We start from the raw sequence: 54,238 nt of genomic DNA, 5'->3' as shown, positions 1-54,238 counted from the left end.
CTCTCGCCACGGGCACCGCCCGCGCCGACGCGACGATCGCCGTCAACCCGTCGACGACATACGGCGCTTGGGAGGGCTGGGGCACCTCCCTGGCCTGGTGGGCGAACGTCTTCGGCGCCCGTGACGACTTCGCCGACATCTTCTTCACCACCAAGTCGGTGTCGTACGGCGGCAGGACGCTCCCCGGCCTGGGCCTGAACATCGCCCGCTACAACCTCGGCGCGTGCAGCTCGAACAGCGTGGGCGGGCAGAGCATGGTGGCCTCCCCCAACATCCCCGCCTTCAAGCAGATCGAGGGCTACTGGCAGGACTGGAACAACGAGGACCCCACCTCCTCGGCCTGGAAGTGGACGGCCGACGCGACCCAGCGGGCGATGCTGGTCAAGGCGACGACCCGCGGCGCGACCACCGAGCTCTTCGCCAACTCCCCGATGTGGTGGATGTGCCTCAACCACAACCCCTCCGGCGCCTCCGACGGCGGCAACAACCTCCAGTCCTGGAACTACCGCCAGCACGCCTCCCACCTGGCGGCCGTCGCCCTCTACGCCAAGAACAACTGGGGCGTGAACTTCGCGACCGTCGAGGCCTTCAACGAGCCCAGCTCCAGCTGGTGGACGGCGACCGGCACCCAGGAGGGCTGCCACATCGACGCGAGCGTCCAGGCGGCCGTACTGCCGTACGTGAGAAGCGAGTTGGACAAGCGCGGCCTGACGAGTACGAAGATCTCGGCCTCGGACGAGACGAGTTACGACCTGGCGCGCACGACGTGGAACTCCTTCAGCTCGACCGCCAAGGGCTACGTCAACCGCGTCAACGTCCACGGCTACCAGGGCTCCGGCGGACGCCGGGACCTGCTCTACACGGACGTGGTGACCACGGCCGGCAAGGCCCTGTGGAACTCCGAGACCGGCGACAGCGACGGCACCGGCATCACCCTCGCGAGCAACCTCCTCTACGACTTCCGCTGGCTGCACCCCACCGCCTGGGTCTACTGGCAGGTCATGGACCCGAGCTCCGGCTGGGCGATGATCGCCTACGACGCCGGCACGCTCCAGCCCGGTGCCGTACAGACGAAGTACTACGTCATGGCCCAGTTCAGCCGGCACATCCGCCCCGGGATGACCATCCTCGACACCGGCGTGAGCTACGCGGCGGCGGCGCTGGACAAGAGCGCCAAGCGCCTGGTGATCGTGGCGGCCAACACCTCCTCCTCCGCCCAGACCCTGACCTTCGACCTCTCCCGCTTCACCACGGTGTCGGGCGGCTCCGGCGGCCTGGTCCCCCGCTGGAACACGGTCACCACCGGCGGCGGCGACCTCTACACGGCACGCTCGGACACCTACCTCTCCGGCAAGACGGTGAGCGTGCCGTTCGCGGCGAAGTCGGTACAGACCTTGCAGGTGGACGGGGTGACGGTGTGAGGCGGCGGGCGGCGGCACGGCTGCCCCGCGGCTGACCGGCCCGACGGGGGCACCGGCGGCGGCCAGTGACCGTGGCCCTTCAAGGAGCTTGCCTCTCCTTTGTCACTGGTCGGCAGTACGGTGTCCCCCATGCGCCCCGACACGCCTGCCGAGAACGTCGACCACACCGCCGAGGCGGCACGCCTGGAGCGGACCGCCGGCCTGTACCCCGAGGACACCGAGGCCCTGCTCCTCCAGGCCGCGGCCCACCTGGAACTCTCCGGCGACCGCCCCGCCGCGACCGCGCTCTACGACCGTCTGCTGTCCTCGTCGGACGGCCTGGAGAACCCCCACCTGGTACGAGCCCTGAAGGCCTCGAACCTCTGGGAGTACGGTCACGAGGCCGAGGCCCGCGCCATCATCGACGGCGTCCGCACCTCCGCCCCGCGCGACCCGGCCCCCTGGGTGATCGTCGCCGAGTCCCTGGAGTCCCACGACGAGCTCGAAGCGGCGCACGACACCTTCACGGACGCAGCGACCCTCCTCCTGACGGATGTCGCGGAACCCCCGTACTCCGCCCACCCCCTGCTCTACGGCCGCCACCGCGTCCGCCGCATGCTGGGCCTCCCCCACGACGACTGGGACGCCGTCGCCGACACCCTCCACCACTCCGCCGTCTCCCTCGACGAACTCCACGACCCCAAGCGCGTGTGGTCCCTCGGCTCCTCCAACCCCGCCGAACTGGAAGCCGAGATCTCCCGCCTGCACGCCGAGCTCGGCGCCTACCGGGAGGCACTGTCCCGCCCGTTCCCGGTGGCCGTCCTGCACTGGCCCGCGGGCGAGCTGACGGAACTGGTCGCCGCGTATCCGGGGCTCGCCGCCGAGTACCCCTCCCACGAGGACCACCTCGCGACGATAGAGGCGTCGCTGCGGGAGCTGTCTTCCTCGGGCACGCCGAACCTGGGGATCGTGACGGGGACGGTGCCTTCTTACGAGGCGTTCGCGGCGTCGGAGGGCTCTTCGCCGGAGGACGTGACGTTGCTTCCGCAGTACGCGACGACGCTGGCCGCGCGGGGGCGGGCTGTGGCCTGGCCGCCGCAGAGTGGGGCGGGGTGTTGGTGTGGGGTGGGGGCGGTTTATGGGGCTTGCCATGGAATGTGACGAATAGGTCAGAGGCTATTCCCTGTCTTCCATGACCGAAGATAATGATGACATTCACTAAACCATGTCCTGAGGGGGGCCTATGGTCTGGCAGGAGCAGCATTCTTCCAAGCAGATGTCGACTCCGGACACTCCGTCCATCAGGGAACTGATGGACGATATGCAGCGAGGCCGACTGGCGATACCGGACTTCCAGCGAAGCTTTGTTTGGGACCCGGCAGACACGCAGAAGCTCCTTGTGTCCATCATTGCTCGCTATCCAGCCGGCACACTACTTTTCTGGGAGCAAAAGACGCCGCAAATTAGGAGGCGCCCTTTCGAGGGATTCAACGTTCACCTCAAGGAGTCCGCCACACTGGTCCTTGACGGACAGCAACGGCTTACGTCGATATTCCAAGCTCTAACCGGAACGGGCCCTCAACGGTTTTTCGTCGATCTTAATCTTCTAAGCTCACTGGATTCTCACGCACCAGGCCTCCTTGACGCCAGTCGTCTCGATGACGTGATCGTTTATCGGGAGCTCAACGCTAGATCCCTTCGTAGACGCCCTCCAGCTGACACGGCGGAAGAGATTAGACAATCGCTATTCCCGCTATCCCTTATCGAGTCCGACCGGATTGAAGAGTGGCTCGATGTCATGGAGGAGGCAGTAGAAGGCGGGGACTGGAAAGCTCTTCGCGGTGAGGTACGAGAGCTGGTACGAAAATACCTGCGCCCAATCGGAAATTACCGATTCCCCGTGGTTGAGCTGCCGGAAGCCACACCACTGGATGCGGTATGCCGAATCTTTGAAACACTGAACCGGACAGGCGTGAAACTCAGCGTCTTCGAACTGTTGGCGGCTCGGTTTTGGCCTGCGGGGGTTGACCTGCGAAGGGACTGGGAACGGGTGCAGCAAAAGCACCCAATATTGACGTCGTACGAAGTTGACGCATATTATCTACTTCAAGCTGTTTCACTCCGAGCAACGGCCGAGAAGTTCAGGGGTACCCCGAGGGCCAGGTCCGCTTCAGCTCAGCGTAGTGACGTCCTGGAACTTACCCCTACAGAGTTTGAAAAGTATTGGGATCAGGTTGCTCAGGGAGCCGCTCGCGCCTTGGCCTTCCTGCGCGATGAGTGCGGAGTGCTTGCCCCAAAATGGCTGCCCTATTCCATGATCCTCGTTCCTCTGGCAGCAGTGTGGCACGAAGTCGAGTCCAAGCGTTCTGCGGAGAGCGGCGCAGCACTGCGCAAGATCCGCCGCTTCTTCTGGTGTTCCGTTTTTTCGAGGAACTACGACCAAGGCGGCAACAGTCAGGCTGGAAAGGACTTCACCGACCTCACCTCCTGGCTCAATCAGGGAGAGCGAGTTCCTGAAGCTGTTGAGGGGTTCAGCTTCGCCGGCGAGGTCCTGGACACGGCACGAACCAACCTGCAGGCCCTGTACAAGGGTGTCATGGCGCTGACACTGAGCAGCGGGGCGCGAGACTTCCATTCTGGTTCGAACTTGACACCAGGAAAGATCTTGGAAGAGAGTGTCGACGCGCATCATGTATTCCCGAAAAAATACCTCGAAGACAGGAGCGACCCCGGAAACTCTGAGTTGATCCTCAATCGGGCGCTGATCGACAAGAGGACTAACCAGAGTATCGGCAAGCGAGCACCCTCGGAATACATCGCCACCATGGAGGAGGCGCTGGGGGAAGAGGAAGTGGCCGGTATCCTCCAGTCGCACCTGTTGCCCGCAGACCGGATCTCTCCTCTGTGGAACGACAACTACGGCGCCTTCCTTCTTATTCGGAAGGAGCTGGTGGTCAAAGCAATAGAGTCGGTCACTAGCGAATAAGGTGTTCGATCCCCCCTTCCTGGGCCGGCGAGTCCGGGGCTAGCTCTCTGACTTGCCTGCTGACTGCACGCCACTGATTCAGCGCCGAGCCAGAGGAGCGATGCGTTGTACGACGGTGTATCAGGGGCCGGCAGAATCCCGCCGGATGACGAAGCTACGCGTGCGCATACGTTCCCGGCGTCCTGCAGACCCGTGCGTACACGGAGGCCGTTCATCGCGCCTCTGAAGTGCAGTGCGGGGAGCGGGGAGCGGGGAGCGGGGAGCGGGGAGCGGGGAGCGGGGAGCGGGGAGCGGGGAGCGGGGAGTGCAGCACATGGTCGACATCCGTATGAAGCAACAGGAACTCCTCAGCGGGACGACCCACCGTATCTGGTGCGTGATCGATGAAGCGGTGCCACGACACAGAGTGGGGCGACGTCATGCGGAGACAGTTGCAGCACGTCCTCAACATCTCGCAACTGCCGCACGTCGCGGTCCAGGCGCCGCCCTTTTCAACGGGCGCTCACGCTGCTGCGGTTGGCATATTCGCCATCCTCCGAGGCCCGACTCCCGAGTTGGACGTCGTGTACATGGACCTGCTGGTTCGGGTGTCTCTTCATCGAGAAGCAGCTCAAGTTGGAGCGTTATGTGTTGGCGTTCGAATACCTCAGCGCACAAGCGCTCGACCTCAAGTCCTCGGCCGTATACGACAGGGAGTCGTGATGACCACACCTTCGATGCACCGATGGTTCAAGTCCTCCTACAGCGAGGGCAACCGGACCGAGTGCGTCGAGTGCGCGGGGATCAGTGATAGCGCCCTCGTACGGGATTCCAAGCGTCCGGAAGGACCGGTCATCGCGGTCCAAGGACCCGCTTGGCAGGCCTTCACAGCCGCTTGGGCGCTGACGCGGAAGTAGACCACGGGCTGCGCCTTTCCCCACATACTGACCCCCATGCCCCTCTACGACTCCCTCGGCCCCACGTACGCCCGAACCCGGCGCCCCGATCCACGCATCGCCGCGCAGATTCACGCCGCGCTCGCGGGTATGGCGGATGTGGTCAACGTCGGTGCGGGGGCGGGCTCGTACGAATCGGGGCGGACGGTGCTGGCGGTGGAGCCCAGTCGGGTGATGGTGGATCAGCGGCCGGTGGGGGCGGCGCCGGCTGTGCAGGGGGTCGCGGAGCGGCTTCCGGTTCGGGACGGTGGGGCGGATGCCGTGATGGCGCTGCTGACGGTGCATCACTGGAGTGACCTGGCGGCCGGGATCCGGGAGCTGCGGCGGGTGGCTCGGCGGCGGGTCGTCGTGCTGACGTGGGATCAGCAGGTGTTTCGGGAGCGGTTCTGGCTGGTGCGGGAGTATCTGCCGGAGGCGGCGGCGTTCGACGATCGTCGTGCCGTGCCGATCGGGGTGCTGGCCGAGCTGCTCGGCGGGGCGCGGGTGGAGACGGTTCCCGTCCCGCACGACTGCACGGACGGGTTCGGCGCCGCTTTCTGGCGTCGGCCGGAGGCCTACCTCGACCCGCGGGTGCGGGCGGGGATCTCCCTGTGCGCCCAGACCGGCGAAGAGGTCATCGCGCCCGGACTGAGCAGGCTCGCGGATGATCTGGCGACCGGCCGCTGGCACCGTCGGCATGCCGGGCTGCTCACCCTCGACGCCGTCGACGTCGGTTACCGGCTGCTGGTGACCGAGCTCTGACCCTGGGGTTAGGCTCGCGGCAGGGGTCAGCGGGAGACGGGGGTTGTGATCATGAGTGGGACGGTCACCGCGGTCAGCAGCAACGCCGAGTACTCGTTCACCAAGCCGAACCGGGAGAGCATCACCCTGCTCGCCGGGCTCGGGGTGGAGGGGGATGTGCACGCCGGTGTGACCGTCAAGCATCGGTCGCGGGTCGCGCAGGATCCCACGCAGCCGAATCTGCGGCAGGTGCACCTCATTCATGAGGAGCTCTTCGGGGAAGTCGGCGGGGCCGGGTTCCAGGTGGCGCCCGGGGAGCTCGGGGAGAACATCACCACTCGGGGGATCGATCTGCTCGGGCTGCCGGTGGGAACGCTGCTGGGGATCGGTGCGCAGGCCGTGGTGGAGGTGACGGGGCTGCGGAATCCGTGTCGGCAGATCGACCACTTTCAGCGGGGGCTGCTGAAGCAGGTCGTGGGGCGGAGTGAGGACGGACGTCCCCTGCTCAAGGCGGGGGTCATGGGCGTCGTGCGGGAGGGTGGCGTGGTGCGGCCCGGTGACGCGATCAAGGTGACGTTGCCGGCGGAGCCGCATCGGCCGCTGAAGCGAGTCTGAGGTTCTTTCGGGCGTTCAGGAAATCCACGAGCGTCTCGTACAGCCTCTCCGGCTGGTCCAGGTGGACGTCGTGCGAGGCGTCGCCGATGACCTGGACGTCGGTCGACGGGCGGCGGGCGCGCATGCCTCGTGGCCCAGGTAGGCCAGCGCCTCCGGCCTGGACCTGAAGACGGGGGGCAGGCGGAGGTGGTTGATCAGCGTTGCCGCGTCGCTCACCGCCGCCGCTCTCGTCATGTCCGGTGACATGGTCGCGGTAGGCGATGCGGGTGCCGTCCGGGGTGGTGAGGTGGCCGGCCGGGGCTGTGGTCTGTGGTCGCACGGGGCCAGGGTCGCCCGCTGTACCCGCCCGCCGCCACATGAATTCATCGACGGCGGCGGGCGGGCTCAAAGGAAGTGGTGATTGGAGGATATGGGCCCGGGCGGCCGGTGAAAGCGCAGTTGGGTGGGGTCGGGTGTGGCCCAGATCCTCCAATCACCCCCCGCTGAAGCCGCGCTGAGCCCCTCGCGGGCCTCCGTGCGCCGCCGGGCTCAGCAGGCGGTCACCGAGTACCGGAGAGGGTGGCTCGGCCGAAGAGGAGGGCGTAGCCGGGTGGGAGTTGGGCGAGGATGCGGGTGATCAGGTCGTCGCCGACCAGCTTCGGGAGGACGCTCAGGACCGAGCCGACGTGCCAGCGGGCGGTCGCGGGGGTCGCTCCCTCGACGCGGGCCGCGACGGACTCGACGAACTCGGGGGCCGTACGGGGGCGGGTGGCCGGGATTTGGGAGGCCACCACTTTGGCCGCCTCCCGGGGGAGGGCCCGGGCCAGGTCCACTCGTTCGTCGCCGATCACATGGGCGCCCAGGGCGGAGAGGACGGTGCGGGTGATGTGTTCCGCCTCGTGGCGGGTGGGGTAGCGGCCGGCTTCCCGGACCTCGTCGACGAGGCGGGTCCAGGCGTCGGCGTCCGCGTCGGGGGCGGGGCCGGTCGTGGTGTCGTACGGCGTCCGTGGTCCGCTCAGTGTCGTCGGCGTCGGCAGTGTCACTCGCGGCACTGTCACGGTCGGCACCGTCGTCGCGGTCATCGTGTGCGGGTTCCCTTTCCGGTCCGCCCGCCGCCTGGGCTGCGGCGGGCCTGGGTGACCTCGTCCCGCGGGCGGCCGGAGCGGCGGGGCCCACGGGACGCTTCTCTCCTGGTGCGGTCAGCTGCTGATCTGCTTGCGGCCGGTGTCGCCGCCGCTGATCTGGATGCGGCGCGGCTTGGCCTGTTCGGCGACGGGGATGCGCAGGGTCAGGACACCGGCCTCGTACGAGGCGTCGATGCGGTCCGTGTCGAGGGTGTCGCCGAGGAAGAGCTGACGGGTGAAGGTGCCCGTGGGGCGCTCGGCGACCAGCAGCTCCGCGCCCTCGGGGGCGGGGGACTTGCGCTCGGCGCGGACGTTGAGGACGTTGCGTTCGACGTCCAGCTCGATCGTCTCGGGGTCGATGCCGGGGAGGTCGAAGTGGACCAGGAAGTCGTCCCCGGAACGGTAGGCGTCCATCGCCATCGCGGACGGGCGGGCGGTGGAGCCGAAGACCTGCTGCGCGAGTCGGTCGAGGTCGCGGAACGGGTCTGTACGCATGAGCATCACGGGTCACTCCTCTCTGTGGGAACTGGGTGCGATGCCCTACGCCTTCTTATATAGCGCTAAGGAGGAAAGTTGACAAGCTCCGACTCAGGTTGGTTGCGGCGACCGGCTCGGGCGTTAGCCTCGGGGGCAGACCGAAGGAGGCAGGTATGGCCAGGGTTCCCAGCTCGGTGGTGGCCGCCACGGGGCTCGTCGGCGGGTACGGCGTCGCGCGCTGGACCGGGAAGCGGCAGCTCGGCGGGGCCGTGCTGGCCGTCGCCGGGGCCGCCGCCGCCCAGCAGTGGCGGCAGCAGGCCGGCGGGAAGGCCGCGGGGGCGCTGACGGCCGCGTATGTCGCCGCCTTCGCCGGGTCGCATCCGCTGGCCAAGAAGGTGGGCGCCTGGCCCGCCGTGTTCGGGGTGGCGGGGGCCGTGGCGCTGGCGTCGTGGGCGGTCGCCGACCGGCGCGGCTGAGCCGCCGGTCTCCCCCGGCTACGACACCTCAGACGACCGGAACGCCCGCCGATATCCCTGCGGGCTGGTCCCCACCACCTTCCGGAACCGTTCCCGGAAGGCCGTCGGCGAGCCGAAACCGGCCTGGGCCGCGATGCGTTCCACCGGGTACGGGGTCGTCTCCAGCAGGTACTGCGCGCGCCGCACCCGCGCCCGGTGCAGCCACCGCAGGGGCGTGGTGCCGGTCTGCTCGCGGAAGCGGCGGTTGAGGGTACGGGTGCTCATGCCCGCGTGGGCGGCGATCTCGTCCAGGGTGAAGTCCCGTTCGCAGTTGTCCTCCAGCCAGTGGAGTACGGGCTCCAGGGTCGCGCCCGCCGGGGCGGGGGGCTGGGCGTGGACGATGAACTGGGCCTGGCCGCCCTCCCGTTCCAGCGGCATGACGGACATGCGGGCCGTGTGCGCGGCGACCGCCGAGCCGTGGTCCTTGCGGATCATGTGGAGGCACATGTCCATGGCGGCGGCCGCGCCCGCCGAGGTCAGGAACTGGCCGTTGTCGACGTAGAGGACGTTCGGGTCGACGGTCACCTTCGGGTACATGCGTGCCAGGTCCGGCGCCGCGATCCAGTGGGTCGTCGCGCGCAGGCCGTCCAGCAGGCCGGTGGCCGCGAAGACGAAGGCGCCGACGCAGACCGAGGCGATGCGCGTTCCCCGGGCCGCCGCCGCGCACAGCGCCTCGGCGACGCCCGGCGGCAGCGGGGCGGTGGGGTCGGCGACACCGGGCAGGATGATCGTGTCGGCCTCCGCGAGCGCCTCCAGCCCGTACGGTGCCCGTACCGCGAAGGGCCCCGCCGCCACCTCGTCCGCCACCGAGCAGACCCGCACCCGGTAGGCCTCGCGGCCGTCCGGCAGCCGGGCCCAGCCGAAGGTGTCGATCGGGGCGGAGAGATCGAACGGGATGACCTGGTCCAGCGCCAGTACGGCCACGGTGTGCATGGCCAGAGGGTAGGCGTACGACGGATTGCCGCCAACCGCGTCGGGGAGTGGGCGGGGAGTGAGCAGGAAGTCGGCCTGCCTCGGCCACCGTTGCCTGGCGGGAATCCGTCGGCCCCTGGCAATACCGCCACTTCTCCGAGATCCGGCGCCCGCCTAGCGTCGGGCCGTGACCAAGTTTCTGCTCGTCGTCCACGTCCTCGCCGCGATCGTCGCGGTCGGTCCCGTCACCGTCGCGGCCAGCATGTTCCCGCCCAGCGCGCGCCGGGCCCTGGCCGCGCCGGACGATCCCGGGGCGGCGGGGACGGTACGGCTGCTGCACCGCATCTGCCGGGTGTACGCCGTCTTCGGCGTCGTCGTTCCCGTGTTCGGGTTCGCCACGGCGGGCCAGATGGGCGTGCTCGGGGACGCGTGGCTGGTCGTGTCCATCGCGCTGACCGCCCTGGCCGCGCTCGTCCTGGCCGCGCTGGTCCTGCCCGCGCAGGCCGCGATCGCCGAGGGTCTGGAGGCGGGAAGCGGCGGCGGTACGGGCACCGCGGTGACCACCCGTCAGGCGACCGTGCGGCTCGCCATGTTCACCGGGATGTTCAACCTGCTGTGGGCCACCGTGACGATCCTGATGATCGTGCGGCCGGGGTCGACCACCGGGGCGTGAGTTTCTGTTATCGGGGGCGTCCCGGCCCGTCTCCCTGGCATGCACGTGACTCGACACCTCACCCGTCGCGGCCTGCTGAAGGCCGCGGGAGCCGCCGGGGCCGCGGGAGCCGCGATCGCCGCCGTGGGCACCGGCGCCGCGGCGGCCGGCGGTGCCTTCGCGCACCCGGGCCTGCTGCACACCCGTACCGACCTCGACCGCATGGCGGCCAAGGTGAAGGCGGGTGCCGCGCCCTACACGGCGGGATTCGCCAAGCTGACCGCCAACCGGCACGCGCAGAGCGGCTGGCGGGCCGACCCGCAGGCGACCGTGTCCCGGGGAGCGGGCGGCCCGCAGAACTACGCCATCCTCTACAACGACGTACACGCGGCCTACCAGAACGCCCTGCGCCACCACGTCAGCGGCGACAGCGCCTACGCCGACACCGCCGTGGCGATCCTCAACGCCTGGTCGGCGAAGCTCACCTCGATCACGGGCAGCGCCGACCGGTTCCTCGCGGCCGGGCTGTACGGCTACCAGTTCGCCAACGCGGCCGAACTGGTCCGCGACCACCCCGACTTCGACCTCGCGGGCGCCAAGAAGCTGCTGCGGGAGGTGTTCTCCCCGCTCAGCGAGTCCTTCCTGGTCAAGCACAACGACGCGGTGGTCACCAACTACTGGCCCAACTGGGACCTGACCGCCATGGCCTGTGTGCTGGCCACCGGCATCTTCTGCGACGACCGGGCCAAGGTCGACCAGGTCGTGGAGTACTTCAAGAACGGGGCCGGGCTCGGTGCGGTGAGGAACGCGATCCCCGTCGTGCACGACGACGGGCTCGCCGAGTGGCTGGAGGCCGGCCGCGACCAGGGGCACGCGCTGCTCGGCGTCGGCCTGATGGGCACCGTCTGCGAGATGGCCTGGAACCAGGGCATCGATCTGTACGGCCACGACGACAGCCGCTTCCTCAAGGGCGCCCAGTACGTGGCCAAGTGGAACCTGGGCGGCGATGTGCCGTACACCGCCAACACCCGCAAGAAGGGGGCCGTCAACGGGTGGTCCGGCACGGAGACCGCCAGTGACGTGGCGGGCGTCGACCCGGCCATGGCCCGGCCGATCTGGGCGATGATCGCCAACCACTACACCAAGCGGCGGGGCCTGTCCGCCACCTACCTCACCCGGATCGCCGCCAAGGCCGCGCCCGAGGGCGGCGGCGGGGACTACGGCCCCAACAGCGGCGGGTACGACCAGCTCGGCTTCGGCACCCTCGCGTACACCCGGGACAAGGCGGCGGACCCGACGGCCACACCGACCCCGGCGGCCACCGCCGGCTCCGCCTCCGGCGCTCACCCGCAGACGGCCGGCTCTCCCTCGCCCGCCACCGACACCGGCCACGACCTCGCCGCCACCGGCTCGGGCGGCCTCGTCGGCTGGTCCGCCGCCGCGGGCGTCACGGCGGTCGCGAGCGGACTGCTCCTCCTACGGCGACGGAACCGGGAGCGCCACGAGACCTCGTAGCCCTCGCGCCCGCCGCTGCGCAGCCGCCCGCCCCACAACCGGCGGCACCGGCCCCCAGCACCTTCGCCTGGGTGCCACCGCCGCCGCGGCGGGCCGCGGCGACGGGGCCGGGGGCGGCGCGGGACCTCGTAACGCTGCCTGCCGCCGCTATGCCGTCGCCGTCTTCGAACTGGTCGAACCGGCGGAGCCCTTCTTCATCGACTTCGCCTTGCCCGCCGCGGCCGACAGGGGACGGGCGATGTCCTCCAGGGAGCGGCGTTCGGCGTTGACCGCGAGGAAGGCGGCCACCAGGCCGGCCGCGCACATCAGGGCGGCGCCGATCTGGAAGGCGAGGACCGTGTCGCCGACCTTGCCGGTGCTGGTGAGGTCGGCGAACAGCAGGGGGCCGCTGATGCCGCCGGCGGCGGTGCCGAGGGCGTAGAAGAAGGCGATGGACATCGCCCGGGTCTCCATCGGGAAGACCTCGGAGACGGTCAGGTAGGCGCTGGACGCGCCCGCGGAGGCGAAGAACAGCACCGCGCACCAGCAGGCCGTCAGGGTGGTGGCGCTCAGCGAGCCCCGGCCGAACAGCCAGGCCGTGGCGAACAGCAGCAGGCCGGAGAGCAGGTAGGTCGAGGAGATCATCACCCGGCGGCCGACCGTGTCGAAGAGCTTGCCGAGCAGCAGCGGGCCCAGGAAGTTGCCGACCGCGATGACGGCGAAGTAGTAGCCGGTGTGGTCGGCGGGGATGTCGAAGAACTTGGTGAGGATCGCGCCGAAGCCGAAGGTGATCGCGTTGTAGAGGAACGCCTGGCCGATGAAGAGGGAGAAGCCGAGCACGGCCCTCTTGCGGTAGGTGGCGAACACCGTACGGGCGATCTCGACGAAGGTGACGCTGCGGCGCTGGTGGATCTCCAGCTCGCCCTCGGGCTCGGGGAGCCGCTCGCCCTTGTCCGCCTCGACCTGCCGCTCGATGGAGGAGACGATCTCCTCGGCCTCGCGTTCCCGCCCGTGGATCAGCAGCCAGCGCGGGCTCTCGGGCACATGGCGCCGGACGAGCAGGATCACCAGGGCGAGGACGGCGCCCAGCGCGAAGGTGAGGCGCCAGCCCAGGTTCTCGGGCAGCAGACCGGTGTTGAGCGCGACGATCGACAGCAGCGAGCCGCCGACCGCGCCCAGCCAGAAGCTGCCGTTGATGACCAGGTCGACCCGGCCGCGGTACTTCGCCGGGATCAGCTCGTCGATCGCGGAGTTGATCGCCGCGTACTCTCCGCCGATGCCGAAGCCGGTCAGGAAGCGGAAGAGGAAGAACCACCAGGCCTCGGTGGAGACGGCGGTCAGGGCGGTCGCCGCGAGATACACCGCGAGGGTGATCATGAAGAGCTTCTTGCGGCCGAACCGGTCGGTCAGGCGGCCCCAGAAGAGGGCGCCGACGCAGGCACCGGCCACGTACAGCGCCGCCGCGATGCCGGTGACCTGCCCGGAGGAGATCGACAGGCCGCTGCCGGGCTCGGAGAGACGGCTCGCGATGTTGCCGACGACCGTGACCTCCAGGCCGTCGAGGATCCACACGGTTCCCAGGCCGATGACGATCGTCCAATGCCAGCGGGACCAGGGCAGGCGGTCGAGCCGGGCGGGGATGCTGGTGGTGATGGTCCGGCCGGTCGAGGCCTCGGCTGTGGTCATGGACTCCCTCCTCCTGACCTCCTCTCTCGAGGTCGGGAGACCGGGTTCCCGCGACCTTGGTCTCTACGCCCCCAGCCCCCGCGAGACGGCATAGATCAACAGGCCCACCAGCGAACCCACCACCGTGCCGTTGATGCGGATGAACTGCAGGTCACGGCCGATGTTTGCCTCGATCTTGCGGGTGGTGTGCTCGGCGTCCCAGCTCGCGACCGTGTCGGTGATCAGGGAGGTGATCTCCTTGCGGTAGGTGGTCACGACGTGCACCGCCGCGCCTTCGACCCAGCTGTCGACCTTGTCCTGGACCTTGGGCTCGGTGGCCATCCGGGAGCCCAGGGAGAGCAGGGAGGCGCGGACCCGCAGGCGCAGTTCGCTGCGCTCGTCCTCGGCCGCGGAGACGATCATGGATCGTACGTTGGTCCAGGCGGACGCGATCAGGTCCTGGACCTCGCCTCGGCCCAGCACTTCGCCCTTCAGGCGCTCCACGCGCGCGCGGGTGTCCGTGTCGGACTGCAGGTCGGAGGCGAAGTCGGTGAGGAAGCGGTCCAGGGCGCCGCGCGCGGGGTGGGAGGGCATGTCCCGCATCTCCGTGCAGAAGCGCAGCAGCTCCTTGTAGACGCGTTCGCCGACCTTCTTGTCGACGAAGCGCGGGGTCCAGCCGGGGGCGCCGCCCTGGACGGCGTCCATCACGGAGTCGGCGTGCAGCACCAGCCAGTCGTGCGCCCGCGTGACCACCAGGTCGACGACCCGTTTGTGGCCGCCGTCCGCGACGACCTTCTCCAGCATCTTGCCGATGCCCGGCGCGATCTCCTGGGCGTCGGCGCGGCGGGTGATCGCCTCGCCGACCACCGCCTGCACGTCCGAGTCGCGCAGCACGGTCAGCGCCCCGCGCAGGGCCGTGGCCAGCTCCGCCGTCACCCGGTCCGCGTGTTCCGGTTCGGCGAGCCAGGCGCCCAGCCGGCTGCCGATGCCGACGGCGCGCAGCCGCTGGCGTACGACGTCCTGGGAGAGGAAGTTCTCGCCGACGAACTCGCCCAGGGAGACGCCCAGGGCGTCCTTCTTGGTGGGGATGATCGCGGTGTGCGGGATGGGCAGGCCGAGGGGGTGGCGGAAGAGGGCGGTGACCGCGAACCAGTCGGCCATCGCGCCGACCATGCCCGCCTCGGCCGCCGCGGCGACATAGTCGGCCCAGGCGCCCGCACCCTCGTTCGAGGCCCACTTGGCGAGTACGTACACCAGTGCGACGAACAGCAGCATCCCGGTCGCCGTGAGTTTCATGCGCCGTACCCCGCGCTGCCGCTCCTCGTCCGCGGGGGTGAACGCGGTCATGGTGCGGTAGGACGTCGTGCCACTCTGTGTGGCCGGTGTTGCCGTTTCCGTACGTTCCATCTGCTCCACCCGTTCGGTGATCCCGCACACAATTGTCCCTTCCTGACCGACTAACGGAACAGAACGGGAGTTCCCGGCGTCTGTGTGGGCGGGCCTATGACGCATCATGGGCTCATCAGATCGGAGCCTTGGGCTCCCATCGCCCAAGGAGAACAACACAAGCATGACCAAGCGTCATGACGGGGGTGCGGGGATTTCCCCCACCAAGCACCGTGCCGTGCTCAGCGCGCTCGTCGCACTGGTCGTGGCCCTTTCCGCCGCCATCTACGTCGGGGTCGCGGCCGACGACGGCACCCCCAGCGGCACCCTCACCGGCAGCCGCCGCCACCAGGACACCTCCGCCGCCCCCGCCTCCACCGGCACCTGGGTCGGCACCTGGTCCGCCTCCCCGGCGGGAGCCGAGCCGGGCACCGAGACCGACGGCATGGCGGGTCGCTCGGTGCGCAACGTCGTGCACGCGAGCGCCGGAGGTACGAGTGCCCGCATCACGCTGTCCAATCTCTACGGCCAGTCGGCGCTGACCATCACCCACGCCACGATCGCGGTCGCCGTCGGTGACAACACCGCGGCGGCGGCTGCGGAAACGATGCGGCGGCTCACCTTCGGCGGCACCACCACCGTCGTGGTCCCGGCCGGCGGCCAGGCGGTGAGCGACGCGGTCCGCGTCACCATCCCGCGCGACACGGACGTCCTGGTCACCACGTACTCCCCCACCCCGTCCGGCCCGGTCACCTACCACCCGCGCGCACGCCAGGTGTCGTACCTCGCGGACGGCGACCACACGGAGGACGCCACGGCCGACTCCTACGCCGAACAGACCCCGTACTGGCGCTATCTGACGGCGCTCGACGTGCTGAGCAACGAGTCCGACGGCACCGTCGTCGCGCTCGGCGACTCCCTCACCGACGGCATCACCTCCACCGAGGGCGCCAACCACCGCTGGACGGACGTCCTGTCCGAGCGGCTGCGCACGGCCGTGGCGAGCGGCGCCGACCTGCCCCGCTACAGCGTCGTCAACCAGGGCATCAGCGGCAACCAGGTCCTCGCCAGCGGTTTCGGCCGGCCCGCCGACAACCAGAGCGGACTCGGCCGCTTCGGCCGTGACGTGCTCTCCCGGACGAACGTCAAGGTCGTCGTCATCGACCTGGGCGTCAACGACATACTCCGCAACCCTCGGCTCGCCGACCCCGCGAAGATCACCGAAGGGCTGCGTACCCTGGTCCGCCAGGCCCACGCCCGCGGCCTGAAGGTCATCGGCGCCACCCTCATGCCGTTCCAGGGCCACCGCGGCTACACGGCGGCCCGCGAGGCGGTACGGCAGCAGGTCAACGCCGAGATCCGGGCGGGCCGGGTCTATGACGCGGTGGTCGACTTCGACAAGGCCCTCCGGGACCCGTACAACCCCCGCCACCTGCGCTCCGACTACGACTCGGGCGACCATCTCCACCCCAGCGACAAGGGCTACCGGACGATGGCGGAGTGGTTCGACCTGCGGGCGCTGAAGGGGGCGGGCCAGGCGGAGCTGTAACCGCCCCGGCCCGGCGCGGGGGGTCTAGGACAGGTCCTAGTACTCCCCGCGCCCCCGTTCCAGCTTCTCCCGGCGCCGCTCCTCCTTCAGCCGCGCCCGCTCCGCCCTGGTGCGCTTGCGCTCCACGCCGACGCCGCCCATCAGGGCGAACCCGGACACGATCACCCGCGGAGCACCCGGCTCCGGCGGCACGCCGTCCTCGCGGTGGTCGAACCCGCCCATGATCCCGAAGCCGCGTACGACGACCTCCACCCCGGGCGGCACGACGACCTGCACCCCGCCCATGATCGCGACGCAGTTGATCTCCACCTCGTGGTCCGCGAAGTCCGCCTCGCGCAGGTCTATCTCCCCGCCGCCCCAGAAGGCGAAGGAAGTGAACCGCCTCGGCACCGTCCAGCGCCCCTTGCGCTGGAAGCCGGACATGACGGCGACGGCCCCCGAGGACGAGCCCTCCCCGCCGACGATCCGCCCCGACCAACCCGGGCTCGCGGCAGGCTCCTTGCGCATGGACACGGCGGGCGCGCTCCCCGTCCCGGGCACCGGCAGGTCACGGGTGACCGGCGCGAGCTCCCCGTAGGTACGCGCCTTGTAGGTCGCCTCCAGCCGCTCCTCGAACTCCTCCATGTCGAGCCGCCCTTCGGCCAGGGCGTCCCGCAGGACCTCGGCGACTCGTTCACGATCGGCGTCGGAAGCGCGCAGCTCCGGGGCATCCTCGGTCATGAAAGCAGCCTACGAGTCCCCCGGCGCCAGGGCTATGACACCGGCTCCTCCCGGTCGCCGCCCCGCTCCGCCCGCCCGGCCCGCTCCGCCTGCTCGGCGTACATCGTCGCGATCACCGCCTCGATGTCCGGCTCCCGCACCGACAGGTCCACCAGCGGGTACTCCGCCGCGATCCGCGCCACCAGCGGTGCCGCCGACTGCGAGGCGGGGAACGCCAGCCACTGCCTGGGCCCCTCCACCTTCACCACCCGTGCCGACGGCACCTCGACCGGCGGCAGCTCCCGCTCCAGGTCCACCACCAGGGTCCGCTCGCTCTCCCCGACCTCGTGCAGCCCCGCGAGCGGACCGTCGTACATCAGCCGCCCGTGGTCGATGACCATCACCCGCGAGCACAACTGCTCGATGTCCTGGAGGTCGTGCGTGGTCAGCAGGACCGTCGTGCCGCGCTCGGCGTTCAGCTCGCGCAGGAAGCCGCGCACCTTGGCCTTGGAGATGACGTCCAGACCGATGGTCGGCTCGTCGAGGTACAGCACCTCGGGATCGTGCAGCAGCGCCGCCGCGATGTCGCCGCGCATCCGCTGGCCGAGGGAGAGCTGACGGACCGGCACGTCCAACAGGTCGGACAGTTCGAGGAGTTCCACGCAGCGCTCCAGGTTTTCCTTGTAACGCCGGTCCGGGATGCGGTACATGCGGTGCATCAGGCGGTACGAGTCGACCAGCGGCAGGTCCCACCACAGCGTCGTACGCTGCCCGAACACCACCCCGATCCGGTGCGCCAGGCGGGTGCGCTCACGGGAGGGGTCGATACCGGCGACGCGCAGCCGGCCGCCGCTCGGGGTCAGGATCCCCGTCAGCATCTTGATCGTCGTCGACTTTCCTGCGCCGTTCGGGCCGATGTAGCCGACCATCTCACCGCGCGCCACACGGAAGGAGATCGAGTCGACCGCCCGTACCCGGCGCCGCTCCCGTTTCAGCAAGCCGGTCTTCTTGCGGACGTCGAAGACCTTCTCGACGCGGTCGAGTTCGATGAAGTCACGGTCCACTGCGAGGCCCGTTGCGAGGTCCATTGCGTGTCAACTCCCTGTACTCCGGTACGAGCGCAGTCCCGCCCGCCACGCCAGTCCCGCCGGCACGCAGCACGCCACCGCCACCAGTGGCGGCGCGAACGCCGTCCACTCCGGCAGCCCCAGCGGGTACGGCCGCCCCAGCACATAGGCCGCCGGCACCCAGTTGACGAAGGCCAGCGGCAGCACGAACGTCACCCCGCGCACCAGCTCCTTGCCGAACACCGTCGGCGGGTACTGCAACAGCGTCGTACCGCCGTAGGTGAACGCGGCCTGCGCCTCGGACGCGTCCTGCGCCACGAACTGGAAGGCGGCGCCCACCACGAACACCGCACTGAAGATCACCGCGCCGCTGAGCAGCATCACCGGCAGCAGCAGCACCTTGAGCGGGGTCCAGTGGACGTCCATCGCGGCGAGCGCGTAGCCCAGCACCAGCAGCCCCTGGGTGATCCGCGCGACACGGCGCAGCGCGAACCGGTCCGCGGCGACCTGCGCGAGCACCGGCGCGGGCCGCACCAGCAGCGTGTCCAGCGTGCCGTCGCGCACCCGCTTGCCCAGCCGGTCCGCCGAGCCGAGGCCCAGGTCCGCGAAACCGAAGGCCGTCGCGGACAGTCCGTAGAGGAACGCGACCTCGGGCAGCGAGTAGCCGCCGAGCACGTCGACCCGCGAGAACATCAGCAGGATCGCGACGAAGTCGAGGCCGGTCACCGCCAGCCCGCCGAGCACGGTGATCACGAAGGACAGGCGGTAGGCCATGGTCGAGCGGATCCACATCCCGGCGATCAGCCGGTAGGCCCGCAGCCCCTCCAGCACCCCGCCGGTCTCACCCACCCTGCACCACCACCCGCCGCGTCGCCACCGTCTGGAGCAGCCGCCCCGCCGCCAGCAGCACCACCGCCCACCCGCCCTGGAAGGCGTACGTCCCCCACGGACCCGCCTGCCCCATCAGGACGTCCGCGGGCAGCTGGAGCATCGCCGACCACGGCAGCATCCGTACGACCTCGCCGAGCGCCCCCGGAAAGGCGTTCAGCGGCAGCACCATCCCCGTGCAGAACATCCCGGCGATCATCATCATCTGGAGCACGCCCGTGCCGTCCAGCAGCCAGAATCCGCTGAGCGCCACCAGGAACCGGATCGCGAAGCTGACGATCATCGCGAGCAGGATCGCGACCAGGAACTGCGCCCACACCAGGGGATCGGCCGGCACCGCCATCGGGAACAGCAGCATCCCGAAGACGAAGGGGATCACCCCGCGCCCCATCAGCTGGAACAGCGACCGGCCCAGGTCACTGGCGAGCCACCACAGTTGGAGGTCGGCCGGGCGGTACAGGTCGATCGCCACGTCACCCGTACGGATGCGTTCCATGAGCTCGGTCTCGAAACCGCCGCCCTGCAGGGCCAGCGTCGCGAACAGCGCCTGCCCCACCCATACGTAGGTGACGGCCTGGGTCTGGTCGTAGCCGCCCAGATGGGGTCTCTCGTCCCACAGGGCCAGGTAGGTGTAGACGAGGATCAGCCCGAAGACGGTGTTGGTGAAGACCCCTGCCGCCGTCGCCGCGCGATACGTCGCGTACCGTCTGAACCCCCCTACCGCGACGGCCGCGTACAACCGTCCAGTGCCCACGTCGATCTACCTCCCGGGCCCTCGACACCGAAGCGCAGGAGCTTACTGCCCGGCCGGCGTGGCGATCCAGGCATTTTCCGTGCCGGACGCGTGCCGGGATCCGGGAACGGAACGCTTGGTGCGAGAGTCTTCAACTGGGGGGCAGTAGGCGTACTAGGGCGTACGGCGACGTACGACGTTACACAGGAGTCCGTGCACGACATGAGCGACGAGCCGCAGCCGCAGCAGCGACACCAGGGCGGGGCGCCGACGGAACCGCCGGCGGCTGAAGGGCCCGAGGAGCACGTGGGCAGGGAAGAGCGGGCAGAGAAGGCGGCCGGGGTGGACGAGCACGCGGGGACCGACGAGACGGGCGGTGCCGCGGCCGAGTCCGGTGCCGCCGACGAGTCCGGTGCGGTGGCTGAGGAAAGCCCGGCCGCCAAGGCAGACCCGGCGGCCAAGACCGCTGTGGAAGGGGCGGCGGACCGGCCGGCCGAGAGCACCCAGGTGCTCCGGCGCGTCCCGGCGGCCAAGGCGGGCGAGGACGCCCCGGCCGGCAAGGCGGCCGAGGGAGGCCCGGCGGCCCAGGCCGACGACAACACCCACGTCCTCCAGCGTGTCCAGGCGGCCAAGGCGGCCAAGGGCGGCGCCAAGGGTGGCCAGGCCGATCAGACGGGCCGGACGGCCCCGACCGGTGCGGCGGACAAGACAGGCGCGTCGGCCGGGGAAGGCGCGGCAGCCGAGGCCGCTCCGGCCGCCAAGTCGGTTCCGGCGGCCCGGGAGACCGAGAGCACCCAGGTGCTCCGGCGCGTCCCGGCGGCCAGGGCGGGCAAGGACGGCCAGGCCGACCGGACGGGCCGGACGGCCCCGACCGGTCCCGCGGCCAAGGCAGGTGCGGCGGCCGGGACCGGTGCGGCAGCGGGGGCGGGCGCCGCGGCGGCCAAGGCAGGCGCGGCGGCGGCGGCCAACGCGAGCGCGGCGGCCGGGGCAGGCGCGGCAGCGGCGAAGGCGGCCGGGACCGGCGCGGCGGGCGAGGCGGGCGAGAGCACTCAGGTGCTCCGCCGTGTCCAGGCGCCCAGGGCGGGCGCCGCGGCACCGGCCCAGGCCTCCGAGGAGTCGGCGGTGGCTCAGGCGGCGTCTCCCGAGGTTCCGGCCGCCTCGGCCGGGACCGGGGGGAAGAAGGGCAAGCGGCCCAAGCGGACCGGCTGGCGGCGGATCATCCCGAGCTGGCGCATGGTGCTGGGCACCTTGGTGCTCGGCATAGTGCTGATCGTCGGCCTGTTCTTCCTGGGCTACTCGATGGTGAAGATCCCGCCGGCCAACGCGCTCGCCATGAAGCAGAGCAACGTCTACCTCTACGCCGACGGCTCCCAACTGGCCCGCGACGGCGACATCAACCGGGAGAACGTCTCCCTCGCCCAGATCTCCAAGGACGCCCAGCACGCCGTCCTGGCCGCCGAGGACCGCGACTTCTACACCGAGTCGGCGGTCGACCTCAAGGCGATGCTCCGGGCCGGCTGGAACACCGCGACCGGCAAGGGCAAGCAGTCCGGCTCGACGATCACCCAGCAGTACGTGAAGAACTACTACCTGGCGCAGGAGCAGACCGTCACGCGCAAGGCCAAGGAGTTCTTCATCTCGATCAAGCTGGACCGCAACAAGACGAAGAACCAGATCCTCGAGGGCTACCTCAACACCAGCTACTTCGGCCGCAACGCGTACGGCATCCAGGCCGCCGCCCAGGCCTACTACGGCAAGGACGCCACCGACCTCGACCCGGCCCGCGCCGCCTACCTCGCCGCGCTGGTCAACGCGCCCAGCGAGTACGACGTCGTCGCCCACCCCGAGAACAAGTCGGCGGCCGTCGCCCGCTGGAACTACGTCCTGGACGGCATGGTCAAGAAGGGCTGGCTCAGCGAGTCCGAGCGGACCGGCATGAAGTTCCCCATGCCGAAGGAGCAGACGATCTCCACCGGCCTGTCCGGGCAGCGCGGCTACATCAAGAACGCCGTCGAGGACTACCTCATCGACAACAAGATCCTCACCAAGGACCAGCTCGAATCCGGCGGCTACCGCATCACGACCACCCTGCAGAAGAGCAAGCAGAACGCCTTCGTGAAGGCCGTCGACGACAAGCTGATCTCCAAGCTGGACAAGAAGAACAACAAGGTCGACAACTACGTCCGCGCGGGCGGCGCCTCGGTCGACCCCAAGACCGGCAAGGTCGTCGCGATGTACGGCGGCATCGACTACGTCAAGCAGTTCACCAACGGCGCGACGCGCGGTGACTTCCAGGTCGGCTCCACCTTCAAGCCGTTCGTGTTCACCTCGGCGGTGCAGAACGGTTCGACCACGCAGGGCGGCCAGACCATCACGCCGAACACGTACTACGACGGCACCAACCAGCGGGCCGTGCAGGGCTGGAGCGGCGGCGCCTACGCCCCGGAGAACGAGGACTCCAGGTCGTACGGCGAGATCACGGTGCGCAACGCGACCGACCTGTCGGTGAACTCGGTGTACGCGCAGATGGCCGTCGACGTCGGCCCGGCCAAGGTCAAGCAGACCGCGATCGACCTCGGCATCCCGGCCAAGACCAAGGACCTCCAGCCCTACCCGTCCATCGCCCTCGGCACGGCCACCGCCAGCGTCCTGGACATGGCGGAGGCCTACGCCACGCTCGCCAACCACGGCAAGCACGGCACGTACACGATGGTCGAGAAGATCACCAAGGAGGGCACGGAGGTCAAGCTGCCCGAGCAGCGGACCAAGCAGGCCGTCAGCCGCGAGGCCGCCGACACCACGACCTCGATCCTGCAGAGCGTGGTCCAGACGGGCACCGCGACCGCCGCCCAGGCCGCCGGCCGCCCCGCCGCGGGCAAGACCGGTACCGCGGAGGAGGACACGGCGGCCTGGTTCGCGGGCTACACGCCCGACCTCGCCACGGTCGTGTCCGTCATGGGCCAGGACCCGGTGACGGCCGCCCACAAGCCGCTGTACAACGCGCTGGGCCTCCAGCGCATCAACGGCGGCGGGGCGCCCACCGAGATCTGGGCGCAGTACACCAAGGCGGCGCTGAAGGGGAAGCCGGCCCGCGCGTTCGACCTCCAGCTGGAGTCGGGCGCCGAGGTCCAGGCCCCCAGTACGAGGGCCCCGGCCGAGCCGGGCACCGGCGGCCAGACCGACGGCGGCACCACGGCCACCGGCGGCCAGGGTGACCAGGGGCAGACCGAGGGCCAGACGGCGGGCCAGGACGACGGCGGCACGACCGGCGACCCGACGGACGGCACCACCACCGACGGCGGCACCACGGGTACGACGAACGGCGGCACCGCGGACGGCGGCACGGCCGACGGAGGCACCGCGGACGGGGGGACCGCCGACGGAGGGACCGCGGACGGAGGGACCGCCGACGGAGGCGCCACGGACGGCGGGACCGGGGGGCCGACCGACGGCGGCAACACGGCCGGCACGACGGCGGGGCCGCAGGGGGTCACCAGACGCTGGTGACCCGAGGCACGCGGAAGGGGCTGGTGACCCCGGTCACCAGCCCCCTTCTCGTCCTTCTCGTACTTCGCCGCCCTACAGGTACAGGCCCGTGGAGTCCTCCGACCCCTCGAACCGGTCGGCGGCCACCGCGTGCAGGTCGCGCTCGCGCATGAGCACGTACGCGACGCCCCGCACCTCGACCTCGGCACGGTCCTCCGGGTCGTACAGGACGCGGTCGCCCGGCTCCACGGTCCGTACGTTCTGACCGACCGCGACGACCTCGGCCCAGGCCAGCCGGCGCCCGACCGCCGCCGTGGCGGGGATCAGGATGCCGCCGCCCGAACGCCGCTCGCCCTCGCTGGTGTCCTGCCGGACGAGCACGCGGTCGTGCAGCATCCGGATGGGGAGCTTGTCGTGCTGGGTGCTCTGCTCGTTTCTGTTGGCGCTCACGCCTTCGAACCTACCTGCCTCTGCCTCGAACGGACGCCGACGGGTCAGCTCTTCCGGCGCCGGGTGCCGAGGGCGAGCAGCCCCACGACCCCGACGGCCACGAGCGCGACGGGTACGACCCGCTCCAGCCGGGGCGCGCCGTGGTCGTCCACGAACTGCGCCCTGACCTCGCTCACGGCCCGGTTGACCTGGACGTAGGCCCGGCCGAGGGTGTGGTCGATGTTGGAGACCACCTTCGCCTTGGCGTCTCCGACGATGGTCTTCGGATGCACCCGCACCCCGATCTCGTCCAGCGTCTCGGCCAGCACCTCGCGACGGCGCTTGATGTCCGCCTCGATCTGCGCCGGGGTTCTGGTGTCCGACGTCTCCGCCACCGTACGGCCTCCGAAATCTGCTGAATGCGCTTTGTGCTGGACAGTCTGTCAGCTCCCGGCCCGACCGCACCGTCAGGACCCCCGGTTACGCTAGATCGATGAGCGAGCGACTCCAGCCCGGGGACGTGGCCCCCGCCTTCACCCTTCCCGACGCCGACGGCAACGAGGTGTCCCTGGCCGACCACAAGGGCCGCAAGGTCATCGTCTACTTCTACCCCGCGGCCCTCACTCCAGGCTGCACCAAGCAGGCCTGCGACTTCACCGACAACCTGGACCTCCTGGCCGGCGCCGGCTACGACGTCATCGGCATCTCCCCCGACGCCCCCGAGAAGCTCGCGAAGTTCCGCGAGAAGGAGTCCCTCAAGGTCAAGCTCCTGGGCGACCCCGACAAGACCGCCATCGAGGCCTACGGCGCCTACGGCGAGAAGAAGAACTACGGCAAGACCTACTTCGGCGTCATCCGCTCCACCGTGATCGTCGACGAGGACGGCAAGGTCGAACGCGCCCTGTACAACGTCCGCGCGACGGGCCATGTAGCCAAGATCATCAAGGACCTGGGCATCTGAGAACGCCGCCCGGCCAGTAGCATGGCCGGGCAGCACCAGGCGGCCGTGGTGGAATTGGCAGTCACGCTGGGTTTAGGTCCCAGTGGGGTAACTCCCGTGAGGGTTCGAGTCCCTCCGGCCGCACCAGCTCCTGTCTCAGCCGAGCAGCTCCCGCACCACCGGTACCAACGCCCGGAACGCCTTCCCGCGATGGCTGATGGCGTTCTTCTCCTCGGGGGAGAGTTCCGCGCACGTGCGGGACTCGCCCTCCGGCTGCAGGATCGGGTCGTAGCCGAAGCCGCCTGTGCCGGCGGGGGCGTGGCGCAGTACGCCGCGCAGTCGGCCCTCGACCACGCGCTCCCGCCCGTCCGGCAGGGCGAGGGCCGCCGCGCAGGCGAAGTGGGCGCCGCGGTGGTCGTCGGCGATGTCGGAGAGCTGGGCCAGGAGCAGGTCGAGGTTGGCCCGGTCGTCGCCGTGGCGGCCGGACCAGCGGGCCGAGAGGATGCCGGGCGCGCCGCCGAGGACGTCGACGCAGAGGCCGGAGTCGTCGGCGACGGCGGGCAGGCCCGTGGCCCGGGCCAGGGCGTGGGCCTTCAGCAGCGCGTTCTCGGCGAAGGTGACGCCGGTTTCCTTGACGTCGGGGATGTCGGGGTAGGCGTCCGCCCCGACCAGCTCATGGCTCAGGCCTGCGTCGGCGAGGATCGCCCTCAGTTCGGTGATCTTCCCGGCGTTGCGGGTGGCGAGGATCAAGCGGGTCATGCCCACCAGTATCAGGGGACGTCAGGGGGTGCAGACCTTCGTCAGTTCGCCCGCCGCGTCCGTGACCGGGCTGATGTCCGGGGTCTCGTCGCCGTTCTTGATGGCCGTACGGACGTTGTGGACCGCCTTGTCGAGGTGGTCGACCGCCTGGTTGACGTCCGCGTTATCCGTTCTGTCGCCTATGTTCTTCAGGTTCTTCTCGATGGAGTCGAGGGAGGCGTCGGTCTGGGCCGGGTCGTTCGCCGCGTTCTCCACCGCCTGCTGGAGGTCGGTGACGCTGTCCGCGATGGAGTCGGCGGTCTGTACGCAGTCCAGGGCCTTGTCGACGGCGGAGCAGCCGGTGACCAGGCCGACGGTGAGTGCGGCGGCTGCCGTGGCGACGGCGATCGCGGTACGTCGGTGCCGGCTCGTGGTCATGGGTGGTTCCCTCCCCGTGTCAGGCCCCCGTGCGGGGCCCCGTTGCTACTCGTAGGACGCCGGGGCGGGCGGCCGGGTTGCGTACGCCGGCCTGCCCGCTTGGCGGTCCCTTTACTCGGCCGGGACCGTCTCCAGCGCCCTGCGCTGCAGCTCCGCCAGATCGGTGCAGCCGGTGACGGCCAGGTCGAGCAGGGCGTTGAGCTCCTCGCGGGCGAAGGGCTCGGCCTCGGCGGTGCCCTGGACCTCGACGAAGCGGCCGTCGCCGGTGCAGACGACGTTCATGTCGGTCTCGGCCTTGACGTCCTCCTCGTAGCAGAGGTCGAGGAGGGGGACTCCGCCCACGATGCCCACCGAGACCGCCGACACGGTGCCGGTCAGCGGCTGCCGGCCCGCCTTGACGAGCTTCCTGCGCTGCGCCCAGGCCACGGCGTCGGCCAGCGCCACGTACGCGCCGGTGATCGCCGCCGTGCGGGTGCCGCCGTCGGCCTGCAGTACGTCGCAGTCCAGGACGATGGTGTTCTCGCCGAGCGCCTTGTAGTCGATGACCGCGCGCAGGGAGCGGCCGATGAGGCGGCTGATCTCGTGGGTCCGGCCGCCGATCCGGCCCCTGACGGACTCGCGGTCGCCGCGGGTGTTGGTGGAGCGGGGCAGCATGGCGTACTCCGCGGTGACCCAGCCCTCGCCGCTGCCCTTGCGCCAGCGGGGGACGCCTTCGGTGACGGAGGCCGTGCAGAAGACCTTGGTGTCGCCGAAGGAGACGAGGACGGAGCCCTCGGCGTGCTTGCTCCAGCCGCGTTCGATGGTGACCGGGCGGAGCTGTTCGGGCGTGCGGCCGTCGATTCGAGACATGGCGATGAGCCTAGCCGCCCCTGGACAGGGGGCTCCTCCCGCCTCGGGAAGAGCCCCTCAAGGGTGAGCGGTCGCGCTCACATCATGTCTTCGATCTCCGCGGCGATCGGGTCGGCGTCGGTGCCGATGACGACCTGGATGGCGGTGCCCATCTTGACGACGCCATGGGCGCCGGCGGCCTTCAGGGCGGTGTCGTCGACCAGCGAGGGGTCGGCGACCTCGGTGCGGAGCCGGGTGATGCAGCCCTCGATCTCCTCGATGTTGTCGATGCCGCCGAGCCCGGCGACGATCTTCTCAGCCTTGCTGGCCATGTTGCGTCTCCCTGAAGTCCCTGATCCGAACCGCTTTGTCGCGGTAATCACAGTTGGCTCGACTTCGCTCGCCTTCATAGCGGATGTACCGAATGATGGCGATCGCGACAGCGGAACCGAACCGTATGTCGACTGGTCTACACCAGCTGACCGAAGGTCGCCAAGCCCGACAGACGGCGGCAGGGCAACGGGAATCGTGGGTTCCTTATGCGGACTTCATCTGCTACAACAGGTCTACACCAGTGAGTGGTGTAGACCAGAGACGCCGCCGTCCTCCCTCCCCACGCCCGGGGCGGCGCCATGCCCACTTGGAGGAAGTTGTGACCACGGCCAGCGCCGCTCCCGCGGCCGAGAAGAAGAAGGGTGCCGGCGCGATGGCTGTTCTGCAGCGCATCGGCCGCAGCCTGATGCTGCCGGTGGCGGTCCTTCCCGCCGCCGCCCTCCTGGTGCGCCTCGGCAACACCGACATGCTGGGACGCCCGTCCTTCCCCACGTTCCTGACGAAGATCGCGGGCTTCATGGCCGCCGGCGGAAACGCGATCCTCGACAACATGGCACTGCTGTTCGCGGTGGGCATCGCCATCGGCTTCGCCAAGAAGTCGGACGGCTCGACGGCGCTCGCGGCGGTCGTCGGCTACCTGGTCTTCAAGAACGTGCTGGGCACGTTCACCGACAAGAACCTGCCGAAGGTGGCGACGGCCGTCGACGGCAAGGTCGTCATGGTCGACGCGCCGGTGGACGCCAAGGTCCTCGGCGGTGTGGTGATGGGCCTCGTGGTCGCCCTGCTCTACCAGCGCTTCTACCGCACCAAGCTGCCGGACTGGGCGGGCTTCTTCGGCGGCCGGCGCCTGGTCCCCATCCTGTCGGCGTTCGCGGGTCTGGTCATCGGCATCGTCTTCGGCTACATCTGGCCGGTCCTGGGCACGGGGCTGCACAACTTCGGTGAGTGGCTGGTGAAGTCGGGCGCGGTCGGCGCCGGTATCTTCGGCGTGGCCAACCGTGCGCTGATCCCGATCGGCATGCACCACCTGCTGAACTCGTTCCCGTGGTTCCAGGCGGGCGACTACCACGGCAAGAGCGGCGACATCGCGCGCTTCCTGGCCGGTGACCCGAGCGCGGGCCAGTTCATGACCGGCTTCTTCCCGATCATGATGTTCGGTCTCCCGGCGGCCTGTCTGGCGATCGTGCACTGCGCCCGTCCGGAGCGCCGCAAGGTGGTCGGCGGCATGATGTTCTCGATCGCGCTGACGTCCTTCGTGACCGGTGTGACCGAGCCGATCGAGTTCACCTTCATGTTCATCGCGCCGGTCCTGTACGCCATCCACGCGGTGCTCACCGGTGTTTCGCTGGCGCTGACCTGGGCCCTGGGCATGAAGGACGGCTTCGGCTTCTCGGCGGGCGTGGTCGACTTCGGGCTGAACCTGGGCATCGCGACCAACCCGTGGGGGCTGGTCCTGGTGGGCCTGTGCTTCGCGGTGGTCTACTACACGGTCTTCCGCTTCGCGATCATCAGGTTCAACCTGCCGACACCGGGCCGCGAGTCCGACGAGGAACTGGCGGAGCTGCAGAAGGCGGAGGCCAAGTAAGCCCGCCCCCGCATACACGCGACGGCCCCGGAACCGAGGTGTTCCGGGGCCGTCGCGTGTGTACGGGGGGTTCAGATCTCGTACGACACCCTCGGCACCGCCAGCTCCACCGGACCGTCGAAGACCGCGCGCGCGTCGGCCAGGTTGACCTGGGGGTCGGTCCACGGCGGGATGTGGGTGAGGACCAGGCGGCGGGCGCCCGCGCGGGCCGCCGTCTCGCCTGCCTCGCGGCCGTTGAGGTGCAGGTCGGGGATGTTCTCCTTGCCGTGCGTGAACGCGGCCTCGCACAGGAACAGGTCGGTGTCCCGGGCCAGCGCGTCGAGCGCCTCGCTGACGCCCGTGTCGCCGGAGTACGTCAGGGACTTCCCGCCGTGCTCGATGCGGATGCCGTACGCCTCCACGGGGTGGCGCACCTTCTCGGTGTGCACGGTGAACGGGCCGATCTCGAAGGTGGACGGCTTGACCGTGTGGAAGTCGAAGACCTCGCTCATGGAGGAGGCGGTGGGGGTGTCGGCGTAGGCGGTGGTCAGCCGGTGTTCCGTGCCCTCGGGTCCGTAGACCGGGAGCGGATCGCAGCGGCCGCCGTCGTGCCGGTAGTAGCGCGCCACGAAGTACGCGCACATGTCGATGCAGTGATCGGCGTGCAGATGGCTGAGGAAGATCGCGTCGAGGTCGTAGAGACCGCAGTGTCGCTGCAGCTCGCCAAGGGCGCCGTTGCCCATGTCGAGCAGCAGCCGGAAGCCGTCGGCCTCGACGAGGTAGCTCGAGCAGGCCGAGTCCGCGGACGGAAACGAGCCCGAGCAGCCGACGACGGTGAGCTTCATGAAGCAGAAACCTCCGTTGGCGGGAACACCGGAAGGACCGGAAGAGCGAAGGGGGACGGGAAACGGGAGGGGGAGAAAAGGGGCCTGACGCAAGTCGTGCGGTTTGTCGAGCGTAAGGCGCAAAAGCGCCGGTCGCTCCTCCGCCAGGGGCCGTTGTGGGCGAACTCACCTGTGGTGTCACCGGTTCGGCTGGACCCAGGGCGCATAGGGCTTACAAGAGGGCGCGCATTGGGAATCGCGCGCCGGTAACGTCATCCGTATGGACACGTCCTGGTGGCTCGCGCTCGCGGCGGTGGTACTGCTCGCGCTGGTCGCCACGCTCGTCGACGGCTGGGGGCGGGGGCACCGTCCGCCGGGCCGCAGGACCCGCCCGCCGGGCCGCCCCGAGGGGCTCCACGGGCAGCCGCCCCGGCCGCACCCGGGGGACATCTGGTGGGCCAACGTCCCCTACGAGGACGGACCCGGCGGCAAGGACCGGCCCTGCCTGGTGCTGACGGTGCGCGGCAACCGGGCGACCGTCGCGAAGATCACCAGCAAGTACCACGACACACGCTCCGGGGTGATCCCGCTCCCGCCGGGCTCGGTCGGGGACGCGCACGGACGGCCCAGCTTCCTGGAGACGGACGAGCTGCGGCACGTACCGGTGTGGGAGTTCCGGCGGCGGGTGGGCGTGGTGGACCCGGTCCTGTGGGACCAGGTGCGGCACTTGGCGGGCTGAGCGGGCGGCTGCCTCAGCCGACCCGCACGGTGACCGTCCAGCCCTGGATGCCCTTGCAGGACACCTGGCCGGGGCTGCTCGCGCACAGCGGCCGGGACGAGGTCAGGCGCACCGTGCCGGGTGCGACCGCCTCGAACGCGGCGACGGCGTCACCCGGCTGGATGACGAAGCCCGGGTTGACGGCCTTCACCGCGCCGCCGTCGGCGGTGACCTGCTTCCAGGGCCGCTCCTTGGTGCCGTCCAGGGTGAGCCGGACCACCTGGCCCTTGGCGAGGCAGACGGTACGGCCGTCGTCGGAGGCGTCGAGCTGGGTGCGGGGGGCGCAGGACCCGGCGGACCCGGTCGGGGACGAGGACGGTGAGGCCGACGGTGACGTGCTCTGGGACGCCGAGTCGCTCGGAGCCGGTGACACCGACCCGCTCCCGGCCTCCCCTCCCCCGTCCTGCGAGCCGCAGCCCGCGAGCAGCAGTGCCGCTGCCGCGGTGGCGGCGAGGGTGGCGCGACGGAACGTAGTACGGCGCATGGGATGTCCGCCCTTTCCGCGGTGACCGGACCTGGTGCAGATGTGACGTACCACCCGCGTATCCGGATCCCCCCGGGGTTCGGCGGCGGTGCGTCGGCCGGTCGTCACGGCCGGGTCGGTGTGCGAGGAGCCGCGGACAGCGCTCAGCCCCCTCATAGGAGGGGGCCGGCGAGTGGTTGATGAGCTCTATGCCCAGAGCTGGCCCTGCAGCGTCTCGATGGCCTCCTCCGTGGTGGCCGCCGTGTAGACGCCGGTCGAGAGGTACTTCCAGCCGCCGTCGGCCACGACGAAGACGATGTCGGCGCTCTCCCCGGCCTTGACCGCCTTCTTGCCGACGCCGATCGCCGCGTGCAGGGCGGCGCCGGTGGAGACCCCCGCGAAGATGCCCTCCTGCTGCAGGAGTTCACGGGTGCGGGTGACCGCGTCGGCCGAGCCGACGGAGAAGCGGGTGGTGAGGACGGAGGCGTCGTAGAGCTCCGGTACGAAGCCCTCGTCGAGGTTGCGCAGCCCGTACACCAGGTCGTCGTAGCGCGGTTCGGCGGCGACGATCTTCACGTCCGGCTTGTGCTCGCGCAGATAGCGGCCGACGCCCATCAGGGTGCCGGTGGTGCCCAGACCCGCGACGAAGTGGGTGACGGAGGGGAGGTCGGCGAGGATCTCCGGTCCGGTGGTGGCGTAGTGGGCGCCCGCATTGTCCGGGTTGCCGTACTGGTAGAGCATCACCCAGTCCGGGTGCTCGGCGGCCAGCTCCTTGGCGACGCGTACGGCGGTGTTGGAGCCGCCCGCCGCCGGGGAGGGGATGATCTCCGCGCCCCACATGCCGAGCAGTTCCCGGCGTTCCTGCGAGGTGTTCTCCGGCATCACGCACACCATGCGGTAGCCCTTGAGCTTGGCCGCCATGGCGAGGGAGATGCCGGTGTTGCCGGAGGTCGGCTCCAGGATGGTGCAACCGGGGGTCAGGCGGCCGTCCTTCTCCGCCTGCTCGATCATGTGCAGCGCGGGACGGTCCTTGACCGAACCCGTGGGGTTACGGTCCTCCAGCTTGGCCCAGATACGGACCTCGGGGGACGGCGAGAGCCGCGGCAGGCGCACCAGCGGGGTGTTGCCCACCGCGGCCAGCGGGGAGTCGTAGCGCATCGGGGATCAGAGGCCGATCAGGCCATGCCGCCGGCGACGGCGGGCAGGATCGTCACGTTGTCGCCGTCGGACAGCTTGGTGGAGATGCCGTCGAGGAAGCGGACGTCCTCGTCGTTGAGGTAGACGTTGACGAAGCGGCGCAGCTCGCCTCCGTCGACGATGCGGCCCTGGATGCCGGCGTGCCGGGTCTCGAGGTCGGCGAAGAGCTCGGCGAGGGTGTCCCCGTTGCCCTCCACCGCCTTCTGGCCGTCGGTGTACTGGCGGAGGATGGTCGGGATGCGGACCTCGATGGCCATGGTGGCGGGCTCCTGTCGGGAAGTGTCTGGTCGGTGGGCGCGCGATGGGGGTCCCCCGGGCTCTGGCACCGGGGGAGCGCCGCGGCACGGCCGTACGGCGGCAGGGAACGTCAACAGATGGCGCTGTTCAGCCTGCACAGATCGACGTGCAGCCGCGCCACGAGCAGCACGCTCGGCGTCTTGTCGCTCACGTCGTTCAGAACCATGGGCTCATCGTATCGATTCCCGGTCCGGGTCCCGGAATGTGATCTCGCATCGTGGATGAATTCTGACCGAACTGCGGGATCAGTACGCTTCGACGACCTTGACCTCTTCCTCCGTGACCTCGCCCTCCACGATGCGGAACGAGCGGAACTGGAACTCCCCCGCGCCGTCCGTGTCCGCCGTCGAGACCAGTACGTAGTGCGCGCCCGGCTCGTTGGCGTAGGAGATGTCGGTGCGCGACGGGTAGGCCTCCGTCGCCGTGTGGGAGTGGTAGATGATCACCGGCTCCTCGTCGCGGTCGTCCATCTCGCGGTAGAGCTTGAGCAGGTCGCCGGAGTCGAACTCGTAGAACGTGGGCGAGCGGGCCGCGTTCAGCATCGGGATGAAGCGCTCGGGGCGGCCGGAGCCCACCGGGCCCGCGACCACGCCGCACGCCTCGTCGGGGTGGTCCTCGCGCGCGTGGGCGACGATCCGGTCGTAGAGGGCCTGGGTGAGGGTCAGCATGTGCGTCAGGATAAGCAAAGGGGCCACCCCGTACCGAGGGGCGGTACGGGGTGGCCCACATGCCGGACGTCCTGAGCGGCTGCCGCAGGGGGCGCCACGAGTGCTCCCTGCGGCGGGACGTCCTTCGGTGAGGTCAGCCGACCTTCTCCAGCTCCGGCTCGCGCCGCTCGGCGACCTGCGGGTTCCGGGCCTTCAGCACCAGCCAGCCGATGCCGAGGGCGGCCGACCAGCCGGCCATCACGTACAGGCAGACCCGGGAGTCGGCGTCGTAGGCGATCAGACCGGTGACGAAGAGCAGGAAGACGATGGCGATCCAGCTGCACACCGCGCCGCCCGGCGCCGGGAAGGAGGAGGCGGGCAGCCGGCCCGCGTCGACCGCGCGGCGGTAGAGGACGTGGCTGACCAGGATCATCAGCCAGGTCCAGATGCCGGCCGCGGTGGCGACGGAGGTGACGTAGCCGAAGGCCTTCTCCGGGACGACGTAGTTCAGCACCACGCCGATGCCCATGAAGGCGACGGAGACGGTGATGCCGAGCGCCGGGGTCTTGGAGGCCGACAGCTTGGTGAAGGCGCGCGGGGCTTCGCCGTTGTCCGCGAGGGTGCGCAGCATGCGGCCCGTGGAGTACATGCCGGAGTTGCAGGAGGACAGGGCGGCGGTGAGGACGACGAAGTTGACGATGCCCGCGCCGGCCGGGATGCCGATCATCGCGAAGGCCTTCACGAAGGGGCTGACGCCCGCCGCGAACTCGGTCCACTTCACCACGCAGAGGATGACGGTGAGGGCGCCGACGTAGAACAGCGCGATGCGCCAGGGCAGGGTGTTGATCGCCTTGGGGAGGGTCTTCTCCGGGTTCTCCGACTCACCGGCGGTGACGCCGACCAGCTCGACGGCGAGGTAGGCGAACATCACGCCCTGGAGGGTCATCAGGGACGAGCCGACGCCCTTGGGGAAGAAGCCGTCGAACTGCCAGAGGTTGGCGACGGAGGCGGTGTCACCGGCGGCGCTGAAGCCGAAGGTGAGCACGCCCAGGCCGATGACGATCATGCCGATGAGGGCGGTGACCTTGATCATCGAGGCCCAGAACTCGATCTCGCCGAACACCTTCACCGAGATCAGGTTGGCCACGAACAGGACGACCAGGAAGACCAGGGCCGACACCCACTGCGGGATGGACGGGAACCAGTAGTTGACGTAGATCGCGGCGGCGGTCAGTTCCGCCATGCCGGTGACGACCCACATCAGCCAGTACGTCCAGGCGGTGAAGTAGCCGAAGAACGGGCCGAGGAACTCGCGCGAGTACTCCGCGAAGGAGCCCGAGACCGGGCGGTACAGGAGCAGCTCGCCGAGCGCCCGCATGATGAAGAAGATGATCACGCCCGCCAGGGCGTACATCAGGATGAGGCTGGGTCCCGCCTTGGCGATGTTCGCCCCGGCGTTGAGGAAGAGGCCGACGCCGATGGCGCCGCCGATCGCGATCATCTGGACCTGACGACTGCCGAGCCCGCGCTCGTAGCCCTCTTCCGGGGCTTCGGTGGCCTCGGTGACCTTCGAAGAGGTCATGGTGTGGTGCGCCTTTCTCCATGCCGACCCGGGCCTTTCGTCGGCCTCGGATCGGGTTTCGATCCCCCCGGATTGATGGAGTTGTGCCTGGCCGGCGGTTGCCGGCTGGTGGCGCACCCGGTCGAACGTGGGTGGTGTTCGCCGGGCGGTCGTGAAGATTTATCACGGCCGCAATATTGATCACAGAGGCGGGATGTGGCGCAGCCCACAGGGAAAAGTGGACAAAGAGCGCCCGAATGCGGCAAAACCGGCCGCAACGGTAACGCGATCGTTATCCGGATTTGAGCGTCCGCTGAGCGAACGTCATAACCGGTGAAATCAGGGCATCAGGGTCGAGACGAGCGTCTCCTGCAGCCCGCCCAGCCACAGATAGGCCATCACCATCGGCTTGCGCGGGTCCTCGTCCGGGAGCCGGTAGAGCAGATCGGTGTCGTCCTCGTCGGCGATCTCCAGCCGGGACCCGATCGCCAGCCGCAGGTCGTTGAGGGCGCCCAGCCACTGCCGGGACTCGTCGGGGGCCAGCTTGAGCACCGCCCCGCCCTCGCCGACGGCCGCCAGCGCGTCCAGGGAGCGGATCACCGCGAGCGCGTTGTCCCGCTTGCCGGCCCGCAGGTCGTTCTCGGTGAAACGGCGGAACTCGGCGGAGTGCGCCCGCCGCTCCTCGGCGGCCTTCGGCGAGGACGGGTCCCCCTCCGGGTCGCAGTAGGCGTCCGGGAAGAGGCGCTTGAGCACCGGGTCGGCGGGCGGCTCGCTCGGCCCCTCGGCGAACAGCTCGGCGAGCGGGTCGTCGGGGGCGTCCTCGCCGGGGCCGGGGCCGATGAGTTCCAGCAGCTGGACGGCCAGCGACCGGATGATGGAGATCTCGACGTCGTCGAGCGCGACGGCCGCGCCGCCGCCGGGGAGCGGTTCGAAGGTTCCGGGCATGAAGGGGATTCGCTACTTCCGGTCCTGCTGGAGGGTGGCCCACAGACCGTAGCCGTGCATCGCCTGCACGTCGCGTTCCATCTCCTCGCGGCTGCCGCTGGAGACGACCGCCCGGCCCTTGTGGTGGACGTCGAGCATGAGCTTGGTGGCCTTGTCCTTGGAGTACCCGAAGTACGTCTGGAAGACGTACGTCACATAGCTCATGAGGTTGACCGGGTCGTTGTGGACGATCGTGACCCACGGGACGTCGGGCTCGGGTACGGCGAAGACCTCCTCCGCCGACTCGGTGCGTTCGATCTCTACGGGCGCGGGTGACGTCACATGGCCCATGCTGCCACGCGGCCCAGAAATCGTCACACTGACGAGATAGGAGTACGATCCACTGCCATGAACACAGCGGACCTTGGGCTGCCGGTGGATGTTCCCTCGACGGCGCTCTTCACCGACCAGTACGAGCTGACCATGCTGCAGGCCGCCCTGAAGGCGGGTACCGCCGGACGGCGGAGCGTGTTCGAGGTCTTCACCCGGCGGCTGCCGGAGGGCCGCCGGTACGGCGTGCTGGCGGGTGTCGGCCGGGTGCTGGACGCCGTGGAGAACTTCCGGTTCGACGCGGGCGTCCTCGGCTTCCTGCGCGAGCGGCGGATCGTCGACGAGGAGACCCTGCGCTGGCTCGCGGGCTACCGCTTCTCCGGTGACATCTGGGGCTACCCCGAGGGCGAGATGTACTTCCCCGGCTCGCCGCTGATGCGGGTCGAGGGCTCCTTCGCCGAGTGCGTGCTGCTGGAGACGGTGATCCTGTCGATCCTCAACCACGACTCCGCCATCGCCGCGGCCGCCTCCCGGATGACCTCGGCCGCCGGCGACCGGCCGCTGATCGAGATGGGCGCCCGCCGCACCCACGAGCTGGCCGCCGTCGCCGCCTCCCGGGCCGCGTACGTCGGCGGCTTCGCCTCCACCTCCGACCTCGCCGCGGGCTTCCGCTACAACATCCCGACCGTCGGCACCTCCGCCCACGCCTTCACCCTGCTGCACGACCGCGAGCGGGACGCCTTCCAGGCCCAGGTCGCCTCGCTGGGCCGGGGCACCACCCTGCTCGTGGACACCTACGACGTCGCCGAGGCGGTCCGGACGGCCGTAGAGGTCGCCGGGTCCGAGCTGGGCGCCGTGCGCATCGACTCCGGTGACCTGCTGCTGGTCGCCCACCGGGTGCGGCAGCAGCTGGACGAGCTGGGGGCGACCGACACGAAGATCATCGTGACCTCGGACCTGGACGAGTACGCCATCGCCTCGCTGGCGGCGGCACCGGTGGACGCGTACGGCGTCGGCACCCAGCTGGTGACCGGCTCCGGGCACCCGACCGCCTCCATGGTCTACAAACTGGTCGCCCGCTCCGAGTCCGACGACCCGAAGGCGCCGCTGCTGCCGGTGGCGAAGAAGTCGTCCGGCGGCAAGACCTCCGTCGGCGGCCGCAAGTGGGCCGCGCGGCGGCTCGACGCGCACGGCGTGGCCGAGGCCGAGGTCATCGGCACGGGCGCGGTACCGGCCGAGCTCGCCGACCGGCAGCTCCTCGTCCAGCTGGTCAAGGGCGGCGAGATAGTCGCCCGCGAACCCCTGGACGCCGTCCGCGACCGCCACGCGGCGGCCCGTGCCAACCTCCCCCTCTCCGCGACCCAGCTCTCCCGCGGGGAACCGGTGATTCCGACGGAGTACCTCCCGGGGCGACCGGGTAGCTAGCCCACATCCCCGAAACGGCCATCGCATCCACGCGCGGGGCGTGCCCCCTCCCGCGCCCGGCGTGAAGTCTCTAGGCTCGGAAGTTCACGGCCGGGCCCCGCACCCCCTTCACCACTCGAGATCCCACACCGAAGGACACCGACCATGCGCCGCGCCTTGATCGTCGTAGACGTGCAGAACGACTTCTGCGAGGGGGGCAGCCTCGCGGTGGCCGGGGGTGCCGATGTGGCCGCCGCCATCACGGAGCTGATCGGGCAGGCCCCCGCCGGGTACCGGCACGTGGTGGCCACCCGCGACCACCACATCGCGCCCGGCGGCCACTTCGCCGACAACCCCGACTTCGTCCGCTCCTGGCCCGCGCACTGCGTCGCCGGCACCGAGGGCGTGGGCTTCCACCCGAACTTCGCGCCCGCCGTCGCCTCGGGCGCGATCGACACCGTCTTCGACAAGGGGGCGTACGCGGCGGCGTACAGCGGGTTCGAGGGCGCGGACGAGAACGGCGTGGGCCTCGCCGACTGGCTGCGGACCCGGCGGATCGACGAGGTCGACGTGGTGGGCATAGCCACCGACCACTGCGTACGGGCCACCGCGCTGGACGCGGTGCGCGAGGGCTTCCGTACGCAGGTCCTCCTCGACCTGACCGCCGGGGTGGCCGCCGAGACCACGGAGCGGGCGCTGGAGGAGATGCGCAACGCCGGGGTGGAACTCTCGGGCAAGCCCGTCGTCGCATAGCGCCCGGCGGGGCGCCCGACGGGTCACGCCGGTGTCGCCGGCCTCCTCAGCAGCGCCCTGATCGGATGCCACAGCTCCGTCGCCAGTTCGGGGGAGATGACCCCGTTGTCGGGCGCGGTGCGCCATATCAGGCCGTCCGGATGGTGCAGGACCGCCGTGATCTCGTCCGGGGTCGGCGGGGCCGCGTTGCCCCGCAGGTAGACCGCGCGCATGCCCAGGTTGCGCAGCCTGGTCAGGGCGCGGGCGCGGTTTTGGGCGTGGACCAGCACGCGCACGCCGCCGGGGGCGTCGGCGGCGGGGCGGGGCAGGTTCAGCGCCACCACCACCGTGCCGTTCGGCAGCTTGCAGAAACCTCCTGCGGCCATGCGGTCACATCCCCGTTTCGGTCGGTGTCAATAAGAGAGCCACAGGACGCACCTAAACACGATCGGCGGCAACCCGCCAAGGGGCTGCCGCCGATACGCTTCTGACCTGCGGAAATGCAGACTACTTCACCGCGGGGCCGACCTGGAGCTTGATCGTGGAGCCGTCCTTGGCCTCCTTGACGATCTTGATCTTGGTGTTGGTGTCAGTGATCTTGACACCGGCGGTCGGGATCGAGGAGTCGTAGTAGGTGCTGCTGTGGTCGTTGAAGACCGGCACACCCTTCGACGACTTGATCTTCGTCACGACGTCCGCGTTGTGCAGCGTGATGCCGTCGGTGGCGTACAGGCTGAACGGGGAGTCGTAGGACTGGATACGGGTGCGCATCGCCGTCCCGTTGGACCACTTCAGCGCCTTCGGGTGCGAGTCGACCGGGAGGACCAGGCCGACGCCCGGGTGGACGCTGGTGTTGTTGTCCGCCTGGGAGGTGTCCCACTTCCAGATCAGCAGACCGTTCTGGTACGGGTAGTGCTCCACCCAGTCCGGACGGGTCGTCGAGAAGCCGAAGTTGTACGGGCCGACCTTGAGGGTCTTGTCGTACGACACGTACTGGCGGTTCTCGGCGATGTAGTACTGCGCGTAGTCCTTGGTGAAGGACGCGCCGATACGGGAGAAGCCGTTGGCCGTCCAAGCCGCGTCCGCGCTCTCGGCGTTGTCGGCGAAGACGGTCGCGCCGTCCGCGGTCAGCGTGATCTCGTCGGCCGCGAAGCCCTTCTGGGCCACGCCGCCGTCGGTCTGGTAGCGGAAGCGGACGTCGATCTTCTTGCCCGCGTAGGCGTCCAGGGAGTACGACAGCTTCTTGTAGCCGTCGACCGTGCCGGTCAGGGCCGGCTTGTCGCTGGCGTCGTGCGGGATGGGCTGACCGTCCACCGTGCCGTCGACAGCGGTCCAGTTGGCGCCGCCGTCGGTCGAGACCTCCGTGTAGAGGAAGTCGTAGTTGGCCTCGATGTCGTAGTAGCCGTCCAGGCTCAGCGTGGCCGAGGACTTGCCGGTGAGGTCGACGGAACGGGTCAGCGTGTTCTTGAGGTCGTCACCGCTGCCGCTCCACCACTGGGTCGAGCCCTGCGCCGGGGTCACGACGGTGGTGGTGACCGCCTTGTCCGGCAGGCTGACCACGAGGGCCTGCTTGTCCCAGGTGTTGTACTCGGCGACGCCCAGCTTGTGCGTGGACTGCTTGCCGGCCTTGGCGGTGTCGTAGTTGAGCCAGCCGAGCTGCAGCTTGTCCCAGGCGCTGAAGTCGCCCGGCAGGTCGCCGATGGAGTCCTTGCCCCGGCCGAGCCACGAGCCGGAGGACATCAGGGTCCAGAAGCCGGTGGAGTTGTCACCGTTGCCGGTGGTGTCGTAGTGGTCCGGCAGACCGAGGTCGTGGCCGTACTCGTGGGCGAAGACGCCCAGGCCGCCGTTCTCCGGCTGGATGGTGTAGTCGCCGACCCAGATGCCGGTGTCGCCGATCTGCGTGCCGCCCAGCTTGTTGTCGTCCGGGCCGGTGGCGCCGGCGTCGGTGCCGAAGGCGTACCAGCGGTGGGCCCAGATCGCGTCGGTGCCCTGGACGCCGCCGCCCGCGGACTCGTCCTCACCGGCGTGCACGATCTGGAAGTGGTCGATGTAGCCGTCGGGCTCGTTGAAGTTGCCGTCGCCGTCGAAGTCGTAGCGGTCCCACTGGTCGAACTTCGCCAGGTCCGCCTTGATGGCCGCGTCGGACCTGCCGGCCGCCTTCTGCTGGGCGACCCAGGAGGTCACGCCGTCACTGACGACGTTCCACACGCTCGGGCAGTTGGTGGAGCCGCAGGCGTTGTTGCCGTAACGGGCCTCGTTGTAGGGGACCTTGACCCAGTCCGCGACCTGGCCGTCGACCGAGTAGCGGCCGGAGGACTCCTTCTCGTAGAACTTCTTCATCGACTCGACGTTCTTGCCGGTGCCGAAGTAGAGGTCCTGGTAGTGCTTGCGGTTGTAGTCCTTCTGCCAGGCCGTCGAGTTGTCCTTCTTGCGGTCCGGCGCGGCGATCTTGTTGTGCAGCGGGCCCGCGGTGCCGCCGTACTTCGGGTCGGTCTGGTCGCCGAACTCGACCAGGATCGTGAAGATCTTGTCGGTCTTCTCGCGGCCGAGCTCGACGTACTTGCTGTCGCCCTTCTTGCTCTTGAGCTGGACGACCTGCGAGCCATTGCGGTCCTTGACCTTGGCCTCGCCGGATATGACCTGGTTGAGGGCCTCCTGGCGCTGGGCCTCCTGGGTCTTGCTCAGCGGGCCGTCGAGGTCGTGCTTCTGCTGCTTCACCGGAGCCGGGTCGTGCCGGTTGGCGGCTGCCGACTTGGCCGTGGTGCTCGCCTCCGCGATGGCGAAGGTCGAGAAGGTGGCGGAGGCCGCCGCGAGCGCGACGCCGATCGCGGCCGCTCTGAACGTCCAGGTTCTGCTGGTCACTTGAGTTCCTCCCCCGCGCCCGCGCACACGGAAAGGAGGGTCCTGGTCATGGAGGGGTCCGTGCGCGCCTGATCAACGCGTGTAGTCAAGTGACGACATTTGACTAGAGGTTTAAGAGAAAAGACAGACCTTGACTTGAACAGGTCAAGTGCACTATGCGGACCCGCCGTCCGCTTTACCGAACACCTGGAGTCGCGCTCAACGGGCGCGCGAGTCCGTCCACTTGCTGGACCCCATGACTCCGTGCGCCCCCTGTGCTCCGGTACCGTGGGTTAGGTCACGCTTACCGGCCGTTCCACTCGGGCATGCAGGCGAATAGAGTCGAATGGTGGAACGCCCGGAAGTCGGCGGAAACATAGGCCGGCGTCCCGTCTCACCCCCAATTCTTCCGAGGACACGATTGCCATGCCTCGTCCGACCGCCGCACAGCTCGCCTACGGTTCCTGCACCGTGATCTTCTCGACGCTCGCCATGCTGCTGCTGTCACAGACGAGTTCGGGCCTCGGGATCGCGGTCATCGCCCTCGCGGCGCTCGCCCTGGGGCTCCTGGTCGCGATGACGGTCCCCCTGCCCGGGCCGCGCACGGCACAGGCACCGGCCGAGACCCCGGTGGCCGAGCAGCGGGTGCCCGTCCAGCGGCAGCCGGTGGCCGCCGCGGTCGAGGCGGTACGGGAACCCACCGCTCCCTGACTCCCCCGGCCCTCGGTTACTCGGGCCGTCAACCGGTGCTGACCACCACCGTCTTCGCGGCCTTGTCGTGCAGGCCCTGCTTGTAGGGCTTGTCGAAGAAGCTCCAGCCGCCGCAGATCGCGGTCCAGATGCAGGCGCAGCAGAAGGCGAACGGCAGCCACAGCACCAGGGCCCGGACCAGCGAGGTCTGCGTGGCGGGCGTGGCGCCGTCGTTCAGGTTGGCCACCCGCATCCGCAGCCACTTCTTGCCGAGGGTCTGACCGGACTTGGCGATCATGATGGTGTCGTAGGCGACGTAGAGCACGGCGGCGATGAGCGACTGCGCGAAGGACTTGCCGACCTCGACCCGGTCGCCGCTCATCTGGTACTCGCGCACGTTCATGGCCCAGGTGAGCAGCCACACGACGATGCCCACCAGGATCATGTCGATGATGCGGGCCAGGGTGCGTTTGCCGCTGTCCGCGAGCGGGGGCATACCGGCGAGCGGGTCGCCGCCGTAGGGCGGGGCCTGACCGCCGTACGGGGACTGCGGACCGCCGCCGTACGGGGGCTGTTGACCGCCGCTCCAGGGAGGCTGCTGACCGCCGCCGGAGGGGGGCTGTTCACCACCGCCGTACCCGCCGGAGGGGGTGTCGTACGGCGAGCCCGGTCCCGGGCCCGACGGGGGCTGCTTCTTGAACGGGTCGTCCTCCGGGGGCTGCTGTCCGGAGCCGGGGGGCGGTTCGCTGCTCATGGCCCGAGTGGATCGCGAACGCCCCGGCTCCGCACCCGGCGGACGGCCGTCCGGAGTACGCGGTGAGAGCAGGCCAGAGGTGTCCGGCGGATCCGGACAGGCCCTAGCCCGCCACGAAGGTGTGCGCCGCCTTGTCGTGCCAGCACTGGTGCCACGGCCGGTCGAACAGGCACCAGGCGACGCCGACGACGCCGATGCCGAGCAGACCGGGGACGCTGTAGACCAGCCAGCGGCGCAGGGCCGCGCCGAAGGTCGGCGGCTCGTGCGCCTCGATGTCCCGCACCTCGATGCCGCACAGCTTCTTGCCCAGCGTGCGGCCCCACTTGGCGGTGGGCAGCACCTCGAACAGGACCCCGGCGAGGAGCAGCACGGCGAGGACGATGCCGAGGTAGGCGCCCGTGGTGCCGTCGATCAGCCAGACGGTGACGGTACGGCCGGACAGCTTGGCCGCGTCGATCTTCTCCTGGACGTGGTCGACGGCCCTGGAGCCCAGCGGCAGGGCCGCCGCGGCGGTGACCGCGGCCAGGACCAGCGTGTCGACCAGGCGGGCGGCCAGCCGCTTGCCGACGCCCGCGGGCCGCGCCGCCGCCTGGCGCCGGACCACTGCCTGGAAGGGGTCCTCCACCGGAGGCTTCCACGGCGTCACGGGCTGGTCGTCGCCGCCCGCGAGCCGGTGCACCTGCTGCGCCCAGGAGGACTGCCCGCCGCCGACGCCGCCGGCCATCGGGGTGGCGACGGGGGCGGCGGCCTGCGCGGGGACGGAGGGGGCCGGCGGGGACGCGGAGGCCTGGGGGCCTGCCTGGCCGTGGACCGGGGCGCTCCCCTGGGCCTGGGCGGGAACCTGGACCTGTCCCGGTGCCTGCGCCTGTCCGGGGGCCTGCGCCTGTCCGGGAACCTGCGCCTGCCCCTGGGCTGCCGCCCGGGCCGCCGCGGCCTTCCCGGCGCCGAAGCCGGGACCCGAGGAGGCTCCGGCCGCACCGACCGGGCCCTGCACCCCGAAGCCGGCCGCACCGGAGCCGTCCGCCCCTTGCCCGGAGCCGGGGCTGCGCGGGGACACCGGCCGGAACGTCATCGTGCCGTCGTCCGCCGCACCGCCGGAGGCGCCCGTCGGGCGCCGGAAGACGAACGTGCCGCCGCCCGCGCCGTCGCCGGAGCCCGGGTCGGCGGGCGGGATCGTCGCCGTGCCGTCGGTGCGTGCGGCGTGGCCGTCCGGCTGGGCCGGGGAGTCGGCGGGCACGCGCGGATCAGCGCCCCAGGAGACGCGCCGGTCCTGGTCGCCGCCGAAGCCGGACTGCCGGCCCCGGTCGGCGCCCCACGCCGACGCGGGCCCGGCCGGGCCGCCGGCGGGCGGGTCCTCGTCGAAGAAGTGCGGGCCGGTCTCCTCGACCGACGGCGGGGCCGACGCCGGGGTCTGCGGCGGGCCGGATCCGGGCGGCGGGGCGAGCGGTTCACCGTCCTTCGGCGCGGGCCGGCTGGTGCCCGGCACCCAGGCGGCGCCGTTCCAGTACCTGACGTAGCCGGGGATGGACGGGTCCGGGTAGTAGCCCTCGCGGGGCCTGTCGTCACCGGGGGCCGGGGTTGGGGCGCTCATGTCCGTCGTCCCGTATCTGCTCGGGGGTCGTCTGGGGGCCTCCACATCTATCAGACCCGCGCAACCCCCACCGCCAGTCCCGCCGGACCCACCCCTTTACGGGCGACCTCGTGGTACGCCTTCACAGAGCCGGAGAAAAGTTCGCCGGATCCGCGTAATGCCCGTGCCCGCACCGCCTCCCACCTCGTACGGGCCCACTCCCAGCGGCCCCGACGAGAGAGGAACCGCACGTCATGCAGCACACCGTGGTGGAACGCGAGCTGGAACTGCGGCTCGTCCTGTCACCCCAGCGCAGCGTCCCGGTCCCGGCCCTGCTCAGCTACCGCTCGGACGACCCGTGCGCCGTCCACATCGCCTTCCACGTCACCTCCGAACAGCCCGTGAACTGGACGTTCTCCCGCGACCTGCTGGTGGAGGGGGTGTTCCGGCCGAGCGGACAGGGGGACGTCCGCGTGTGGCCGACGAAGGTGGAGGGGCGCAGCGTCGTCCTGCTGGCGCTGAGTTCACCCGACGGTGAGGCCCTGCTGGAGGCGCCGGCCGCGCAGTTGTCCGCCTGGCTGGAGCGCACGCTGCGCGTGGTGCCTCCGGGGGGTGAGGGCGAGCGGCTCGGGATCGACGACGCGCTCGATCAGCTGCTCGCCCGGTGACCTCGGTGTGTCCTCGGCGGACGGGGCGTCAGAACAGCTTGCCGGGGTTGAGGATGCCCAGCGGGTCGAACACGTGCTTGACCGCGCGCTGCATCTCCAGGCCCACCGGGCCGACCTCGCGGGCCAGCCACTCCTTCTTCAGGACACCGACGCCGTGCTCGCCGGTGATGGTGCCGCCGAGTTCCAGGCCGAGGGCCATGATCTCGTCGAAGGACTCGCGGGCCCGGCGGGACTCGTCGGGGTCCTGGGCGTCGAAGCACACGGTCGGGTGGGTGTTGCCGTCGCCGGCGTGGGCGCACACACCGATGGTGAGGCGGTACTTCTCCGCGATCCGTTCGACGCCCGCCAGCATCTCGGCGAGCCGGGACCGGGGCACGCACACGTCGTCGATCATCGTGGTGCCCTTGACCGCCTCCAGTGCGACGAGGGACATCCGGCGGGCCTGGAGGAGGAGTTCGGACTCGGCGGCGTCCTCGGCGGGGACCACCTGGGTGGCGCCCGCGGCCTCGCACAGCACCCCGAGGGCGGCCAGGTCGGCGGCCGGGTCCGGGGTGTCGAAGGCGGCGAGCAGCAGCGCCTCGGTCGTCTCCGGCAGGCCCATCCGGGCGAGGTCGTTGACCGCCTTAACGGTTGTACGGTCCATCAGTTCGAGGAGGGACGGCACATGGCCGCCCGCCATGATCCGGCACACGGCGTCGCAGGCGTCGGCGGCGGAGGCGAACTCGGCGGCCAGCACCAGCTGCTGGGGCGGCTTCGGCTTGAGGGCGAGGACGGCTCGTACGACGATGCCGAGCGAGCCCTCGGAGCCGACGAACAGGCGGGTCAGGTCGTAGCCCGCGACGCCCTTGGCCGTACGGCGGCCGGTGGACATCAGGCGGCCGTCGGCGAGGACGACGTCCAGGCCGAGGACGTACTCGGCCGTGACCCCGTACTTCACACAGCACAGTCCGCCGGAGGCCGTGCCGATGTTGCCGCCGATGGTGCACGTCTCCCAGCTGGAGGGGTCCGGCGGGTAGTACAGGCCGTGCTCCTCGACGGCGCGGGAGAGGACGGCGTTGACGACGCCCGGTTCGACGACCGCGACGCGGTCCACCGGGTTGATCTCCAGGATGCGGTCCATCCGGGTCAGGGACAGCACGATGCAGCCGTCGGAGGCGTTGGCCGCGCCGGACAGGCCGGTGCGGGCGCCCTGCGGGACGACCGGGACACGCAGCTCGGAGGCGGTGCGCATGACGTGCTGGACCTCCTCGACCGTGCGCGGGAGCACCACCACGGCCGGGGTGCCGGCCGGGCAGAAGCTCGCCATGTCGTTGGCGTAGGAGGCGGTGATGACGGGATCGGTGAGGACCGACCCGGCCGGCAGGCCCGTCAGGAGCCGGTCGGTGAGGTTGCCCTGGGCTTCGTCGCGCGGCGCTTCGATGCGGCTCATGATCACAGCGTCGCACCCGGGGCCATCGGTGTGAACCCCGTCCACGGCACCCTTGGGCCACCCGGATGTGGTGGTCATATTGACGCACAGTGTGCGCCATGGAGAACCGACATTCCGGTCCGGGTACGTCCCTGGTGGCCGCGCGGCCGAGGCGGCGCCGCCTCCGCGTGCTGCGGCGGGTGCTGGTGGCCTCCGTGGCGGGCACCGCGGCGGTCGGCGGGGCGCTGATGCTGCTGCCGAAGGAGCCGGCCAGGACGAGCCCGCCGGCCCCGGGCCCGAAGGCGCGGCCGCCGGCCTCGGTGACCACCGGAGTGCCGGCCGCGCTGCCCGACCTGGCGCTGCTGATCGGGGACCGCGAGAACCATCTGCGGGCCCATCCGCGCGACGCGCGGGCCTGGGCGGTGCTGGGCACCGCGTATGTGGAGCGGGGGCGGCGCACCGCCGACGCCGCGGACTACCCGAAGGCCGAGCGGGCGCTGCGCGCGTCCCTGGAGGTGAACGGCGGGAAGAACGCCGAGGCACTGGAGGGTCTCGCGGCGCTGGCGAACGTGCGCCGGGACTTCCGGGCGGCCCGGCAGTGGGGCGAGGAGGCCCGCAAGCTCGCGCCGAAACGGTGGACGACGCACGCGGTGCTGATCGACGCCTACACCGGCCTCGGCGACTACAAGGCCGCCCGGAGCACGCTGGAGAAGCTGACGGCGCTGCGCACCGGCGCCGCCGCCCGCCCGGCGGTGATGGCGCGGGCCTCGGCCGTCTACCGCGACCGGGGCTGGCGCGAGGACGCGGCGGCCCAGCTGTCCGACGCGACGGCGGCTGCCCGCAAGCCCGCCGAGCAGGCCGAGTACCTGGCCCGGTCGGGGCAGCTGGCCTGGGAGCGCGGCGACCGCGAGGAGGCGCTGCGGCACTTCGAGGCGGCCGTCCGCGTCGACCCCGACCAGCGGGCCGCGATGGCCGGTCAGGGCCGGGCGCTGGCCGCGCTGGGGCGGACCTCGGAGGCGCTGACCGCCTACCAGTCGGCGCTCGCCCGGCAGCCCTCCCCCGAGTTCGCCCTGGAGCTGGGCGAGTTGTACGAGTCGCTGGGCCTGGAGGAGGCGGCGCGGGCGCAGTACGACCTGCTGCGGGCCCGGGCCGAGCAGGACGAGGTCGCCGGGGTGGATGTGGAACTGCTGCTCGGGCGGTTCGAGGCGGACCACGGGGACGCGGGTGAGGCCGTACAGCGGCTGGAGGGCGAGTGGGAGCGGCAGCCCGGCATCGAGGTGGCCGACGCGCTGGGCTGGGCGCTGCACCGGGCCGGCGACGACCAGGAGGCGCTGCGCTTCGCCCGGATCGCGACGGACAAGGTGCACGGGGGCGGGGTGCGCAGCGCGCTGTACGCGTTCCACCTGGGCATGATCGAGCAGGAGCTGGAGCTGTCCGGTCCGGCCCGGCGGCATCTGCAGGAGGCGTTGCGGATCAACCCGTACTTCTCGCCGCTGCGGGTCCCGGTGGCGAGGGCGGCGCTGGACGCGTTGGGGGAGCCGCCGGACGAGGCTCTGCCGGAGATGTGAGCTACTGCTTGTAGTACACGGAGAGTCTGCGCGCTCCCGTCTGCCCCGACGCGAATCCCATGCACAGGCGTGGTGTGGGGGTGTGGCGGACGGCGAGGCCCTCGGGTTCGCGGAAGTCGAGGGAGCGGCCGGCCTCGGTGCGGCTCTGCTGGAGGAGTTCGCCGGTGCGGATGTCGAGGCAGGAGACGTAGGCGTTGCCGTGCCCGGCGGGCGGGTTGGTGGCGGTGTCGTAGGCCGTGCCGGCGAACTGGTAGAGGTGGTCGCCGCACAGGGCGTACCCCTGGAACGGGACCTCGGGGTCGGGGTGGGCGCCGGTCTGGGCGAGGTCGGCGACGGGGGTGGCGTAGTCGCGGGCGACGAAGGCGTCGAGGTCCCAGACGCGGTAGCGCGGGAGGTTGTGCAGGCGGTAGCGGACGGCGATGCGGCGGGTGGCCATGCACACGGTCGGCTGGTTGTTCTTCGAGCCCTCGACGGGGTGACGGATCTTGACGTCCCGGGCGGTGCGGGTGGCCCCGCTCACGAAGTGGAAGCGGGTGACGCCCCTGCCGTAGCCGTGCAGCGCGTCGGCCTCGGTCCAGATCCAGGGGGTTCCGTCGGAGTCGTTCTGCACGCCCATGCTGACGCCGTGCCCGAAGCCCTTCAGGTGCATGTGCCCGAGGGCCTTGCCCTTGTAGTCGAGCCGGTTCAGGCACAGGTCACCGGCGTCCAGGCCGCCTTTGGTGACCTGGAGGACGTACAGGTGGTGGTTCACCTCGTCGAAGGCGAAGGACTGCGGGACCGTCGGCTCGTGGAGTGTGCCGAGCCGGTACAGCCAGCGCTCGGACGGCGCGGCGAGGTCGACGCGCTGGTCCGCTGTGCTCACGGTGCCTCCTCACATCCGGTGGGCGCCGCCCTGGCACCCACCGGACATGAGATCGTCAACCGGCCTTCACCGCTCGCCTGTTCGACGAATTCACAGGTTTCCGCGCCGCTCCTGCTCCCGCTCGATCGCCTCGAACAGGGCCTTGAAGTTGCCCTTGCCGAATCCCATGGAGCCGTGCCGCTCGATGATCTCGAAGAAGACGGTCGGACGGTCCTGGACCGGCTTGGTGAAGATCTGCAGGAGGTAGCCGTCCTCGTCCCGGTCGGCGAGGATCTTCAGCTCACGCAGGGTCTCCACGGGCACCCGGGTGTCGCCGACCCACTCGCCGAGGGTGTCGTAGTAGGTGTCGGGCGTGTCCAGGAACTCCACGCCGGCCGCGCGCATGGTCCGTACCGTCTGCACGATGTCGCCCGTGTTGAGCGCGATGTGCTGGACGCCGGCGCCGCCGTAGAACTCCAGGTACTCGTCGATCTGGGACTTCTTCTTGGCGACGGCGGGCTCGTTGATCGGGAACTTCACCTTGAGCGTGCCGTCGGCGACGACCTTCGACATCAGGGCGCTGTACTCGGTCGCGATGTCGTCGCCCACGAACTCCTTCATGTTCGTGAAGCCCATGACCTTGTTGTAGAACCCCACCCACTCGTTCATTCGGCCGAGTTCGACGTTGCCGACGCAGTGGTCGACGGCCTGGAAGGTGCGCTGGGCGGGCGGTTCGACCATGGGCTTCGCGGCCACGTAGCCGGGCAGGTACGGGCCGTCGTAGCCGGAGCGGTCGACGAGGGTGTGGCGGGTCTCGCCGTAGGTGGCGATGGCGGCGAGGACGACCGTGCCGTGCTCGTCCTTCAGCTCGTACGGCTCGGCGACGGAGCGGGCGCCGTGCTCGATCGCGTAGTCGTACGCCCGGCGCGCGTCGGGGACCTCGATGGCCAGGTCGATGACACCGTCGCCGTGCTCGGCCACGTGCTGGGCGAGGAAGTGGCCCCAGGTGGTGGCGGCCTTGATCACCGAGGTGAACACGAAGCGGGCCGAGCCGTTCTCCAGGACATAGCTCGCCGTCTCGCGGCTGCCGTTCTCCGGTCCGGAGTAGGCGACCAGCCGCATGCCGAAGGCGGTGGAGTAGTAGTGCGCCGCCTGCTTGGCGTTGCCCACGGCGAAGACGACCGCGTCCATTCCCTTGACCGGGAAGGGATCGGCCTGCCGGGCGGTCGTGTCGGGAGTGTCGTGTGTGGTCTGCGTCATAGCGGAAGGGTCGCTCTGCTCGGCAAGGTGCGCAATAGTTTGCTTGTTCGCTGGGCAGTCTGCTCAGCCGTACGGCGGTTCCGGCGGGCTTTCTGTACAGGATGACCACCCCGGGAGGCGGGTATGGCGATCGATCAGCTGGACGGGCGCATCATCGTGCTGCTGGCCCGGGAGCCGCGGATCGGGGTGCTGGAGATGTCCCGGCGGCTGGGGGTGGCGCGCGGCACGGTGCAGGCGCGGCTGGACCGGCTTCAGTCGAATGGAGTGATCCGCGGATTCGGGCCGCAGGTGGACCCGGCGGCCCTCGGCTACCCGGTCACCGCGTTCGCCACGCTGCAGATCCGGCAGGGCCAAGGAGCCGACGTACGGGCCCATTTGGCGACCGTTCCCGAGGTGCTGGAGCTGCACACCACCACCGGCAGCGGGGACATGCTGTGCCGCCTGGTGGCCCGTTCGAACGCCGATCTCCAGCGGGTGATCGACCGGGTCGTCGGTTTTGATGGCATCGTCCGGGCCGCCACGGCGATCGTCATGGAGAACCCCGTTCCACTGCGGATCATCCCGCTGGTGGAGCAGGCGGCCGGGGACAGGGAAGGGAACTGACCGACTTGGGGTGAGCCGACCGTGAGCTTCTGGCAGTACCTGGCCGACCGGCACCAGCAGCTGCTCACGGACGCCGTTCAGCATGCGAGCGTCGTCTTCCAGTGCACGGTCGCGGCGACCGTGCTGGGCGTGCTGATCGGGGTGATCACCTACCGCAGCGGATGGGCGGGCCACCTCGCGACCTCGGCCACCTCGACCCTGCTGACCATTCCGTCGCTCGCCATGATCGGTCTGCTCGTCCCGGCCGTGGGTCTCGGCGTGGCGCCGACGGTGATCGCGCTGACGCTGTACGGGCTGCTGCCCATCGTGCGGAACGCGATCGTCGGGCTGCGCGGGGTCGACCCGTCGCTGGTCGACGCCGCACGGGGCATCGGCATGTCACGGCCGGCCCGTCTGGCGCGGGTGGAGCTGCCGCTCGCCTGGCCGCCGATCCTGACCGGCATCCGGGTCGCCACCCAGATGCTGATGGGCATCGCGGCCATCGCCGCCTACGCCTCCGGCCCCGGTCTGGGCAACGAGATCTTCCGCGGTATCGCCTCGCTGGGCAGCGCCAACGCCCTGAACCAGGTACTCGCGGGCACCCTCGGGATCATCGTCCTCGCGCTGCTGTTCGACGCCGCGTACGTCCTCGTCGGACGGCTGACCATTCCCAGGGGGATCCGTGCCTGAGACGTCCACGACCGGGGCGACCATCGACCTGGAGGGCCTGACCAAGCACTACCCCGGCAGTCCGCGGCCCTCCGTCGACAACGTCACCATGGGCATCCGGGCGGGCGAGACGGTCGTCTTCGTCGGTCCGTCCGGCTGCGGCAAGTCCACCACGCTGAAGATGATCAACCGTCTGATCGAGCCGACCGGCGGCCGGATCCGCATCGACGGCGAGGACGTCACCGGCATGGACCCGGTGCGGCTGCGCCGCGAGATCGGGTACGCGATCCAGTCCTCCGGCCTCTTCCCGCACCTCACCGTCGCCCAGAACATCGCACTCGTCCCGAAGACGGCCGGCTGGCCGAAGTCCCGGATCCGGGAGCGGGTGGCGGAGATGCTCCACCTGGTCGGGCTCGACCCCGGCGAGTTCCACGACCGCTACCCGCGCCAGCTCTCCGGCGGGCAGCAGCAACGGGTCGGCGTGGCCCGGGCGCTGGCGGCCGATCCGCCGGTGCTGCTGATGGACGAGCCGTTCGGCGCGGTCGACCCGGTCACCCGCGAGCGCCTCCAGGACCAGCTGATCCGGCTCCAGCGCGAGCTGCGCAAGACGATCGTCTTCGTCACCCACGACTTCGACGAGGCGATCAAGCTGGGCGACCGGATCGCGGTGCTGCGCGAGCACTCGCGGATCGCCCAGTTCGACACCCCGGAGGCGATCCTCACCCACCCCGCGGACGACTTCGTCTCCGGCTTCGTGGGCGCGGGCGCGGCCCTGAAGCGGCTGAACCTGACCCGCGTACGCGATTTGGGACTCAGGGCGTACCCGACGGTGACCGTGCGGACCCCGCTGCAGGAGATCTTCGCCCGGCTGCGCGGCAGCGGCACGAACGAGATCCTCCTGCTCGACCGGCGCCGCCGCCCCTGCCGATGGCTCCGGCGCGGTGACCTGGTGCGGACCAGGGGCTCGCTGGCCCGCGCGGGCAGGCCGGCGCACACCAGCGTGACCCGGGACGCGACGCTGCGGGACGCGCTGGAGGCGGTGCTGACGGACCCCTCCGGGCGGGTCGCGGTGACCGGGCGGCACGGCACGTACGAGGGCGTGGTCGACATGGAGACGCTGATGAACCGCGTGCACGCGCTGCTGGACGCCGACCGCCCGGACGCCCCGGAGCAGGGGGAGCGGACGGCGTGACGGCCCCCGAACTGGCCGAGCGGGAGGAGGCGGCCGAGCCCGCGCCGCCGCGGTCCGCCGAGAGGCGGATCACCTGGCGGAAGCTGACCCTGCTGCCCGCGTTCCTCGTCGCCGTGCTGCTGTCGACCTGGCTGTGGTTCCGGCAGGCGCACCTGGACCCGATCTCCGTGAACGCGCTGTCGAACGGCCAGGTGTCCAAGGCGCTGCGGCAGCACGTCGAACTGACGGCGATCTCGACGTTCCTCGTCCTGCTGATCGCCCTCCCGCTGGGCGTCCTGCTGACCCGCCGGGCCTTCCGGAAGGCCACCCCCGTGGCGATGGCGGTCGCCAACGCGGGCCAGGCGACCCCGGCGATCGGCCTCCTCGCCCTGCTGGTGATCTGGCTCGGCATCGGCCGGCGGGCGGCCCTGGTCGGCATCGTCGCCTACGCCGTACTGCCGGTGCTGGCCAACACCGTCGCGGGCCTCAGGGCGGGCGACCCGACCCTGCTGGAGGCGGCCCGCGGCATCGGCATGTCCCCGCTCGGGGTGCTGACCCGGGTCGAACTTCCGCTGGCCGTCCCGCTGATCCTCGCGGGCGTCCGTACGGCCCTGGTGCTGAACGTCGGCACGGCGACCCTGGCCGCCTTCGGCGGGGGCGGCGGCCTGGGTGTGCTCATCACCGCCGGCATCACCAACCAGCGCATGCCGGTGCTGATGCTGGGCTCCGTGCTCACCGTCGCACTGGCCCTGCTGGTGGACTGGCTGGCCTCGCTCGCCGAAGTGGTGCTGCGGCCCCGGGGGCTGGGCGCCGCCGGGCGGGGGCCACGGAGATGAGGGGCGTCGTACGCCCGCTGCTGGCCGGGGCGCTGCTCGCGCTCCCCGGCTGCGGCCTGACCAGCGGCTCCCCCCTGGCCGACGCCGTCGAGCCCGGCTCCGTCGGACGGGGCGAGCCGCTCAGGGGTGCCCACCTCACCGTGACGTCCAAGGCGGACACGGAGAGCCTCGTCCTCGGCGCGATGACGGGCATCGCCTTCCGGGCGGCCGGCGCGGACGTCCTCGACCGGACCGGCATCCAGGGTTCCCTCGGCAGCCGGGAGGCGGTCCTGAACGGGGACGCGGACGCCATGTACGAGTACACGGGCACCGCCTGGATCACGTACCTGGGCCACAGCGACCCCGTCCCCGACCCGCGCGAACAGTGGCAGGCGGTGCACGACGCGGATCTGCGCGACGGCCTGACCTGGCTGCCGCCCTCCCGGCTGAACAACACCTACGCGCTGGCCATGAACCGGGCCGCCTTCGAGAAGTACGGCACCCGCACGCTGTCCGACGTCGCCGCGCGCTCCGCCGCCGACCCCGGCGCGGTGACGCTGTGCGTGGAGGGCGAGTTCGCCAACCGGGCGGACGGGCTGCCGGGCATGGAGAAGGCGTACGGGATGAGCGTGCCGGCCTCCCGGATCACCCAGATGGACACCGGGATCGTCTACACCCAGGTGGCGAAGGGGAGTTGCGCCTACGGGGAGGTCTACAGCACCGACGGGCGCGTCAGGTCGATGGACCTGGTGGTGATGGAGGACGACAAAAAGTTCTTCCCCAACTACAACGCGGCTCCAGAGATCAACTCCGAGACCCTGAAGAGGTGGCCCGCGATCGCGGACGTACTGAACCCGATCACCAGGAGGCTGGACAACACGGTGGCGCGGGCGCTGAACGCGAGGGTGGACGTGGAAGGGGAGGATCCGCATCAGGTCGCGCTGGAGTGGATGCGGGCGGAGGGGTTCGTGAAGTAGGCGGGGGGCGCCGGGAGTTGGCGCGAAGAAGTCGATGCAAAAGACTCGTTGCAAAGAGAGCTTTGCAACACTACCTTTGTACGCATGCCGGAACAGCCCGAGATGCGAAAACTCGACGCGCGTTCACTGCGCGGACTCGCACATCCCCTGCGCATGGAACTGCTCACCGCGTTGCGGCGGCACGGCCCGGCCACCGCTTCGATGCTCGCCGAGCGGCTGGGCGAGTCCAGCGGGGCGACCAGTTACCACCTGCGGCAGCTCGCCACCCACGGCTTCGTCGAGGACGCGCCGGACCGCGGCAAGGGCCGGGAACGCTGGTGGCAGGCGGTCGAGCAGGGCCTCTCCATGACCGACGCGCTGCTGCAGGACCCGGATCCGGCGGTGCGCGGAGCGACCGACACCTTCCTGCACGAGGTGGCGTCCGAGCACGCCCGCGATCTGGCGGCCTGGATGGCGACGCTCGGCGACTGGCTCCCGAAGTGGTCGAACCACGCCATGGACCTGAGCGACTGGGAGCTGCGGCTGACGCCCGCGCTCGCCCGTGAACTGATCGGCAAGATGCACGAGTTGGTCAAGGAGTACGACGCCCTCGACGTCGCCGACGACCCCGACATGGAGTACGTCCGCCTCCACACGCACGTGTTCCCCATCACCACGGATCGAAAGAAGGACCAGTGATCGCCCCCGAGAGCCACCTCGCCCTGCACCATGTCCG

The 54,238-nt window shown here is 70.4% G+C and carries 58 protein-coding genes, 1 tRNA gene and 1 pseudogene (2 of these 60 cut by a window edge); 29 read left to right on the top strand and 31 right to left on the bottom strand.

The window, feature by feature from the left end; all coding sequences use genetic code 11:
• The 8 genes and pseudogenes from ACZ7L0_RS12100 to ACZ7L0_RS12065 all read left to right on the top strand — a co-directional run.
• On the top strand, positions 1–1,421 hold the 3' portion of the coding sequence (locus tag ACZ7L0_RS12100; RefSeq protein ID WP_471242336.1) for a glycoside hydrolase. The gene continues 55 nt to the left of window position 1, outside the view; 1,421 of the gene's 1,476 nt are visible here — the last part of the coding sequence; its start codon lies beyond the left edge, outside the window; the stop codon is at positions 1,419–1,421.
• A gap of 129 nt (positions 1,422–1,550) precedes the next feature.
• The gene (locus ACZ7L0_RS12095; protein WP_471242335.1) at positions 1,551–2,561 is read left to right on the top strand and encodes a hypothetical protein; all 1,011 of its coding nucleotides are present in this window, start codon (positions 1,551–1,553) and stop codon (positions 2,559–2,561) included.
• 82 nt (positions 2,562–2,643) lie between these two features.
• Entirely contained in the window at positions 2,644–4,386 is a 1,743-nt protein-coding gene (locus ACZ7L0_RS12090; RefSeq protein ID WP_471242334.1) for a GmrSD restriction endonuclease domain-containing protein, read from the top strand.
• 182 nt (positions 4,387–4,568) lie between these two features.
• Positions 4,569–4,718 (top strand): hypothetical protein, encoded by a 150-nt coding sequence (locus ACZ7L0_RS12085; protein ID WP_471242742.1) that lies wholly within the window; start codon positions 4,569–4,571, stop codon positions 4,716–4,718.
• A pseudogene (locus ACZ7L0_RS12080) lies at positions 4,700–4,943 on the top strand (Scr1 family TA system antitoxin-like transcriptional regulator); the annotation flags it as partial. The gene ACZ7L0_RS12085 and the pseudogene ACZ7L0_RS12080, both read left to right, overlap by 19 nt.
• A gap of 12 nt (positions 4,944–4,955) precedes the next feature.
• Positions 4,956–5,282 (top strand): DUF397 domain-containing protein, encoded by a 327-nt coding sequence (locus ACZ7L0_RS12075; protein WP_471242741.1) that lies wholly within the window; start codon positions 4,956–4,958, stop codon positions 5,280–5,282.
• A gap of 36 nt (positions 5,283–5,318) precedes the next feature.
• Positions 5,319–6,062, top strand: a complete 744-nt coding sequence (locus ACZ7L0_RS12070) for a class I SAM-dependent methyltransferase (RefSeq protein WP_471242333.1) — start codon at positions 5,319–5,321, stop codon at positions 6,060–6,062.
• Positions 6,063–6,113: 51 nt separating this feature from the next.
• The gene (locus ACZ7L0_RS12065; RefSeq protein ID WP_471242332.1) at positions 6,114–6,656 is read left to right on the top strand and encodes an MOSC domain-containing protein; all 543 of its coding nucleotides are present in this window, start codon (positions 6,114–6,116) and stop codon (positions 6,654–6,656) included.
• A 539-nt stretch (positions 6,657–7,195) separates the two neighbouring features.
• On the opposite strand, the gene ACZ7L0_RS12060 is transcribed toward ACZ7L0_RS12065, so the two are convergent.
• Together ACZ7L0_RS12060 and ACZ7L0_RS12055 are read right to left on the bottom strand one after the other, a co-directional pair.
• Complete coding sequence (locus ACZ7L0_RS12060) at positions 7,196–7,702, bottom strand: DUF2267 domain-containing protein (RefSeq protein ID WP_471242740.1); 507 nt, start codon at positions 7,700–7,702, stop codon at positions 7,196–7,198.
• A 132-nt stretch (positions 7,703–7,834) separates the two neighbouring features.
• Positions 7,835–8,260 (bottom strand): Hsp20/alpha crystallin family protein, encoded by a 426-nt coding sequence (locus tag ACZ7L0_RS12055; RefSeq protein ID WP_471242331.1) that lies wholly within the window; start codon positions 8,258–8,260, stop codon positions 7,835–7,837.
• A gap of 149 nt (positions 8,261–8,409) precedes the next feature.
• Between ACZ7L0_RS12055 and ACZ7L0_RS12050 the strand changes: the two genes are divergently transcribed.
• Positions 8,410–8,712 carry a hypothetical protein gene (locus ACZ7L0_RS12050; RefSeq protein ID WP_471242330.1) on the top strand — a complete coding sequence of 101 codons (303 nt, stop codon included), beginning with the start codon at positions 8,410–8,412 and terminating at the stop codon, positions 8,710–8,712.
• A gap of 18 nt (positions 8,713–8,730) precedes the next feature.
• Here ACZ7L0_RS12050 and ACZ7L0_RS12045 read toward each other — a convergent pair whose 3' ends face one another.
• Entirely contained in the window at positions 8,731–9,684 is a 954-nt protein-coding gene (locus tag ACZ7L0_RS12045) for a GlxA family transcriptional regulator (RefSeq protein WP_471242329.1), read from the bottom strand.
• 166 nt (positions 9,685–9,850) lie between these two features.
• Here ACZ7L0_RS12045 and ACZ7L0_RS12040 point away from each other — a divergent pair, with 166 nt between their 5' ends.
• Positions 9,851–10,336 carry a DUF2269 family protein gene (locus ACZ7L0_RS12040; protein ID WP_471242328.1) on the top strand — a complete coding sequence of 162 codons (486 nt, stop codon included), beginning with the start codon at positions 9,851–9,853 and terminating at the stop codon, positions 10,334–10,336.
• 39 nt (positions 10,337–10,375) lie between these two features.
• Positions 10,376–11,830 carry an alginate lyase family protein gene (locus ACZ7L0_RS12035; RefSeq protein WP_471242327.1) on the top strand — a complete coding sequence of 485 codons (1,455 nt, stop codon included), beginning with the start codon at positions 10,376–10,378 and terminating at the stop codon, positions 11,828–11,830.
• A 147-nt stretch (positions 11,831–11,977) separates the two neighbouring features.
• Here ACZ7L0_RS12035 and ACZ7L0_RS12030 read toward each other — a convergent pair whose 3' ends face one another.
• Positions 11,978–13,495, bottom strand: a complete 1,518-nt coding sequence (locus ACZ7L0_RS12030) for an MFS transporter (RefSeq protein WP_471242326.1) — start codon at positions 13,493–13,495, stop codon at positions 11,978–11,980.
• 63 nt (positions 13,496–13,558) lie between these two features.
• Positions 13,559–14,911, bottom strand: a complete 1,353-nt coding sequence (locus ACZ7L0_RS12025) for a DUF445 domain-containing protein (RefSeq protein WP_471242325.1) — start codon at positions 14,909–14,911, stop codon at positions 13,559–13,561.
• Positions 14,912–15,044: 133 nt separating this feature from the next.
• On the opposite strand from ACZ7L0_RS12025, the gene ACZ7L0_RS12020 reads away from it, so the two are divergent.
• Positions 15,045–16,409, top strand: coding sequence for an SGNH/GDSL hydrolase family protein (locus ACZ7L0_RS12020; RefSeq protein ID WP_471242324.1), 1,365 nt, complete (start codon positions 15,045–15,047; stop codon positions 16,407–16,409).
• 36 nt (positions 16,410–16,445) lie between these two features.
• Here ACZ7L0_RS12020 and ACZ7L0_RS12015 read toward each other — a convergent pair whose 3' ends face one another.
• Genes ACZ7L0_RS12015 through ACZ7L0_RS12000 form a run of 4 tightly spaced genes read right to left on the bottom strand, consistent with a single transcriptional unit; the run spans position 16,446 to position 19,817 of the window.
• A complete protein-coding gene (locus tag ACZ7L0_RS12015; RefSeq protein ID WP_471242323.1) occupies positions 16,446–17,129 on the bottom strand; it encodes a DUF1707 SHOCT-like domain-containing protein in 684 nt (227 codons plus the stop codon).
• 32 nt (positions 17,130–17,161) lie between these two features.
• A complete protein-coding gene (locus ACZ7L0_RS12010; RefSeq protein WP_471242322.1) occupies positions 17,162–18,196 on the bottom strand; it encodes an ABC transporter ATP-binding protein in 1,035 nt (344 codons plus the stop codon).
• Between the two features lie 6 nt (positions 18,197–18,202).
• Positions 18,203–18,967 carry an ABC transporter permease gene (locus tag ACZ7L0_RS12005; RefSeq protein ID WP_471242739.1) on the bottom strand — a complete coding sequence of 255 codons (765 nt, stop codon included), beginning with the start codon at positions 18,965–18,967 and terminating at the stop codon, positions 18,203–18,205.
• 49 nt (positions 18,968–19,016) lie between these two features.
• Positions 19,017–19,817: an ABC transporter permease gene (locus tag ACZ7L0_RS12000; protein WP_471242321.1), complete on the bottom strand. Its 801-nt coding sequence runs from the start codon at positions 19,815–19,817 to the stop codon at positions 19,017–19,019.
• Between the two features lie 1,101 nt (positions 19,818–20,918).
• Here ACZ7L0_RS12000 and ACZ7L0_RS11995 point away from each other — a divergent pair.
• Positions 20,919–23,303, top strand: a complete 2,385-nt coding sequence (locus ACZ7L0_RS11995) for a transglycosylase domain-containing protein (RefSeq protein WP_471242738.1) — start codon at positions 20,919–20,921, stop codon at positions 23,301–23,303.
• A 72-nt stretch (positions 23,304–23,375) separates the two neighbouring features.
• Here the strand turns inward: ACZ7L0_RS11995 and ACZ7L0_RS11990 are convergent, their stop codons facing one another.
• Positions 23,376–23,732, bottom strand: coding sequence for a GroES family chaperonin (locus ACZ7L0_RS11990; RefSeq protein WP_471242320.1), 357 nt, complete (start codon positions 23,730–23,732; stop codon positions 23,376–23,378).
• A 44-nt stretch (positions 23,733–23,776) separates the two neighbouring features.
• Positions 23,777–24,106, bottom strand: a complete 330-nt coding sequence (locus ACZ7L0_RS11985) for a DUF3618 domain-containing protein (RefSeq protein WP_471242319.1) — start codon at positions 24,104–24,106, stop codon at positions 23,777–23,779.
• Between the two features lie 98 nt (positions 24,107–24,204).
• On the opposite strand from ACZ7L0_RS11985, the gene bcp reads away from it, so the two are divergent.
• A complete protein-coding gene (gene bcp / locus ACZ7L0_RS11980) occupies positions 24,205–24,672 on the top strand; it encodes a thioredoxin-dependent thiol peroxidase (RefSeq protein WP_471242318.1) in 468 nt (155 codons plus the stop codon).
• 39 nt (positions 24,673–24,711) lie between these two features.
• Positions 24,712–24,798 (top strand) — tRNA-Leu (locus ACZ7L0_RS11975).
• Positions 24,799–24,807: 9 nt separating this feature from the next.
• Here the strand turns inward: ACZ7L0_RS11975 and rdgB are convergent.
• From rdgB to ACZ7L0_RS11955, 4 genes are all read right to left on the bottom strand, one after another.
• Positions 24,808–25,410: an RdgB/HAM1 family non-canonical purine NTP pyrophosphatase gene (gene rdgB / locus ACZ7L0_RS11970; RefSeq protein ID WP_471242317.1), complete on the bottom strand. Its 603-nt coding sequence runs from the start codon at positions 25,408–25,410 to the stop codon at positions 24,808–24,810.
• Positions 25,411–25,431: 21 nt separating this feature from the next.
• Positions 25,432–25,827 (bottom strand): hypothetical protein, encoded by a 396-nt coding sequence (locus ACZ7L0_RS11965; RefSeq protein WP_471242316.1) that lies wholly within the window; start codon positions 25,825–25,827, stop codon positions 25,432–25,434.
• A gap of 111 nt (positions 25,828–25,938) precedes the next feature.
• Positions 25,939–26,676 (bottom strand): ribonuclease PH, encoded by a 738-nt coding sequence (rph, locus tag ACZ7L0_RS11960; RefSeq protein ID WP_471242315.1) that lies wholly within the window; start codon positions 26,674–26,676, stop codon positions 25,939–25,941.
• A 77-nt stretch (positions 26,677–26,753) separates the two neighbouring features.
• Complete coding sequence (locus ACZ7L0_RS11955) at positions 26,754–26,987, bottom strand: PTS sugar transporter subunit IIB (RefSeq protein ID WP_143638465.1); 234 nt, start codon at positions 26,985–26,987, stop codon at positions 26,754–26,756.
• Between the two features lie 320 nt (positions 26,988–27,307).
• Between ACZ7L0_RS11955 and ACZ7L0_RS11950 the strand changes: the two genes are divergently transcribed.
• The gene (locus ACZ7L0_RS11950; protein WP_471242314.1) at positions 27,308–28,573 is read left to right on the top strand and encodes a PTS transporter subunit EIIC; all 1,266 of its coding nucleotides are present in this window, start codon (positions 27,308–27,310) and stop codon (positions 28,571–28,573) included.
• 71 nt (positions 28,574–28,644) lie between these two features.
• Here ACZ7L0_RS11950 and ACZ7L0_RS11945 read toward each other — a convergent pair whose 3' ends face one another.
• Entirely contained in the window at positions 28,645–29,397 is a 753-nt protein-coding gene (locus ACZ7L0_RS11945; protein ID WP_471242313.1) for an MBL fold metallo-hydrolase, read from the bottom strand.
• A 259-nt stretch (positions 29,398–29,656) separates the two neighbouring features.
• On the opposite strand from ACZ7L0_RS11945, the gene ACZ7L0_RS11940 reads away from it, so the two are divergent.
• Positions 29,657–30,115, top strand: a complete 459-nt coding sequence (locus tag ACZ7L0_RS11940; RefSeq protein WP_471242312.1) for a type II toxin-antitoxin system PemK/MazF family toxin — start codon at positions 29,657–29,659, stop codon at positions 30,113–30,115.
• A 13-nt stretch (positions 30,116–30,128) separates the two neighbouring features.
• On the opposite strand, the gene ACZ7L0_RS11935 is transcribed toward ACZ7L0_RS11940, so the two are convergent.
• The 8 genes from ACZ7L0_RS11935 to clpS form a co-directional block, all read right to left on the bottom strand.
• The gene (locus ACZ7L0_RS11935; protein WP_471242311.1) at positions 30,129–30,638 is read right to left on the bottom strand and encodes a hypothetical protein; all 510 of its coding nucleotides are present in this window, start codon (positions 30,636–30,638) and stop codon (positions 30,129–30,131) included.
• Positions 30,639–30,824: 186 nt separating this feature from the next.
• The gene (locus ACZ7L0_RS11930; protein WP_471242310.1) at positions 30,825–31,775 is read right to left on the bottom strand and encodes a PLP-dependent cysteine synthase family protein; all 951 of its coding nucleotides are present in this window, start codon (positions 31,773–31,775) and stop codon (positions 30,825–30,827) included.
• A 17-nt stretch (positions 31,776–31,792) separates the two neighbouring features.
• Positions 31,793–32,071 carry a MoaD/ThiS family protein gene (locus ACZ7L0_RS11925; RefSeq protein WP_471242309.1) on the bottom strand — a complete coding sequence of 93 codons (279 nt, stop codon included), beginning with the start codon at positions 32,069–32,071 and terminating at the stop codon, positions 31,793–31,795.
• A gap of 110 nt (positions 32,072–32,181) precedes the next feature.
• Positions 32,182–32,277 carry a putative leader peptide gene (locus tag ACZ7L0_RS11920; RefSeq protein WP_350896351.1) on the bottom strand — a complete coding sequence of 32 codons (96 nt, stop codon included), beginning with the start codon at positions 32,275–32,277 and terminating at the stop codon, positions 32,182–32,184.
• Positions 32,278–32,356: 79 nt separating this feature from the next.
• Complete coding sequence (locus ACZ7L0_RS11915) at positions 32,357–32,779, bottom strand: M67 family metallopeptidase (RefSeq protein WP_471242308.1); 423 nt, start codon at positions 32,777–32,779, stop codon at positions 32,357–32,359.
• Between the two features lie 133 nt (positions 32,780–32,912).
• The gene (locus tag ACZ7L0_RS11910; RefSeq protein ID WP_471242307.1) at positions 32,913–34,340 is read right to left on the bottom strand and encodes an amino acid permease; all 1,428 of its coding nucleotides are present in this window, start codon (positions 34,338–34,340) and stop codon (positions 32,913–32,915) included.
• A gap of 318 nt (positions 34,341–34,658) precedes the next feature.
• On the bottom strand, positions 34,659–35,264 hold the full coding sequence (locus tag ACZ7L0_RS11905; protein ID WP_471242306.1) for a DUF2017 domain-containing protein: 606 nt from the start codon (positions 35,262–35,264) through the stop codon (positions 34,659–34,661).
• Between the two features lie 12 nt (positions 35,265–35,276).
• A complete protein-coding gene (clpS, locus tag ACZ7L0_RS11900; RefSeq protein WP_142152253.1) occupies positions 35,277–35,594 on the bottom strand; it encodes an ATP-dependent Clp protease adapter ClpS in 318 nt (105 codons plus the stop codon).
• 57 nt (positions 35,595–35,651) lie between these two features.
• On the opposite strand from clpS, the gene ACZ7L0_RS11895 reads away from it, so the two are divergent.
• Entirely contained in the window at positions 35,652–36,998 is a 1,347-nt protein-coding gene (locus ACZ7L0_RS11895) for a nicotinate phosphoribosyltransferase (protein WP_471242305.1), read from the top strand.
• Between the two features lie 144 nt (positions 36,999–37,142).
• Positions 37,143–37,730, top strand: coding sequence for a nicotinamidase (locus ACZ7L0_RS11890; protein WP_471242304.1), 588 nt, complete (start codon positions 37,143–37,145; stop codon positions 37,728–37,730).
• A gap of 23 nt (positions 37,731–37,753) precedes the next feature.
• On the opposite strand, the gene ACZ7L0_RS11885 is transcribed toward ACZ7L0_RS11890, so the two are convergent.
• Together ACZ7L0_RS11885 and ACZ7L0_RS11880 are read right to left on the bottom strand one after the other, a co-directional pair.
• The gene (locus ACZ7L0_RS11885; RefSeq protein WP_471242303.1) at positions 37,754–38,095 is read right to left on the bottom strand and encodes a hypothetical protein; all 342 of its coding nucleotides are present in this window, start codon (positions 38,093–38,095) and stop codon (positions 37,754–37,756) included.
• Positions 38,096–38,216: 121 nt separating this feature from the next.
• The gene (locus tag ACZ7L0_RS11880; RefSeq protein WP_471242302.1) at positions 38,217–40,571 is read right to left on the bottom strand and encodes an immune inhibitor A domain-containing protein; all 2,355 of its coding nucleotides are present in this window, start codon (positions 40,569–40,571) and stop codon (positions 38,217–38,219) included.
• 405 nt (positions 40,572–40,976) lie between these two features.
• On the opposite strand from ACZ7L0_RS11880, the gene ACZ7L0_RS11875 reads away from it, so the two are divergent.
• Positions 40,977–41,261: a hypothetical protein gene (locus ACZ7L0_RS11875; protein WP_471242301.1), complete on the top strand. Its 285-nt coding sequence runs from the start codon at positions 40,977–40,979 to the stop codon at positions 41,259–41,261.
• 28 nt (positions 41,262–41,289) lie between these two features.
• Here the strand turns inward: ACZ7L0_RS11875 and ACZ7L0_RS11870 are convergent, their stop codons facing one another.
• On the bottom strand, positions 41,290–41,994 hold the full coding sequence (locus ACZ7L0_RS11870) for an RDD family protein (protein ID WP_471242300.1): 705 nt from the start codon (positions 41,992–41,994) through the stop codon (positions 41,290–41,292).
• A 103-nt stretch (positions 41,995–42,097) separates the two neighbouring features.
• Entirely contained in the window at positions 42,098–43,585 is a 1,488-nt protein-coding gene (locus ACZ7L0_RS11865) for an RDD family protein (protein ID WP_471242299.1), read from the bottom strand.
• Positions 43,586–43,818: 233 nt separating this feature from the next.
• On the opposite strand from ACZ7L0_RS11865, the gene ACZ7L0_RS11860 reads away from it, so the two are divergent.
• Positions 43,819–44,232, top strand: a complete 414-nt coding sequence (locus ACZ7L0_RS11860; RefSeq protein WP_471242298.1) for an SsgA family sporulation/cell division regulator — start codon at positions 43,819–43,821, stop codon at positions 44,230–44,232.
• Positions 44,233–44,260: 28 nt separating this feature from the next.
• On the opposite strand, the gene ACZ7L0_RS11855 is transcribed toward ACZ7L0_RS11860, so the two are convergent.
• Positions 44,261–45,667 carry an FAD-binding oxidoreductase gene (locus ACZ7L0_RS11855; protein ID WP_471242737.1) on the bottom strand — a complete coding sequence of 469 codons (1,407 nt, stop codon included), beginning with the start codon at positions 45,665–45,667 and terminating at the stop codon, positions 44,261–44,263.
• Positions 45,668–45,759: 92 nt separating this feature from the next.
• On the opposite strand from ACZ7L0_RS11855, the gene ACZ7L0_RS11850 reads away from it, so the two are divergent.
• Positions 45,760–47,208, top strand: coding sequence for a tetratricopeptide repeat protein (locus ACZ7L0_RS11850; protein WP_471242297.1), 1,449 nt, complete (start codon positions 45,760–45,762; stop codon positions 47,206–47,208).
• Between the two features lies 1 nt (position 47,209).
• On the opposite strand, the gene ACZ7L0_RS11845 is transcribed toward ACZ7L0_RS11850, so the two are convergent.
• Both ACZ7L0_RS11845 and hppD read right to left on the bottom strand, forming a co-directional pair.
• Positions 47,210–48,070 carry a phage baseplate protein gene (locus ACZ7L0_RS11845; RefSeq protein ID WP_471242296.1) on the bottom strand — a complete coding sequence of 287 codons (861 nt, stop codon included), beginning with the start codon at positions 48,068–48,070 and terminating at the stop codon, positions 47,210–47,212.
• A gap of 90 nt (positions 48,071–48,160) precedes the next feature.
• Positions 48,161–49,309: a 4-hydroxyphenylpyruvate dioxygenase gene (hppD, locus tag ACZ7L0_RS11840; RefSeq protein ID WP_471242295.1), complete on the bottom strand. Its 1,149-nt coding sequence runs from the start codon at positions 49,307–49,309 to the stop codon at positions 48,161–48,163.
• 123 nt (positions 49,310–49,432) lie between these two features.
• Between hppD and ACZ7L0_RS11835 the strand changes: the two genes are divergently transcribed.
• From ACZ7L0_RS11835 to ACZ7L0_RS11805, 7 genes are all read left to right on the top strand, one after another.
• The gene (locus tag ACZ7L0_RS11835) at positions 49,433–49,912 is read left to right on the top strand and encodes an Lrp/AsnC family transcriptional regulator (RefSeq protein WP_471242294.1); all 480 of its coding nucleotides are present in this window, start codon (positions 49,433–49,435) and stop codon (positions 49,910–49,912) included.
• A gap of 21 nt (positions 49,913–49,933) precedes the next feature.
• Positions 49,934–50,581: an ABC transporter permease gene (locus ACZ7L0_RS11830; protein WP_471242293.1), complete on the top strand. Its 648-nt coding sequence runs from the start codon at positions 49,934–49,936 to the stop codon at positions 50,579–50,581.
• Positions 50,574–51,752: an ABC transporter ATP-binding protein gene (locus ACZ7L0_RS11825; RefSeq protein WP_471242292.1), complete on the top strand. Its 1,179-nt coding sequence runs from the start codon at positions 50,574–50,576 to the stop codon at positions 51,750–51,752. The genes ACZ7L0_RS11830 and ACZ7L0_RS11825 overlap by 8 nt, the downstream gene beginning before the upstream one ends.
• Positions 51,749–52,567 carry an ABC transporter permease gene (locus tag ACZ7L0_RS11820; protein ID WP_471242291.1) on the top strand — a complete coding sequence of 273 codons (819 nt, stop codon included), beginning with the start codon at positions 51,749–51,751 and terminating at the stop codon, positions 52,565–52,567. Before ACZ7L0_RS11825 ends, ACZ7L0_RS11820 begins: the two co-directional genes overlap by 4 nt.
• On the top strand, positions 52,564–53,523 hold the full coding sequence (locus tag ACZ7L0_RS11815) for a glycine betaine ABC transporter substrate-binding protein (protein ID WP_471242290.1): 960 nt from the start codon (positions 52,564–52,566) through the stop codon (positions 53,521–53,523). The genes ACZ7L0_RS11820 and ACZ7L0_RS11815 overlap by 4 nt, the downstream gene beginning before the upstream one ends.
• Positions 53,524–53,607: 84 nt before the next feature.
• The gene (locus ACZ7L0_RS11810; protein WP_471242289.1) at positions 53,608–54,201 is read left to right on the top strand and encodes a helix-turn-helix domain-containing protein; all 594 of its coding nucleotides are present in this window, start codon (positions 53,608–53,610) and stop codon (positions 54,199–54,201) included.
• Positions 54,201–54,238 carry the start of a hypothetical protein gene (locus ACZ7L0_RS11805; protein WP_471242736.1) on the top strand. Its footprint extends 148 nt past the window's final position, so only the first 38 of its 186 coding nucleotides appear in the window; its start codon is at positions 54,201–54,203; the stop codon falls past the right edge of the window. The genes ACZ7L0_RS11810 and ACZ7L0_RS11805 overlap by 1 nt, the downstream gene beginning before the upstream one ends.

It is taken from the genome of Streptomyces sp. NPDC039424 (assembly GCF_055639495.1).
This window is presented reverse-complemented; position numbering and strand designations above follow the sequence as displayed.

Excerpts from the sequence above, each read along its gene's own strand:
- ACZ7L0_RS11915 (WP_471242308.1), bottom strand. The coding sequence starts at position 32,779 with ATGCTGACCCTCACCCAGGCCCTCTACGACCGGATCGTCGCCCACGCG.
- ACZ7L0_RS11955 (WP_143638465.1), bottom strand. The coding sequence starts at position 26,987 with ATGGCCAGCAAGGCTGAGAAGATCGTCGCCGGGCTCGGCGGCATCGAC.
- ACZ7L0_RS11935 (WP_471242311.1), bottom strand. The coding sequence starts at position 30,638 with ATGCGCCGTACTACGTTCCGTCGCGCCACCCTCGCCGCCACCGCGGCA.
- ACZ7L0_RS12095 (WP_471242335.1), top strand. The coding sequence starts at position 1,551 with ATGCGCCCCGACACGCCTGCCGAGAACGTCGACCACACCGCCGAGGCG.
- ACZ7L0_RS11925 (WP_471242309.1), bottom strand. The coding sequence starts at position 32,071 with ATGGCCATCGAGGTCCGCATCCCGACCATCCTCCGCCAGTACACCGAC.
- ACZ7L0_RS11835 (WP_471242294.1), top strand. The coding sequence starts at position 49,433 with ATGGCGATCGATCAGCTGGACGGGCGCATCATCGTGCTGCTGGCCCGG.
- ACZ7L0_RS12055 (WP_471242331.1), bottom strand. The coding sequence starts at position 8,260 with ATGCTCATGCGTACAGACCCGTTCCGCGACCTCGACCGACTCGCGCAG.
- ACZ7L0_RS12050 (WP_471242330.1), top strand. The coding sequence starts at position 8,410 with ATGGCCAGGGTTCCCAGCTCGGTGGTGGCCGCCACGGGGCTCGTCGGC.
- ACZ7L0_RS12045 (WP_471242329.1), bottom strand. The coding sequence starts at position 9,684 with ATGCACACCGTGGCCGTACTGGCGCTGGACCAGGTCATCCCGTTCGAT.
- ACZ7L0_RS11875 (WP_471242301.1), top strand. The coding sequence starts at position 40,977 with ATGCCTCGTCCGACCGCCGCACAGCTCGCCTACGGTTCCTGCACCGTG.
- ACZ7L0_RS11870 (WP_471242300.1), bottom strand. The coding sequence starts at position 41,994 with ATGAGCAGCGAACCGCCCCCCGGCTCCGGACAGCAGCCCCCGGAGGAC.
- ACZ7L0_RS11945 (WP_471242313.1), bottom strand. The coding sequence starts at position 29,397 with ATGAAGCTCACCGTCGTCGGCTGCTCGGGCTCGTTTCCGTCCGCGGAC.
- ACZ7L0_RS12090 (WP_471242334.1), top strand. The coding sequence starts at position 2,644 with ATGGTCTGGCAGGAGCAGCATTCTTCCAAGCAGATGTCGACTCCGGAC.
- ACZ7L0_RS12070 (WP_471242333.1), top strand. The coding sequence starts at position 5,319 with ATGCCCCTCTACGACTCCCTCGGCCCCACGTACGCCCGAACCCGGCGC.
- ACZ7L0_RS12015 (WP_471242323.1), bottom strand. The coding sequence starts at position 17,129 with ATGACCGAGGATGCCCCGGAGCTGCGCGCTTCCGACGCCGATCGTGAA.
- rph (WP_471242315.1), bottom strand. The coding sequence starts at position 26,676 with ATGTCTCGAATCGACGGCCGCACGCCCGAACAGCTCCGCCCGGTCACC.
- clpS (WP_142152253.1), bottom strand. The coding sequence starts at position 35,594 with ATGGGCCATGTGACGTCACCCGCGCCCGTAGAGATCGAACGCACCGAG.
- hppD (WP_471242295.1), bottom strand. The coding sequence starts at position 49,309 with ATGACGCAGACCACACACGACACTCCCGACACGACCGCCCGGCAGGCC.
- ACZ7L0_RS11860 (WP_471242298.1), top strand. The coding sequence starts at position 43,819 with ATGCAGCACACCGTGGTGGAACGCGAGCTGGAACTGCGGCTCGTCCTG.
- rdgB (WP_471242317.1), bottom strand. The coding sequence starts at position 25,410 with ATGACCCGCTTGATCCTCGCCACCCGCAACGCCGGGAAGATCACCGAA.
- ACZ7L0_RS11850 (WP_471242297.1), top strand. The coding sequence starts at position 45,760 with ATGGAGAACCGACATTCCGGTCCGGGTACGTCCCTGGTGGCCGCGCGG.
- ACZ7L0_RS11910 (WP_471242307.1), bottom strand. The coding sequence starts at position 34,340 with ATGACCTCTTCGAAGGTCACCGAGGCCACCGAAGCCCCGGAAGAGGGC.
- ACZ7L0_RS11930 (WP_471242310.1), bottom strand. The coding sequence starts at position 31,775 with ATGCGCTACGACTCCCCGCTGGCCGCGGTGGGCAACACCCCGCTGGTG.
- ACZ7L0_RS11815 (WP_471242290.1), top strand. The coding sequence starts at position 52,564 with ATGAGGGGCGTCGTACGCCCGCTGCTGGCCGGGGCGCTGCTCGCGCTC.
- ACZ7L0_RS11965 (WP_471242316.1), bottom strand. The coding sequence starts at position 25,827 with ATGACCACGAGCCGGCACCGACGTACCGCGATCGCCGTCGCCACGGCA.
- ACZ7L0_RS12075 (WP_471242741.1), top strand. The coding sequence starts at position 4,956 with ATGGACCTGCTGGTTCGGGTGTCTCTTCATCGAGAAGCAGCTCAAGTT.
- ACZ7L0_RS12005 (WP_471242739.1), bottom strand. The coding sequence starts at position 18,967 with ATGTGGATCCGCTCGACCATGGCCTACCGCCTGTCCTTCGTGATCACC.
- ACZ7L0_RS12065 (WP_471242332.1), top strand. The coding sequence starts at position 6,114 with ATGAGTGGGACGGTCACCGCGGTCAGCAGCAACGCCGAGTACTCGTTC.
- ACZ7L0_RS11885 (WP_471242303.1), bottom strand. The coding sequence starts at position 38,095 with ATGGCCGCAGGAGGTTTCTGCAAGCTGCCGAACGGCACGGTGGTGGTG.
- ACZ7L0_RS12035 (WP_471242327.1), top strand. The coding sequence starts at position 10,376 with ATGCACGTGACTCGACACCTCACCCGTCGCGGCCTGCTGAAGGCCGCG.
- ACZ7L0_RS11895 (WP_471242305.1), top strand. The coding sequence starts at position 35,652 with ATGAACACAGCGGACCTTGGGCTGCCGGTGGATGTTCCCTCGACGGCG.
- ACZ7L0_RS11920 (WP_350896351.1), bottom strand. The coding sequence starts at position 32,277 with ATGGTTCTGAACGACGTGAGCGACAAGACGCCGAGCGTGCTGCTCGTG.
- ACZ7L0_RS12030 (WP_471242326.1), bottom strand. The coding sequence starts at position 13,495 with ATGACCACAGCCGAGGCCTCGACCGGCCGGACCATCACCACCAGCATC.
- ACZ7L0_RS12010 (WP_471242322.1), bottom strand. The coding sequence starts at position 18,196 with ATGGACCTCGCAACGGGCCTCGCAGTGGACCGTGACTTCATCGAACTC.
- ACZ7L0_RS11890 (WP_471242304.1), top strand. The coding sequence starts at position 37,143 with ATGCGCCGCGCCTTGATCGTCGTAGACGTGCAGAACGACTTCTGCGAG.
- bcp (WP_471242318.1), top strand. The coding sequence starts at position 24,205 with ATGAGCGAGCGACTCCAGCCCGGGGACGTGGCCCCCGCCTTCACCCTT.
- ACZ7L0_RS11865 (WP_471242299.1), bottom strand. The coding sequence starts at position 43,585 with ATGAGCGCCCCAACCCCGGCCCCCGGTGACGACAGGCCCCGCGAGGGC.
- ACZ7L0_RS11810 (WP_471242289.1), top strand. The coding sequence starts at position 53,608 with ATGCCGGAACAGCCCGAGATGCGAAAACTCGACGCGCGTTCACTGCGC.
- ACZ7L0_RS12020 (WP_471242324.1), top strand. The coding sequence starts at position 15,045 with ATGACCAAGCGTCATGACGGGGGTGCGGGGATTTCCCCCACCAAGCAC.
- ACZ7L0_RS11940 (WP_471242312.1), top strand. The coding sequence starts at position 29,657 with ATGGACACGTCCTGGTGGCTCGCGCTCGCGGCGGTGGTACTGCTCGCG.
- ACZ7L0_RS11905 (WP_471242306.1), bottom strand. The coding sequence starts at position 35,264 with ATGCCCGGAACCTTCGAACCGCTCCCCGGCGGCGGCGCGGCCGTCGCG.